The sequence below is a fragment of the Winogradskyella ludwigii genome, assembly GCF_013403985.1.
In the GTDB taxonomy this organism is placed as follows: Bacteria; Bacteroidota; Bacteroidia; order Flavobacteriales; family Flavobacteriaceae; genus Winogradskyella; species Winogradskyella ludwigii.
In genome coordinates this window covers 173015-230685 of sequence record NZ_JABFDF010000004.1, presented here as the reverse complement: position 1 = coordinate 230685, position 57671 = coordinate 173015, and the positions used below count along the sequence as shown (strand labels likewise).

Below are 57671 nucleotides of genomic sequence, written 5' to 3'. Positions count from 1 at the left end.
CAGGATTATCAGCAACATTTTTAAATCCAAAATCAGGAACCATTACAATTGATGGTAAAGATTTATCACAGGTGAAATTACAAAGTTTTAGAAAAAACTTGGGTGTTGTGTTGCAGGACGAATTTTTGTTTGAAGGCACAATTCGTGATAATATTATGTTTCCAAGACCTAATGCTACGGAGGCTCAATTGCAAAATGCTGTAAAAGCCGCTTATGTAAATGAATTTACAGACCGTTTTGATGAAGGTTTAGAGACTTTAATAGGTGAGCGTGGTGTGAAGCTTTCTGGAGGGCAACGACAACGTATAGCTATTGCTAGAGCTATTTTGGCAGATCCTAAAGTTATTATTTTAGATGAAGCAACTTCTAATTTAGATACCGAAAGTGAAGGTTTAATTCAGAAAAGTTTATCGGAGTTAACTAATAACAGAACAACTATTGTTATTGCACACCGATTGAGTACTATTAAAAAAGCAGATCAGATTTTAGTTATAGAAAATGGTCGAATAGTAGAGCGTGGTAATCATGATGAATTATTAAAAGCAGAAGGCCGTTATTATGATTTATATACGTTTCAAGCTAAGATATAAATGCCTTTCAAGCTTTGAATCATAAAAAATGAACAATTGATTTAATAGTATATATAAGTTGGAATTATCGATTTAAAATAAAAACCTGCTAAGTTTTATAGTCTTAGCAGGTTTCTGTTTTTAACTCTATCTCATCTAAAGTGGAATATTTCCATGCTTACGATCAGGTTTTGCGATGTCCTTGTTTTCAAGCATGCTAAACGCTTTTATTAATTTGCGCCTTGTGTTTTGTGGTAAAATAACCTCGTCTATAAAACCACGTTCAGCAGCACTGTATGGATTGGCAAATAATTCAGCATACTCAGCTTCTTTTTCTTTCCATTTAGCTTCCTTATCGTCTGCAGAAGTAATTTCACGCTTAAAGATAATTTCAGCAGCGCCTTTAGCTCCCATTACTGCAATTTCAGCATTAGGCCAAGCAAAGTTCATATCTGCTCCAATATGTTTAGAGTTCATAACGTCGTAAGCTCCACCATAGGCTTTTCTAGTAATAACAGTAACTCTTGGTACTGTAGCTTCACTAAACGCATAAAGCAACTTAGCTCCATTAGTGATAATAGCATTCCACTCTTGATCCGTTCCTGGTAAGAAACCTGGTACATCTTCTAATACTAAAAGCGGAATGTTAAAACAGTCACAGAAACGTACAAATCGCGCAGCTTTTTTAGAACTGTTTACATCGAGAACTCCGGCTAAGAACATTGGCTGATTGGCAACAATCCCAATGCTTTTGCCTCCTAAACGCGCAAAACCAACGATGATGTTTTCTGCGTAGTTTTTATGAATTTCGTAAAAAGAATCCGCATCAATAATCCCTTTTATGACGTTGTGCATATCGTAAGGTTTATTTGGGTTCTCAGGAACAATTGAAGACAGTGCATCTCTCACTTCTTCTTTTAGTTTAAACGGAAGCGCATCTGGTTTTGTCTTATTACTTTGTGGTAAATAACTTAAAAGTGACTTGATGTCTTCTAAGCACTCTACATCATTAGTAGATGTTTTATGTGCCACTCCAGATTTTGAAGAATGTACACTAGCACCACCAAGTTCTTCGCTAGTGACTTCTTCATTAGTTACGGTTTTTACAACATTTGGTCCAGTGACAAACATATAACTGGTGTCCTCAACCATAAGTGTAAAATCCGTCATAGCAGGAGAGTACACAGCTCCACCAGCACAAGGTCCCATAATCGCAGAGATTTGCGGAATTACACCTGAGGCTTGAACGTTTTTATAAAAAATATCGGCATAACCACCTAAAGAGCGCACGCCTTCTTGAATACGTGCTCCACCAGAATCGTTAAGACCAATCAATGGTGCTCCAACATTTACAGCCATGTCCATGATTTTACAGATCTTTTCAGCGTGAGTTTCAGATAGCGATCCTCCAAAAACAGTAAAATCTTGAGCAAATACATATATCAATTTGCCATTTACAGTGCCATAACCCGTAACCACACCATCTCCATAAAACTGTTGATTGGCCATACCAAAATCTTTAGTTCTGTGTGTTACTAAAGCTCCAATTTCTTCAAATGAACCTTCGTCTAAAAGGTATATGACGCGTTCACGTGCTGTTAATTTTTTCTTTTGATGTTGTTTATCTATTCGTGCTTGTCCACCTCCAAGTTTTGCTAGAGCTAGTTTTTCGTTTAATATTTTTACTTTGTTGTTCATTGTAATTTTTTATTCTAAAACTATTAAAGATGAAAAACTTATATAGTTTATGTGAAGTTTTAATTAAAGTAGTTCATGTTTTAAAGCAACTAACTAGATACTCGTAATACTTTTTGTTCTTTTAAAAAATGCTTTAATGCAATTTTGGCGGCAATTTCAGCTTCTAATAAATGTTGTTCCTTTAGTAAGCTGAAAGAGTAGTAGTTTTTTACAAAATGAGTATCAAAAACACCACTTCTAAAAGCATCATGTTCACACACAAAACGACCAAAAGGTAACGTACTGTGTACACCTTGTATTTGGTAGTTGTTGATTGCAGTAATCATAAGTGCAATTGCTTCGTCTCTTGTTTTACCATAAGTAATCAGTTTAGATAGCATTGGGTCGTAGTAAATAGGAATATCCATACCTTCTTCATAACCATTATCTATTCTGATGTTGTGTCCTTCAGGAAGTTTATAAACCTCCAAGTTTCCAACACTAGGTAAAAAGTCATTCATAGGATCTTCTGCATAAACACGAAGTTCTAAGGCGTGACCATTTATTTTTAAGTCTTCTTGCTTGATATTCAGTTTTTCACCTCTTGCTACTTTAATTTGAAGTTCAACTAAGTCCACTCCGGAGATCCACTCGGTAACAGGATGTTCTACTTGGAGTCTGGTATTCATTTCTAAGAAATAGAAATTGAAATTTTCATCTAATAGAAACTCTACAGTTCCGGCTCCAACATAATCACAAGAACGCGCTACGTTTATGGCAGCTCGTCCCATTTTTTCTCTTAACTCTGGTGTTAATACAGCAGAAGGTGCTTCTTCAATTATTTTTTGATGACGACGTTGTATGGAACATTCACGTTCAAAAAGATGAATGATATGACCATGGGTATCAGCCATGACTTGAATTTCGATATGTCTTGGTGATGCCACATATTTTTCAATAAACACAGAACCGTCGCCAAAGGAAGACTTTGCTTCGCTAATCGCTCTATTCATTTGCGATTCAAATTCTGCTTCATTTTCAACAATACGCATCCCTTTTCCGCCTCCTCCAGCCGAAGCTTTAATTAAGATTGGAAAACCGATGTCTTTGGCTATGCTTTTGGCTTTAGGAATATCTGTAATGGCCTCATCTGTTCCAGGAACCATGGGAATATCATAACCCTTTATGGTTTCTTTAGCGGCTAATTTATTACCCATTAGCTTAATTGCTTTAGAACGTGGACCGATAAAAATAATATTATTGGCTTCGCACAATTCGGCAAAATCAGCATTTTCACTTAAAAAACCGTAACCTGGATGAATAGCATCTACGTTAAGTGATTTTGAAACTTCTATAATTTTATCGCCTTTTAAATACGATTCGTTTGATGGAGCAGGACCAATACAAACAGCTTGGTCTGCATATTTTACGTGTGGAGCATTACGGTCTGCTTCAGAAAATACAGCGACTGTTTTAATGCCCATTTTTTTTGCCGTTTGCATCACTCTTATGGCAATTTCTCCTCTATTTGCTACTAATAATTTTTTCATCTTTAGTGTTCCGTGAAAACGGAATATCTTTTAAATTAGACTTTATCTTTTAATATCACTTTGACTATGTTTAGCAGAACTATCGAAACACTTTTGTTACAAAAAGGTTGTCTATACATGCTGTTACAACTTCACATAATACTAAAACTGAGGTTTGGTTTTATTCAAACTCAATTAAAAGCATATTTTTGTCAACAGTTTCTCTTTCATTTACCAGGATAGATTTTATAACACCTTCTCGAGGAGAATGAATTACATTTTCCATTTTCATGGCTTCAAGAATTAATAAGGTGTCGTCTTCTTTAACTTCATCACCAACCTTTACAGTAATCTCTAAGATTAATCCTGGCATTGGTGCTTTAATATCATTGACTTGTTTTGTTGCTCCGATTTCAAAACCTAAAGCTTCAATTTGCTGGTCTATAGTATCATAAATATCAACATCATAAGTGTTGTTATTCACTTTAATGGAATAAGTTTTCTTATTAAAGTCGGTTTTTAAGATTTCAGCTTTTACAGAGGTATTATCGTGAAGAACATGATACTGATTTGTTGATGTTTCAACAATATCTAAGGTTTCCATAGCTTCTTTAGATACATCGAAGGTATGAGAACCGTTAACTTTTATTTTATACATAAAGTAGAGATTTTACGTGTTTTGTTGTTTATAGTTAAAGCTACATAAAATAATAAATTTATAAGGCGATTTGCTAATTATTATTTAAAATATTTCATGTAAGTTAATTGTTATTGGTTTGATTGCTATTTTATTACGTTTTAAAGTGCGAATTGTCTTGATGTGCTTTAATTGCTTTTTTAGATAATACAATTCCTATAATTAAAGAGATAAATGCACCAATTGAAATTCCTGGAATAAAGTTTATAAATAAGAAGAAGTCGTAGGCTCCATGAAATATAGTTGCGAGTAATAAACCCATTAAATTAAGACGTAATCTGTTCTTAGAAAATTTTGCTTTCCCCATGTAAAATCCCATTAAGACACCAAATGTTGCATGTGCTGGAACTGCCGTAAAAGCACGTAATATGCCAGTTTGGTAACCTCCATCTAAAACATACATGATGTTTTCTGTACACGCAAATCCCATAGATACCATAACGGCATAGATAATGCCATCGTAAGGCTCGTTAAAGGCTTTTTTTGGTTGTGCATAATATTTGACAATAACATATTTGCTAAATTCCTCTGCTAAAGCAACCACCACAAACGCTTGAATAAATTGTTGTCCAACACTAAATTGATCAGTAACAGGAATTAGTCTGCCTGTAAAGAAATACAAGACAAATACTATGATTATACTAATTATAGCACCAAAAAGAAAGCTTAAAAGGAGTAATCTTCTCGGTTCTTTTTCGTGTTTATCCTGAACATAAATATAAATAAGAATAGCAAGTACAGGTGCAATAGCTAGTAAGAGTAGATTCATAAATCAAAAATAATTAAAAAAGGTGTAGAAGTTGCTTTCTACTTTTAGTGTCTAAAAAAACGTATACAATGTTAGTTATAAAATGACTTGCTAAAACGGCAATGGCAGCACCTGTAACGTGCCATATAGGGATTAATAAATAACATAAGATAATGTTGGATAGACAGCCAATGATAAAACGATAGACGTTTTTCTGCAAATCGTTGGTATTGATTAGATGTTTTTCATAAATCATTCCAATAAATACAAAAAGTGGTGCCCAACAAAAAATTAATAAAGGTGTTTTTGCTTCGGCATAGCTTTCAGTAAAATAAGTGTTTAAAATGGTATTTCCGAAAAGTGTATATAAGCAGCCAATTAATAAACCTAAGACACACATGATACTTAATAGTTTTTTTATTTTTAGTGCATAAAGCAAACTATCGTTTTTATAGGATTCTGCAAGAGAAGGATATAAGGCATTGATAATAGAGAACCCGATATTCCAGCTTAGAGCAATAACGAGAAACTGAACAGTGGCAAAAATACCGTTGGCATGATCGCCAAGAAAGTATTTTAGAAACAGCTCGTCAATGGTGATATAAAACATAATTAAACCATTGGAAATCATTAAAGGAAATGCCATTTTTAATAATGATTTTCCTAAAGGCCATGAAAAGATCCATTGTCTAAATGAAAATTGCTTTTCATACTTTAAAATGATGCCATAAATTAAGCCTTGAATAATAAAGTCTAGAACAATGAGTTTTGCAAAAAAATAAACATCTAGTTGGTTTTTAACACCATAGTATTGTAAGGAGACAATAATAATTAAACTCGTAATTTTACTTATGAATATGATTTTTGTCTGTTTTTTTGCTAGTAAATAATATTCAAAAACGTCGGTAAGCTTAAAAAGATAACTAAGGGTTATAATGTAATACAATCCCTTTAAAGGGCTGGTTTCTGAGATGTTAAAATAGATTAATATTCCTATGAAAATTACAATCCAACTCATAAGACGAAGGTAAAAAGCGGTTGCTAATATTTGCTCACTTTGTTTTGGCTTAAATACAATTTCTCTAATGCAAATACCTGATAAGCCTAAAAAAAATAAAGGAGTAAGCATACCTAAAATAGATTCTACAAATTTAAGCTTGCCAATATCTACGGTGCCTAATGTGCTATAGATTTGAGGAACAATGAGTACACCTGTAATTAGTTGAATAAGTTTTTCTAAGGTAAACCATTTGGTAGCAATAAAATCTTTCTTACTAAAAACCGATATCATGAAATATGTTTGGGTTTTCAAAGATATAAAAACCGATTCTTTTTAGTCATTTGAGCGATTATTATTACATTCGTTTTTCAATCCATTAAATGACTCCAGAGTTTCTTCGTCGCTATTATATATTACGCATTATTTCAAACCCTAAAGTTTATGGAGTTGAAAAAAATGGTTTTGTTCCCTTGGAAGATCTGCAAAGGTCTTTAGATCAGTTACGTGTAAATAATATAGACGATCCTCTTTACAGTAAATTAAATCTGCACAGTCAAAAAACGATTAAGCGCGATCTAGAAAAAATAAAATCGTATTATCATACTAATATTACACACAAAAGGAATTACGGTTACTTTGTTGATGACTATGAAATAAATGAAGTATTAAAAGAGGTTTACGAAAAAACAGAACTCTATCTCTTGCATCACCATGCCCATGCATGGAAAACGTATGTAACTACAGCACGTAGTTCGTTGAGCTCGCAAGTGGATTTGGTGCCTTTAATTCAAGCTATAGAGCAACATTTGTTAATTGAAATAACTTATCATGGTTGGTATGATGATGGCTTTAAGACCATAAACGGCTTTTTTCAGGCGCTTCATATTAAGGAAATTAATAAAGCTTGGTATTTAATGGCGTATAATGAACGCTATGGCATTTATGCCTTTTGTTTAGATAATAGAATAAAGAGTTTATCTATAAGCAAGCGAAAAGTTAAAGAACCCGTAGTTTTTAGCTCTGAAGACTATTTTAAAAATGTTATAGGCATTCTAAAATCGGAAATCAATGCGGAATGGATTCATATACAAGTCGCCAATCACCACTTTAAGTATTTAGAAAATAATCCGTTGCATCACTCCCAGCAGATTGTAACACGTCCAAAAGATATTGACACGAACAACTTAGACTATAAAAACCCTAATATTTGGGGTGAAATTAAAGTGTATGTAGAACCTAACTATGAATTTTTAATGGAAATTTTAAAATACAATCTTTGGGTTAAGGTGGTTAGTCCGTTACATGTAAAAGCTTATGTAAAGCATCATTTGGAGTTAATGTTGGGTTATTATGAGTAGATTCCTTTAATTACATTCTCCTTGTCTAGTTTTCTCCTTTAATGTTTTTATGTCTTATAAAGACAGTCTAATTTCATGTCCTTAAAAATAACTTTTTGAAACGGACACATTTTGTCGATTACAAAAATAGATTTGAGAATTATTAGAAATTACCCCAAAACAACCAACTTATGGCGACCTATAAATGCAATATCTGTGGCATCTACAAAAATGATACTGTGACTTCTCAATTAAATACGAGTACGACTTGTAAATCTTTAGAAAATACTGTTGAAGTTGTGTTTCATAAATGGAATTTGATTTCTGAGGATGATTTAACGACTATTTAAATTATATAATTTAATGGCAACATTTGAAATGAAAACGAAACGAGCAATAAATGTGCAGCTAAAACTAGATAAATCTTTAAGCTAAAAATACTGATGAATATAGAATGTTTTAATTTTTGTACAGCTACAAACGAATGCTGTTTTGATCTTGTTTTTAGTATAAGTTGAATAATTTAATTAGGTAAAACACAAATGAAAATAAAACTCTTACTATTAGTAATTCTACTTTCAACATTGGAATCTTGCATCCAAACTCCCGAATTAGTTAAGGCTTGGGTTAAGGTTGAAAATTGTGATTGTTTTTTATGGTCAATTATAGATAATAGAACATACCAATGGGATGGAGATACGTTTGAGGGTTACATTCATGGAGAGGGAGAATTAAGAGTTTTTATCAATGACTCTTTAATTGAATCAAAAAATTACAAAAAAAATAACTTAGCTTTCTATGGTGCCATAAATAAAGAAGAAGCATATCAGTATAAAGGAGATTACTTCGTAGGAAGTCTTAAAAATGGTTTGTACGAAGGGAAAGGTGTTTTGCTAAAAGAGAATGGAGATATTTATTCTGGGGAGTTTAAAAGTGGTATTCCAGATGGTACGCTTAACTATTACAAAAAAAAGATTCTAAGATATTCAGGAGATTGGAAGGATGGCAGATATCATGGATTTGGTGTTCAGTACCTTGATGATAACACTACAAAAGTAGGAATATGGAGTGAAGGCGAAATTACAGATGTTGAAAAAGTAAGGGTTAATTATGATTACGGAGTCTATTTTGGGTTTATCAAAAACAACAAACCAAGTGGTGAAGGTGAACTAATAACTTATAAAAATGATACTCTTTTTGGAAATTGGGCTGATGGAAAACTTGATGGCTATGCCGAGGTAATATCTGATAGTTTCCAAAGCTCTGGAGAATGGGAGAACGGAAAACTAAATGGTCATTCTTATTGCGTTTATTCCGATTTTTCTATTTATAACGGAGATTTCGTTGATAACGTGAAGTCTGGATATGGTGAATTATTTTATAAAGATGAACTCTATCAAGGTGAGTGGGCTAATGATAAGTTTCATGGACTTGGTTATTATCAATATGAAAACGGAAATAGTTACTTAGGAAACTGGAAATCGGGCATTCAAGATGGAAATGGCACTATAGAAACCGAAACTTTCAGTTATACTGGTGACATCGTTAACGGAATTGTAAAAGGTTATGGTGAAGTTGAATATAAAAATGTAAGGGATGAATATAAAGGTCATTTCGAAGATAACATAAGGTCCGGTAACGGTTCTTATCTATATGAAAATGGGAATGTATATCAAGGAGAGTTTGCTAATGATTTATTTAATGGTATTGGTGTTTTTACATACAACGATGGAAGTCAATATCAGGGAGATTTTTTTGATGGTAAAATTTACGGAGAAGGTTCTCTCTATCTAAAGGAAGGAGATTCGACAATTGTTTTCACTGCAGTTTGGAGTGAAGAAGGGAAATTTCCTGAACAAGCAAGTATTCTGTTTCCTAATGGAGATTTGTATGAAGGTCCAATTGTAAATGGAATACCAACCAACGATGGGGAGTGGACAAGACAGGAGGATAGAGAAACAAATTCTGCTACACCTAATAGAAGAAATATATATAAAGCTAATGATTTCTTTAAAAAGCATCAAGCTTCTATAAATAAATTTGGTGACGTTTTAATTTATGTAGAAACAGCAGCATTAGCTGTTGCGGTGGTAGCCGCAGTGGCTGCACCTCTAACTGGCGGTGCTAGTTTAGTTCTTGCTGCTGGTGCTTACAGTGTTAGTAAAGGTGCAGCGGTAGGATATGCCGGAGTACAAGGATTGAATGCCTTATCTGCAAGCATCGATTCAGCAGAATATTACGAGAATGGTGAGTTTGAAAAGGCTAAAGAGGCCGTAACTGAAGCTGGAAAAATTGCTACTATTGGAGCTGCTACACTTGTAGCTCCTCCCGTATTAAGGAAAACAGGAAATATAATTAGGCCTATCCTTATAAAAACTCTAAAACCAATAATAAACAAAGGAAAAACATTTGGAAAAATATTTAGTATTGCCATCGCTAAAAATGGTATCATAAATAAGATTAAATTACCGGCTAAAAGATTAATTAAAGGTGGATTTCGAAAACAGACTCTAAATATATCAGCAAGTAAAAGAGTAGTGAATGATAAGGCAAATACTCTTAAGCAATTATTAGGGTACGGTAAAAGTGGTAGTGTACTTTCTAAGAATATGACTAAAGCAGGGTCGAAATCAATAAAAGGCACACAGGCTCATCACCTTATAGGAAATGATTCAAAATGCCCAAACTCGTTAAAATTAGTAAGTATTCTTGCGAAACACTCAATAGATATCAACAGTGCCATTAATGGATTGAGATTGCCAGGTGGACATCCGGTAGCTGGGCAAAAAGGGTATAAAATGACATCTGCCCGTGGACAAGTCCATCAAGGTAGTCACAATTGTAAATATTACGATCAAGTCTATGAAATATTAAAAAATGCAAGAACACAAGATAAACTTATTGAAGCACTATCAACTGTGAAAAAGAAAGTGTATAAAGGTGAATTAAGACTAAATCGAGTTCCTTTTAAAAATGATATTTTTAGAACAAAATTAATTAGGAAATGAGCATCTATAAATTAAATAAAAAATATGAGTTTGCTGAGTTGTTTGCAGGTTCCGAGTTTTTAGAATTACTCGATAATGGATTCGAAGGGAAGTCAATGCTTAATTTGTGGGAGATACCAAAAATGGAATGGAACTTTCAAACTTCGTCAGTTAAATGTGACATATCAATGATATTAGGTTTAATACCTATTGTAAATAAAAAAGTTAAAGAGAAATTAATATTCATTGGAACAGCCAATTTAGCCGAATTTCTTCCTGTCCTTGTGGGTGAACAAGAGTATTATGCAATCAATGTGCTATATCATTCCAGTGAATTACTTAATAAAAGGAAATCAAAAATTATTTATTTCTCAGATAAAACTATTATGCATATTGATAAATATGTTTTTATTGAAGAAGAGACTCATCCTATATTTAAAGTATCTCAAGCTTTAATACATATTTTCGTAAATGATATAATTAAAGATATTATTGAAAGGGAATCTTTCACTGGAATAGAATTTGAAAAATGCGAAATATCATCAAGAAGATGGTTTTAAATTAAAGAGTATGAAAAATAGTACAAGCGAACAACAGCAATGTTTTAAATGTAAACAATCATTTGAATCAAGTATTGTTGATGAGAAAATTTGTGTAGAATGTAAGGAAAAAGTCAAAAAGAATAAGCAATTGGTTATAGGGGTAATACTTGGCCTTGTATTGTTAATAGCCTCTGGATCCTTTTACTTTTATAATCAAAAAATCACTCCAGACGCCACTTTTGAAGGTGTGGTTGATAATGACACTATGGAGATAGATAATGTCATTTTAAAATCAAATGAAGCAACAGTAATTAAACAGATTGTTAGCCTAGGAGAAGCTGTGGATAATTTGACAGCCTTCAAACGTTTTTCAGAAGATAACAATGGCATTCCTTCAAAAATTCAAGTTTTATTCGATAAAAATGAAACTGAGATATCAGAATCTGATGGTTTATTCTTGACTCATTTTGCTAAACAGTTCATAGAATTAGGGGATGATTATACCTTATTACTCGAAGGCTATACTTGTGATTTAGGAACTGATCGATATAATTTAATACTCTCTATTAATAGAGCTCAAGTAATAAAAGATTATTTAAATTCGAAAAATATAAACAGCAAGCAAATTGAAACTAAATCTTATGGAAAAGATCAGTTCGTTAATACTGGTGATCTTGAGCAAAGTAGAGCTGAAAATCGGAGAGTTTATATTACAATATATAAGGGAAGTAAAACTTAAAAACAAAACCCCAAAGTTATTAACTTCGAGGTTATTAAACTTAAGCTTCCGTTTTAGCAATTGCATAGCCAATGCAAGCCACACCTGCACCAACAGCAATGGGTATTGCAAAAGCAATTCCGGCAGAAACAGCAATCAGAGCTCCAACTCCAGCACCTGCAGCACCAATGGTTGCTACTATTCCAGTTTCAGTTGTTTTTTCATCTTTCATAAATATTAGATTTTAAAAATGTTAACTTGATTTTTTTAATTGGCTTATACTAATTATAAGTTTAAGAATTCACAGACCGTAAGAATCCTGTGATGGCTAAAATTAAACCTACCGTAAGAAGTGTTACAGTGGTTTTGTCTTCTCCAGAAATATCAGCTATGTCACTTGAAATGGTTTCACAGCTTTTGAATAAATGATTTAATTGATCTAATTGTGATTTTTGTAAATCCATAATACTATTGTTTTTAAAATTTAAAACAAATTTAATTCGTAGTTTTCCCGTATAACGGGAAAGTAAAATAGATACACAATTTATGAGTAATGATATTAGACGGTTTATAATTTTTCTAGACCTTTTAAAAAATAATGAAGATTTGGTGACCTCCCATCAAATAGAAGTAGCTCAACAAAAAGAAGGTTTAGATTTTTCGACGTCTACATTAAATAGAGACTTTAGTTTTTTAGTGAAAATTGGATTTAAAATATACAACGATAAAACAAAAGGCTATAAATTAGACCTCGACGATATTGAAGAATTTACATTACTCACTAATCTGTTTAAACGAATTGCATTTTCTAATGTGCTGAATAAGGTCATTTCTTTAGATAATAAAACTCATAAATATTTAGCTTTAGATGACACTAGTTTGGTGAAAAATTTTCAGTATTTTGATATCATCTTAAAAGCCATAGATAAGAGAAAGGAAATTAGTTTTCAGCATACCAGTTTTTATCACACAGAAAGGGAAATATCAAAATCCCATATGATCAAACCTCATTTGCTGAAAGAATATGAAAACAGGTGGTATATTGTAGGAGAGACTTCTGCTGGATTTAGAGTCTTTGGATTGGATCGTATAGAGAATTTAAAAGTTTTAACTAACAAATCTTTTAAAAATAAAACGAAAGAAGCGAGTGAAAAGCTATATTCAACTGTTGGCTTAAATTTTAGTGATTATGAACCAAGGACAATCGTTTTACGTTTTCATAATAGTCAGAAACCTTATTTAGAATCATTAAAATTGCATCATTCACAAAAAGAGGATTTAGAAAACGTCTTAGATGGATTTTATACTATCAATTTATTTGTGAGCTATAATTTTGAGTTGCGTCAACAAATTTTAAAATATGGAAGTTTTGTAGAAGTATTACAACCCAAATTTGTAAGAGAGGAGATTAAGAATGAAATTCATAAAGCCTTTAAAACATATCAACAACTAAATATTATAAATATTGAAACGGACACATTTTGACTGTTTCAGTTTTACTTTTGAAGCTGTTATTAGTAAGGGAGATTTTCTTAAATGAAAATTTAATTTTAGATTTTTTAACATATTTGCGATTTGAAGCCACAAAATAGGATGTAGGGATCGCTATTTATTAATCAAAATTTGATTAATGGTTTCAGCCGTGACTAGCTGATAAAACCCCAACCGAATAGGTTGGGGTTTTTATTTTAATAGGATTATTAATTATTACAGCTTAAGTAATTTGTTCTTTATGGCCTTATGTACTTTAAGATAATAGTCATAATTACTGGCCACAAAATGCATGTTGGTTTTACTGTTTTTTAATAGATCTTCAAAGTCTTCAAGCGTCACTAATTTGAGTGCTTCAACTTCTGATTCTTGTTTCACTAATGCATTCAGCGAAACATTCAATTTCGCAATATAAACCTGATGAAATTCATTATCCTGAATCTTACCATCAGCATAACTCGTTTCATGAAGAAAAGTTCCGATATGTTGAAGATTATTAGGTGCTAATTTCAAACCGATTTCTTCTTCCGTTTCACGTAAAGCGGCTTCAATAAAAGTTTCACCTGCATCAATGTGTCCTGCAACAGAAACATCCCAAAGTAAAGGGAAAATGATTTTTTTGTGAGAGCGTTGTTGTAAAAGAATTTCGCCTCTAGATGTATATAACCATAAATGAATGGTGTTATGGTACAAACCTTTGGCATGTGCTTCAGATTTTAAAGCTGTTTTTCCTGTTGGTTGACCTTGCTTTGTAACAATATCTAGTAGTTCGTCCATAGTTGTAAGAAGACCTCAAAGGTTTTAGAAATCTTTGAGGTCTTTAAAATTATTGTTTTACCAAATCTAGCTTAGCGATTTATTTGAAGTAACTAAAAGTTTCTCCGTCTTCTATTTTTAATAATGTTTCATAAATTAATTTAATCACATTTTCCACATCATCTCTATGCACCATTTCTACTGTCGTATGCATGTAACGCAATGGTAAAGAAATCAAGGCAGAAGCGACACCACCATTACTGTAAGCAAAAGCATCAGTATCAGTTCCTGTAGCTCTAGAAAGTGCAGCACGTTGAAACGGTATTTTATTTGCTTCAGCAGTATCTGTAATTAAATCTCTTAATTTTTGTTGTACAGCTGGAGCGTAAGCGATAACTGGACCTTTTCCGATTTCAGCATAACCTTGTGTTTTCTGCTCAATCATTGGAGTGGTTGTATCGTGAGTTACATCTGTAACAATAGCCACATTTGGCTTAATAGTTTGTGTAATCATTTCAGCACCACGTAAACCTATTTCTTCTTGTACAGAATTGGTAATATAAAGTCCGAATGGCAATGTTTTCTTGTTTTCTTTCAATAAACGCGCTACTTCAGCAATCATAAAACCACCCATTCTGTTGTCTAAAGCACGACACACAAATTTGTCTTTGTTTAGAATATGAAATTCATCTGGATAGGTAATAACACAGCCTACGTGTACGCCCATTTTTTCAACCTCCTCTTTGTCTTTTGCCCCAATATCAATAGTTATATTGTCTGGCTTTGGAGCTTGTTCTTTGGCTTTACTTCTGGTATGAATTGCTGGCCAACCAAAGACACCTTTAACGATACCATTTTTAGTATGGATATTTACAATTTTACTTGGAGCAATTTGATGATCACTTCCACCATTTCTAATCACATATATTAACCCATTATCCGAAATATAATTCACATACCAAGAAATTTCATCGGCATGTCCTTCAATAACAACTCTATATTTTGCTTCAGGGTTAATTACGGCAACTGCAGATCCGTAAGTATCTGTTATAAATTCATCTACGTATGGTTTTAAATAATCCATCCAGATTTTCTGTCCTTCCCATTCGTAACCAGTAGGAGAGGCGTTATTTAAATATTTTTCTAAGAAATCTATTGATTTTTTATTAAGAATGCTTTTTGAAGCCATAATACTTATTTTGAGTTTCTGTAAAAATAAAAGGATTTGCTAAGCTTTTAATAGCTTTTGAATTTTTTTTGTAACAAATTGAACTATTTTTATACTAATCCATCAACTAACCATAAACTTAAATTCAAAATCATGAAGCTCGTTATATCTAACCTTACTAAAACATATAAAAATGGAGTAAAGGCCATTGATAATCTTAATCTTGAAATTGGAACAGGAATGTTTGGACTTTTAGGACCAAATGGTGCTGGTAAATCCTCTTTAATGCGAACCATTGCAACATTACAGAGTCCAGATTCTGGATCTATTATGTTTGGTGATATCAATGTTTTAGAAGATAAAATGGCTTTACGTAAAATATTAGGTTATTTACCACAATCGTTTGGTGTGTATCCTAAAATGTCTGCAGAAGATTTACTAGACTATTTTGCGACTTTAAAAGGCATTAGTTCAAAAACAGATAGACAAGCTTTAGTCAAAGAGGTGTTAGATATTACGAACCTGTATGACATGCGTAAAAAATATGTTGCAGGTTATTCAGGAGGAATGAAACAACGTTTTGGTATTGCACAATTGTTGTTAAATAATCCGAAATTAATTATTGTAGATGAGCCAACAGCTGGTTTAGATCCTGCAGAACGTCATCGTTTTCTAAATGTATTGCGAGAAGTTGGTACTAATTGTACGGTGATTTTTTCTACGCATATTGTTGAAGATGTTAAGGAACTTTGTAACGATATGGCGATTTTAAATGGTGGTCGTATATTAAAACAAGCAACTCCAAGTGAAGCAAGAAAAGAATTAATAGGTCGTATTTGGACTAAGGTGGTAGACAGAGACGATTTAGAAGCACATGAAGCACAATACAATTTATTGTCTTCAAATTATAACGAAGATAATTCACTTAATATCCGTGTGTTTAGTGATGAGCAACCAAGTGACGATTTCAAATCTGTTGAGCCACAGCTCGACGATGTGTACTTTATAGCACTAAAACAAGACGAACCCGTAAGTGCGGTTTAAATTGGTATTAATCTTGAATTTTTAAAAAAGTACATCTATGTTTTCTACAATATTTTTTCACGAATTAAAGTACTGGTTAAAACGACCGGCTACTTATATTTATATGGCTATTTTCTTTATGCTGTCACTGTTTATGGCAGCAACAACAGCAGGAATATTCGATAGCATTACTGCTACAACAGGGTCTTCAAGGATTGTGAATTCACCAATTGGAGTGAATGGCCTCTTCAATGGTTTAACAATTTTAATTTTCTTTTTATTTCCATCTATAATTGGTGCCTCTATAAATCGGGATTTTAAAAGTGAAATGCATTCCATTTTATATTCTTATCCGTTTACAAAAGCGAATTATTTATTTGCTAAATTTTTTAGTGCCATTACTATTGTTACGCTTATTGTAATGATGATAGGAATTGGTATGTTTATTGGTTTTAGGTTACCAGGCACTAATTCAGACTTGGTTATAGCTTTTGATATTACATCTTATTTCAATTCATATTGGCTTTTTATTCTGCCTAATATTTTACTATTTGGTGCAATTGTTTTTGCAGTAGTCACTTTTACAAGAAACATTGCCGCAGGATTTATAACTGTGATACTGTTATTGTTTGTTCAAGGTGTCACAGAAAGTTTATTGTCTGATCCAGATAGTCGTTACTTGGCAGCCTTATTAGATCCTTTTGGAGCATCTGCTTCAGATTATTATACGCGTTATTGGACGGTTTACGAGCAAAACGAAATGCACATTCCTATTAAAGAGGTTATCTTATATAATCGGTTACTTTGGTTAGGTGTTGCGAGTTTAGTATTTGGTTTGGTTTATAAGTTTTTTACATTCAGTCAAAATGCGATGTCATTTTCTCTTTTCAAAAAAGTAAAAGGAGAACGTTCTATAAAACGAAATTTTGGAGGCATTACAAAAATTAACTTGCCTAAGGTGGTTAATGATTATTCTTTTGTTCAGAATTTAAAAGCGACTTGGAAAATATCTAATGTAGAGTTTAAATATATCGTTAAAAGTTGGCCTTTTATTAGTATTGTTTTAGTCGGATTAATAGTTGTCTTAATTGCTTTAGCAGACGTAGGTAATCCATACGGAACAACAACGTATCCTAGAACTTGGTTAATGTTACGAGGTGGTAGTGCATTTGTGTTTGCCATTAATATTTGTACGTTTTTATATGCAGGTATGTTGGTGAACAGAAGTAAAATAGCCAACATTAATGCTTTAGAGGACGTGACACCAATACCAAATTGGTCGCTGTTTTTATCTAAGTTTATTGCCATAATTAAAATGCAAGTGTTATTGCTTACGGTGATTATGATAGCAGGTGTTTTGTTTCAATTGTACAAAGGGTATTTTGATATTGAAATTGGTTTATATGTTAAAGAACTGTTCGGTTTAAAACTAATTAATTATGTGATTTGGGCCTTCTTAGCATTATCAATTCAAACATTAATTAGAAATCCATATCTAGGTTTGTTTGTGCTTTTAGTGATTTCTATAGCCATCCCATTTTTAAGTTTGGCAGGTGTAGAACAAGCGGTATTTAAATATAACGAAGGACCTGGGTTTGGGTTCAATGATATGAATGGTTACGGGGATTCCTTATCCAATTATTTAACTTATAAATTATATTGGGTACTTGGTGGCTTAGTTTTAATGCTTGTTGCCGCGTTATTTTGGGTTCGTGGTTTACCGCATTCATTTAAAGAACGTATAAAGATTGCTATTGAACGTTTTAATACACCCATGGCAATTTCATTTGTGGTGCTTTTAGTTGGATTCCTAACCACGGGTTATACCATTTATCAAGCGACAAATATTAATAATGACCGTTATTCTTCTAAGGAACGTGAAGAAATGAGGGTTAAATGGGAAAAAACATATAAGAAATATGAAGACTATGCACAACCACGTATTGTTGCCGTAAATGTAAATATGGATCTGTTTATTGACGATCGTAATTTTGAATCGTCTGGTGAGTATGCCATGATTAATAAAACAGATACCGCTATTGATAGTATTTTCTTAAATCATAATGATTATCCAAGTACGTTTAAATTTAGTCGTGAAAACACCTTGGTTTCAGAAGATACAATATACAATTTTGATATTTATAGGTTGAAACAACCATTGATGCCAGGTGACTCCATGACGTTAAACTTCACGGTTAAAAACAAACCAAATTCGTTTTTGGTTTCTAATTCACCTATTATCGAAAACGGAACATTTATTAATAATATGCAATTGTTTCCTAGTTTAGGATATAACGGAGGTGAGCTTACGGATGATAAAACCCGTGAAAAATACGATTTACCACCGAATAAGTTAAAACCACATCCATCAGATTCCACAGCATTAGGAAACACCTATATTGCTAAGGATAGTGATTGGATCGATTTTGAAGCGACTGTAAGTACAAGTGAAGATCAAATTGCAATTGCACCAGGTTATCTTCAAAAGGAATGGGTAAAAGATGGTAGACGCTATTTTAATTATAAAATGGATAGTAAAATCTTGAATTTTTACGCCTTCAATTCCGCAAAGTATGAAGTGAAAAAGGATAAGTGGAAGGACGTTAGTCTAGAAATTTACTATCATAAAGGTCATGAATATAATCTGGATAGAATGATGGATGGTATGAAAGCCTCGTTAGCATATAACAGCGAGAATTTTAGTCCATATCAACATAGACAATTACGTATTGTAGAATTTCCAAGTGGAGGTTTTGCTCAGTCTTTTCCAAACACCATTCCATTTGGTGGAGATACTGGTTTTATTGCGGAAGTAGATGATAGTGAAGACGGAGGAATAGATTATACATACGCGATTACAGTACATGAGGTTGCACATCAATGGTGGGCACACCAAGTCATTGGAGCTGATGTTTTAGGAGCCACTATGTTGTCTGAAAGTTTGTCGGAATATGTAGCATTAAAGGTTCTCGAAAAAGAATTAGGAAAACCTCAAATGCGTAAGTTTTTAAAGAAATCTTTAGATGATTATTTATTGAGAAGAACGTTTGAACGTAAGCGTGAAAAACCATTAATGTATAATGATGGACAAGGCTATATTCGCTATCAAAAAGGCTCTTTAGTATTCTATGCATTGAGTGATTATATTGGAGAAGATGTCTTAAATGGAGCTTTAAAAACCTATGTAGAAAAAGTGAAGTTTCAAGAACCACCTTATACCACGTCTATAGATATGGTAAATCATATAAAAGCGGTGACTCCAGATAGTTTACAATATGTTATTAAAGATATGTTTGAAACCATTACGGTTTATGACAACCGTATTACAAACACAACATCTACCAAATTAGAAAACGGCAAGTACAAAGTAGATATAGAGTTTCAAGTGAGTAAATACAGAAATGACGAAAAAGGAAAACAATTGTTTTCTGAAACAGAAAGAGATTCAATTTCATATTTACCAGAAGGAAAAACGAAACCTGTTTTATCGCTTCAACTTAAAGATTATATTGATATCGGCATTTTTACAGAAAATGATGTCGATGGAAAAATGAAAGAAGAGCAACTCTATCTTAAGAAGCATAAAATTACGGCTATTGACAATAAAATATCAATTATTGTAGATGAGAAACCGACTGAAGTTGGTGTAGACCCTTACAATAAGTTAATTGATAGAAATTCTGAAGATAATCGTCAGAAATTGTAAAATCATTTAAAATTCAGTTATTAAGACCTTTCAGATGAGATAAATCTGAAAGGTTTTTTTATGTAAAATATCAATTCGCATTAAATCTTGTAAATCTGTTGCAAACAATCATAATATTAATAAGAATTTAGGGTTATAACTTTTAATTATTATTAATTTTGAACTTGCTTAGAGTCCTAATTTTGGAATGGTTTTAGCACTAAATAGATTCATGAAGTATATTCTCTACATAGCGTTATTGTTTTCAGTTGTTTTAAGTGCACAAGAAGATCCTGTGAAACAAGATTCCACAGATGTGCATTATATGTATATTGAAGGTGATTCTATTCCTGTAACTTCTGTAGAATTAAGAGAGGTTTTAGTGTTACCAAATTTAAAATTTAAGGATAGAGAAGCTAGAGTTCGTTATATTATTCTAAGACGAAAAACGCTAAAGGTGTATCCTTATGCTAAGCTGGCAGCAGAACGCTTAGAAGCTTTACAAGAACGTTTAGATGGATTAAAGCGTAAGCGTGATAAAAAGCGCTATGCTAAGATTATTCAGAATTATATTGAAGATGAATTTTCTGCAGAGCTTAAGAAACTGACTAAAACAGAAGGTCAGATTTTAGTAAAACTAATTCACCGACAAACCGGTAAAACTACCTTCGATCTCATTAAAGAATTACGAAGTGGCTGGCGTGCCTTTTGGTTTAATAGCACGGCAAGTTTGTTTGATATTTCATTAAAAAAGGAATTTAGCCCTATTGATGAAGAGGAAGATTATCTTATAGAAGACATTTTACAACGTGCTTTTCAGAATGAGCGTTTAAAACGACAACCACCAGCTTTTGATATTGATTTTTATGAAGCTTTAAATAAATGGTCTAAATCAAAAAATAAAACAAATTCTAAGCCTAAAATTTAACTATGCGAATTCAAACGAAACGAGAAGAACAGCTTAATTCTATAACACATGGTTTTGGTGCGCTTTTAGGAATCGTAGCTTTAATTTTATTAATTATTGACGTAGATAGTGAACAACCTTGGAGTTTGTTTAGTGTAATTGTCTATGGGATTTCTATCATCATTCTTTTTTTAGCCTCAACGTTTTATCATGCGGTAAAAGGGGAGAAGCGTAAGCATTATTTTAGAATCGTTGATCATGTTAGTATTTATCTACTAATAGCAGGTACGTATACTCCTGTTTTATTAATTTTACTTACGGATAGCTTAGGTTGGCCTTTATTTTGGACCGTATGGGGAATTGCAGCTTTTGGAGTGATTTTAAAACTGTTTTTTACAGGACGGTTTGAATTTTTTTCAACACTTCTTTATTTGGTTATGGGTTGGCTTATTGTTTTTGACTTTTCTAATGCTTCTGAAGCGCTAGGTCCAAATGGCATTCTATGGTTGTTTGCAGGAGGTTTATTTTATACGGTTGGTATTATTTTTTATGCCATTCAAAAAATTCCTTATAACCATGTAATCTGGCATTTGTTTGTTTTAGGTGGTGCTATTTGTCATTTTTTTATGACCTATTTTTATGTCATTTAAGTTGAAAACATCATTTTTTTTAAACTTAAACTTATATGTTAATTAGTTAATTAAGATTTACGTAAACATATTAAAAACTATTTTGTTACGTACATCGATACACAGTGTTATAGCTCGTTATTCTATTTCATTTTTAGATAAAAATTCTAAAATAAGTTTTGCCATCTCTCTTGTTTTTTCTTCAGCTGCAAAATGACCTGCATCTAATAAATGTAATTCGGCATTGGGTAAATCTTTTAAATAAGCCTTTGCTCCATTAGCATTAAATTTCAAATCCTTTTTTCCCCAAGCAATCAATGTTTTTGGTTGATTTTCTCTCAGCATCTTTTGCCATTTAGGATATCGAATTAGATTGGTATTATAATCTTTAAAGAGCTGCACCTGAATTTCTCTGTCTTTTTGAGATTTAAGAAATGACAAATCGTGTGTCCAAGCATCTGGACTTTGAATGTTGATATTTGTGCTATCTAAATCAAATAAATATTGCTTGTTTATTATAGCATGTTCACTTGTTAAGCTATACAAAAAATCGTGCTTCGCTTGTGACGTATTTGTTTGTGCTGTTCTAAAAAAATCTTGTCGGTTAGGTGTTAAACCTTCCAAATAAGCATTGGCGTTCTGAACTATTAAAGCCTCAATCCGTTTTGGATTTTTCATTAGCATTCGATAACCAACAGGAGCACCAAAATCTTGCATGTACATCACATAATTCTCAATTTGAAGTGTATCGATGAGCTTCACAGTATAATCTGCTAACAAATCAAACGTATAGGTTGTCGTTGTTGGATCTAAATGCGTGCTGTAACCCGACCCTAAATTGTCTGGTGCAATAACATGATAATGCGTTGCCAACATAGGAATAAGATTCCTATAAGAATGTGAAGACGATGGGTAACCATGAAGCAATACAATTGTTGGTTTGCTTTTATCTCCTGCTGCTCTATAAAACAGTTTTACACTATCAATTTCCACATAATTATAAGTCGTAGCTGGTGGTAAAAAGAACTGTTTTTTAGTGTCTTCTGATTTACACTGACATCCAAATAAGGTTAGTGAAACCACTAAAACTATTACAAATTGCTTCATTCTAAATTTTTATTTATTCTGATTTCTCATGAAATTTCTAATGCTTTCAATAATAGCATCTCCTTCTTCTTCTAGAGCAAAATGTCCTGTATCGTAAATATTATAATCAATCTCTTTTACGTCTTTTTTAAACGCTTCGGCACCACTTTCAGGAAAAAAAGCATCGTTTTTGCCCCAAACGATTAATAATGGTGGCTGATTGTCTCTTAAATATTGCTGCCATTTTGGGTAAAGCTTCACGTTATTCTGATAATCGTAAAACAAATCTAAATTTACGGCATGTGCGTTTGGTCGAGATAATCTTAAGAAATCTAAATTATAACTATCCGGATCTACGGTTTCAATATCTCTAACACCATGTGTGTATTGCCATTTTAAACCTTCTAATGAAAATGCAGGTAATAAAGCATCTTCTGTTTCTTTAGTTCTGTTTTTCCAAAGTGCTCTTATGCCAGCCCAAGCCTCTCCTAGACCTTCTTCGTAAGCATTGCCGTTTTGGTTAATGATTGCTGTAATCCTTTCAGGATGCGCAGTCGCTAATCTAAAACCAATGGGAGCTCCATAATCTTGAATCATTATCGCATAAGAATTAATCTCTTTTTGTTCTAAAAATGAATCAATAGTAACTGCAATATTATCAAATGTATAGGTGAATGTTTCCGCATCTGGAAAATCACTATTACCAAAACCAGGATAATCAGGTGCAATTAAATGAAACTCGTTAGAGAGTTGTGCTAACACTTTTCGGTATTGATACGATGATGCCGGAAAACCATGTAGTAAAACGATGGTTGGGTTTTTAGGATTACCAGCTTCTCTATAGGCTATGTTTATTCCGTTTACAGCTAATGTTTTATATTTTAAAGTTGATTTTTCACTTGTAACCTTGGATGTTATTGCTTTAGAAACACGATCTGTTTCTGATGTTACCTCCTCTTTACAAGACATAAACAGTAAAACAATACTTAAGATTAGGATTAAATTTTTCATAGTTTGAATTCAAATTTAAATCTCAAAATTATTTTGAGACTTATAAAATAGAAAAGCCATAACCAAAATGAGATAAGGTTATGGCTCAATAATTATTTTTAGTTTTTTAATTTCTACCAGCCATAACACCACCATCGGTATCCCAAATAGCACCTGTTACCCAAGCAGCCTTGTCTGATAATAAGAAGATAATACTATTGGCAACATCTTCCGATTCTCCAAAACGACCTATTGGGTGAAAACCGTTAAAGCCTACCAAGGCTTCTTTAGCAGCTTGTTCTCCACCAAAAACACCATGATAAACAGGCGTATTTACTAAGGCAGGAGACACTGCATTCACACGAATGTTATCTTCTGCTAATTCCATAGCCAAATGTTGTGTTAGCGAATGTAAACCTGCTTTTTGCATAGAATAGGCCGTAGAAGGCGTTGCTTTTACAGCTTGTTTCGCCCACATGGATCCCACATTTACGATAGAGCCACCTTGAGTCGCTTTCATTTTTTTAGCAGCACTTTGTGTGATAAAAAAGAAGCCTCTGTTTAAATCTAAATACGAATTATAGTCTTCCATAGTATGATCTAAAAACGGTTTAGGGCCAAAAATCCCTGATGCATTCACTAAATAGTCTAAGTTATCTAAATCCTCAATTTTAGCAATTAAAGCATCTACTTCAGTAGTGTTAGAGATATTTGCTGTGTGTTTAACTAAGTTTGTTGCATCGGCAATTTTATCTGTATTTCTACCTACAACATGTACAGTTGCACCACCTTCTAATAAGGCGTTTGTAGTTGCATTACCTATTCCGCTTGTTCCACCAATGACTAAGGCTACTTTGTTTTCAAATTCTTTCATTATATTGTTATTAAATTATTAAAATTAGACAGACAAGTCTGTCTTTGTTTGTTCAAATTTTTTTAAGCTATTATTTTTTTACATAAATTTTTAGACTCTACAATAGGCCAATCTTCTTGATGTAAGTGACTTTCTCCAACAGCACTTTCATAGAGTAAGTATATTTGTCTTGCGAGTGAATTTACTTGCTCACTTTTAACCTGCTCTAAGTTGTTGGTGATCAGTTTTGCGATAAGTTCGATAAAACTGTTTTTCTGAGATTGTATTTCATGTCTAATAATCTCATTATCTTTTGGAATTTCTGATACTGTTTTAATACACCAACATCCATTAAAATCTTTATCTTGATAAAACAGTTGAAGGAAATCGAATATCGCTAGGATTTGCTCTCTTCCTTTTGGTTTAGAGGTCGTGAAATTTTCAAAATCTTCTAAAAAATTGATATTCTTATATTGAAGATACGCTAGACAAATATCTTCTTTGGATTTAAAGTGATTGTAAAGGGTCGCCTTAGCAATGCCTGCTTCAGCAATAATTTGATTAATACCTGTAGAATTATACCCATTCTTATAAAATAAAAATGAGGCTGTCTCCGTAATTCTATTTTTTACTTCGGCATGTTTCATGGTGCAAATATATCAATTATTTTTAAAAACAGACAAGTCTGTCTTATTTTTGTTTAAATCTTAACTTAGCTTTAATATTTAGAAAATAAACGAATCTTATTAGCCTTTGATATTATACGAGGTAATTCATAGGTAACTATAATTAATGATTTAATTTTTAGTCAACCTATTTCAGGCGAGGTGATTTGGGTTATATTGTTGCCAACGTGATTGTGTATGGTTTACTTCGTCTGTTCGCTGCGCTCGGGTGTTGCGTGGTTAAGCAACTAAGTTAGTAAACATTTACGAACCTGGGAATATTCAGCAGAAATTTTCGCAAGTAGGGAAGAACAAAGCCATTAATTATCCACGGTGTTACGCATTTGGCATTTCTCAATTATTTTTCATTTCTAACAACAAATATGAAAGTTCGATTGATAAATTCCGTACTTCTTCTCTAGAATTCATATTGTTAGCTAGAGTTACAACTACTGCTTTTTTATCAAAAAAGATTCTAAAAAAACTACTGCAACCAACTTGCTTTCCATTGTGCTCAATTACTTTTCCATATTTTGGTGTTATCCCATTAAACCAACCATTAGTATATTCTCTTTCTTTGTTATTTGGTTTATTAAGTTGAATCATAAGTTCAGTAGTTTTTGGACTTATTAACTGATAATTTAAAATAGCTTTTCCAAATTTGAGCATATCTTCTGCTGTCGATTGTATTCCTCCACCAGCATATGAATGGCTTAAATCATTTTGTGGACTTCTATAAAAAGTATTCCCAAGTTTTATGTAATTATCTGTTTTATTCTCATAATTCAAATTACTGTCTTCTATATTAGTTTGTGTCATCTCTGCTTTATTCCAGATATTTTCTTGCATATAATTCTGATATGATTTTTCTGTGACCTTTTCTATAATCGCTCCAAGTATTGTGTAACCATAAGATGAATATAAAAATGAAGTAGCAGGTTCAAATTCAAGTTCTCTATTCTTAAATTTTTCAAGAGCTTTTATTGAATTAGGATAATGAGTAAAATGTACTGATTCAAAGTCAGATTTGTAATATGAAATTCCAGAAGTATGATTTAATAACTGACGAATAGTAATATCTCCTTTTTTCTTTTTTGGAAATTCAGGTAAATAGTTTTGGATGGGAATGTCTAAATCAATTATGTTTTTTTCGTAAAGTTGAAAAATGGCAATAGCAGTCATAGTTTTGCTTATTGATGCAATTCTAAATTTACTTAATTGATTTGGTTTTTTTTGATTTCTTTTATTTAAAAATCCAGCTGTTGATAACCAATTTCCACAATTTTCAGAATAAACACCTGTTGAAATTCCCAAAAATTCATTTTTCTCTATTGCAGAGTTAATAATGCTATCTGCTTTGTAACTAAAACTATTTAGTTCATTGCAATTCAGATTGTTTTTGCTTTCAGAAAGAGAAATTGGTTGCTCAGAGAATGGATTTAAGCTAAAAGGTTCAAAAGTCCAATAGAAAAGATAGGAAAGCAGAAGTAAAATTATTCCTAAAATTATTTTTCGTTTACTCATAGGTTTTTTCTGCTTGTGCCTAACGTGATTGTGTATGGTTTACTTCGTCTGTTCGCTGCGCTCGGGTGTTGTGTGGTTAAGCAACTAAGTTAGTCAACTTTAACGAACCCGTGAATATTCCGCAGGAATTTTCGCAAATAGGGAAGAACATCGTAATTAATTGTACACGTTGTTGTTTGCAATTTTTATTCTTTAATTTCTGGATTCAATGGTGAAAGATAAATATCATCTAATTCAGCCACTTTTCCTTTTTTTATAGACCATACTTTAAATTTAGCCTCGTTTCCTCTTTCTGTATCTTCATCATCTTGCACATACATGATACCATAAGTGCCTTTTGAAATTAGAGCTAACCATTTAAAAAAGTCAATTACGTGTTCAGTTACAACCCGATGATTATGATTTACCATAATAGATAAATGATATGTTCCATTCAGACGTTTTAAAGAATAAAATTCATTGCTATAATCTAATTCGTTTAATTTTGATTCAATTTGCTTTATAGTCGCGTTCAAAAGTTCATTATCGTCATCTTCTTCTTTATAAGATTCTCGTATTATAGCCCAACCATTAATTTCAATCATTTCGTTACGTTTTTCTCAAATTATATGCAACTCGTTATAAAACAGATTTTATAGCTCATATCTCGCAAATTAAACAAGATATAAGCTAAACTATGCCTAATTTATGTTTGCGTTCATTAATTCTATTTGAAATTTAGTAGCCTCAAAAGCCATTTGTATGCCTTTGAGATTTACATGTGCTTTATTGGTTTCAATTAAGGTGTCTAAATAGTCTACTTGCTTTTTAATATTGTTGGTATCTCTTTTAAAAATTTGATATTTTAATTGTATTAATTGCGTGGTAATATTATCTAATAGATCGGTTTCTTTTAGCGCTTCGTCAATAGTGCTTTTAATTTGTGTATCGTTTTCGGTGCGTTCGTCAAAGAGATAGGCATTTGCTAAGTCGGACTTACTTAATGCAGTATAATCACTCTCTCCAGACATATCTTTTCGATACGTCATTTTATTATCATTGAGAAAATACCATCTGGTGTAGGAGTCATTTTCCATTTTGATCTCTTTTTCAAATTTCCGCTCTTTTGTACTCCAATTGGTAAAGGCAATTAAAAGTTTTGTACCATCGTCTTTTTTTAATATGGCCATTTTAATTAAATAATTACTATCGCCAGGTTTTTCGATCTCAATTTCTAAAGGCGTCTCTACAGAAACATAGGTTTTTATGGCTTTTAGTATAGATGACACCTCCTTTGGACTTGCCGTTGGGAATAGGTTTTCTCTCAAGAACAAATCGATATATAAATAGTGGGTTAGATAGAAGTCATCCATTTTTAGGTAGTTGATTTCTTTAAGGTTTTCTGACTTTATGTTTATGTTTTCAGATTGCGTGAATCCAATGTTGGTGGTTAGGACGAGTAGTGTTAATGTAAGTAGTCTTTTTAGCATGTTTTGTTTTGAGTAATAACTGTGTATTAAAATTTAGAGTTCCTTAAATTACGACTTAATCTATATCATCAATATAAGTGACCTTAAAATAACCATCAGTAATGGTTCTGTCTTCAATTTCAGAATTTTCAATGTAAAATGTGCCTTCAATAACGTTTGTGTCTTCGTTGTGATTACTAATAGAAATATAAGAATCATTTGATTGATCTGGATTATTACTCAACAAATTTTCAGGAATGTTAATTCTATTCTCAAAACTGATTCCCAAAGATTGAAAGCTGCCGTCTGGTTGATATACATAATTATTTCCTGTTTGTACATCTGAAGGGACTGAAATAATTAATCTTCCAAAGTTGCCATCATATCCCTGAATTCTAATTTTATCAATACCTGAAGATTGTGATCTGCGCGAATCAGGTGATCCTGGATCGTCAGTGACCATACGAAAACCATCAACTCTAGCTGAAATTATATTTTTATCGGGATTCTCGTCTTCAGTTCTATCGATATAAGGAAGACTAAACATTCCGTTTTCTAATTCTACACTCTTTAATTCTCCAGTTGTAACATCTATCCATCGAAATAAGGTGCCACTAAAGGTCCCTGAAATCGTTTTATTTTCGGTATCTAAATTTGTAATATTAACCTCACCAACTTGGTTACTCGCTAAAACATCACAGCCATATACGCCAGAGTAATATTCTGAAGAAGCGGTTGTATTCCCGTTGGTATCATTAGAATTAAAATAATAGAGATTTGTTTCTAAATGATCTTGTAACGTTCCTATTTTATATAGTCCTGTCGCAATTGGATCTTCAAGAAAGGTTTCTCCTATAGTTAATCTCAGTGATGTATTGAGATCAAAATCAGTACCACTTATAACTAATCGCTTATTATCCCATAACGTCACCTCAACAAAAGCTGTTATTCCATTTGACGTATTTCCATAATCTAATAGCTGTCCATCTATGGTTGCTTTAAAAATTGTTTGTTGTGTGTCTGTAGTTTCATCTTCATTACTTGCACAGCTCACAACGCTTACTACTAGTGTTAATAAAGCTATTTTAAATAGGTTTTTCATGGCATTGGTTTTAAACTTAATTGAATCTTTTTCTATGATAGGTGTTCGGTGGACCGAATTTAGTAAATTTATAACGAATAGACTCGAACACAACGAACAGGAGATGTAAACTCTATCTGGATTTATAGAGGTCGCTCGTCTCATTGGGTACAACTCGTTATAAAATAGATCTTATAGCCCATATCCTCTAAATTAAACAGGATATACGTTCAACTATGTCTATTTTTTTATTTTCGTATTCCACAATCCATCTGAAGCCTTTAAGTATTTTGATTTTTTTAGTTCTTCAATCCATTTTTGGGTTACGTAAGGACTAACTTGAATTCGGGAGTCTACCTTATTAAAGGTCGCATTAGTAATCCACATAGGCTGAGACGTCCAATCCGAATTTATATAACTAAAGGCTTTTATTACATCAGAATTTTCATGTATAGTCTGGAAAAAAGGTATGAACCAGTCTTTCCATATTGTTTTTTCTAGTTTCACTTTTTTTAGATCCGAATCAAAGTATAAATTGTCTATTTGTCTTACCGGAGTTGCTTCTGAAATAAATACCGGCTTTTTATGTTTCCTTGCAAACACAATCATTTCTTTATCTGGTTGCCCAAAATAGGAATACGCACACCAATCTACTAAATCATCACCAGGATACCATTCTTCTAACACCTTTTGATTAGAACCTGTTCCTTTAGATTGCCACACAAAAGCAACATTATCTACTTGTTTAGCTTTGAGAATGGCATGTATTCTTTGCCACGCCTTAAGATAATGTTTCTTGTTATAATGATTCCAATCCCAACCATCAAATTCATAACCAATTCTTAAGAAAACAGGACGCTTAGTCGCTTTAATCCAATCCGCTAAATCATTAATTAAATAGTCAAGTTTTCCTTTTGCAACACTTTTTTCATGATTAACCATAGATAACCCTATGGCTAAAGCAGTATTTTGATACGTAGAATCTTGAAGGTAAAGATTAGCCCAAGAATCTCCAGCACCCCAATTGACTTTTGTTTTTATCCCGTCTAGCCCTTTGTTATAGTGTCCATAAGATTCATTATTAGGAGATAAGTTGGTGTATATGGTTACTCCAGCAGGTGTATCAAAATAATCTGTGTACCCATTATTATAATCCTCTAAACCTCCTGTAGCCTCTAAATCTTGTCCAACAAAAACTAGACATTTACCATCTTCTGGTTCGAATTTTTGTGCCACTATTATGCAGGTCGCACAAAGCCATAGTAGTGTGAAAATTAACTTATTGGATGTCATGTTTTTTTAGTTTAAATCAAAATTAGGCATAATGTATTAGAAACACATTAATCCCTATAGTATTTACGGTGGTCTAATGAGGAACACTATCTATGGTTCTTCTACGCTATATAGCGTATTAGAATTTGGATGTTGTTGTATCTGGTTAGCGCAAATTGGTATGGATTTGGATTTCTTTGACATAAAAAAATGACTTTTACTTAAGTTTAAGTAAAAGTCATTTTTTGTAAGTGCTTTGTTTTTTTAATTCACTCCCAGAAACGAAAGTCGATCGTCATCTACAGGTATGGCGTAGACTCTCCAAAGGGTATCGTATCCGGAATATTTCCATAAGACTTCACCGCTATCGGACACTTCCCAAACGGTGCCGTCTCTACCTTCTGCAATAAGTGTATTGCCGTTCGGTGTACGTACGGCTCCTCCTAATCCGGAGCTGTATAGTTCTGAATCGGTGAAGGACCATACCAGTTCTGGTTCGTTATCTTCACCTGCAACAAGTTGATAAGGTGGATTTAATTGGTATTCAAAAACGGCCGATTGGTTATCGTAAATATTGTTAGAAAACACTAACATGTTTCCTGTATCTAACACATTAGGATAATGGACATCGTTTATGGTGACGTCTCCTACGTTATCGTAAGCTAAAGGGTTACCAAAACGGTACACTAAATCTCCGCCTAAATTATAGTTTCCGCCCGCACTTGTAGCTGCTTGCGCTGTTGTTGTGCTGTGGTCTATCACCCAAATCTCGCTATAGTTATTAATTGTTACATAGATAATATTATTAGTTTCATCTATAGTAATACCATTCATGTGCATGATATCTCCATTGGCTTGCGCGCTGTTGTAGTTGATATCTATTTTATTAGGATTGTCTTGTACAGTACCATAATTAAGTTTGGTGCTGTCATGATCTTGAATTAAATGATCTGTAACATGCCACTCCCAAACAATTTCTTGGGTTACAGGATTCATTTCTATGATTGCTTCAGGATATATGTCTTGACTACCTGAAAATCCCATTTCGGTTGCATCACTTACTAGAAGCTGTTCCCATACTGGGAATATAATATTGCCATTCGCTAAGTATTCTACATCATGATGGGCTGTTTGTGTGGTATTGTTATAAGACACCTCCCAATCTATTGTTTGGTCGGCATTTATTTTTTGAAAGACACCACCATAGCCTCCAAAGGTAATGGTAGCATCGCTAGCTTTTAGACACACTAACATACTACCGTCATCTAATAGACTGGCATCATTGCCTATTGCGGCATCAAAGTCCCAACTAAATATTTCGTCACCATTGTGATTAATTATATCTGCACCTTGCCCTGTTTGGTCTACTACCAAAACATAGGTTGAGGTATCTATTCCTGTTGTGTTATCCGTATCGCTGCTGTCGCTACTTTGGATATCATCGTCATTACATGCTGTAAATAGTGCCATAACGGCTAATAATACTAAAGACGTAATGCTAGTTGAATTCATTTTCAATGTGTTTTTCATAGTATCTATTTTTTATCTCTTTAGATGCCATTTTTAATAAAAACATGCGCTTGGTTATGATAGTTATAGGGGGTTGTGTTTTAATAGTTTATGAGTTAGTGAGTTGTGCGTGGATGAATGGCTGATTGAGGACAGGGAAATGGGATAGGGAAATGTGTGTAGATGTTGTGAGTAGGCTAATATTTTTCCTGAATTATATACTTTGTATGTTGTTAGTTTATTCTTCCAAAGGATGTGCTGCGTGTTTTAAAACTTATTAAACCTTTATTATTTTCACCTGGTCTTTTTATTAACTCGTAGTCTGGATTGGTATTGGGGTCATTGTCAATCCTAATTTCCCAATACAATAAGTTCTCGAAACAAGATTTAGCCAGAGGATTGTGTAATTCTTTTACTTCTTCGTTCATAACGGCTCTTAATTCTTTCGGTAAATTCTCATAGTGATTTTCGAAAAAAGGATATTGTTCATTGTTATAGGTTAAAATTACATATTCCATTTCTTCGTATTTAAGGTCCTTTGGGACCTCAATAACTGAGGTTTCTCTGTTTAGAATTTGTATTTGTTTATATTTTTGGTTGGTTGTTACTAATACTAAATTCAAGTCCGTTTTACTGATGTTGGCTATTGTATCGTTATCAATAATTAGCCTTAACCTTAAAGGTTGAGACAGCGCTTTTATGTTTCTTACAATAAAAGGTATATCGTGTACGATGTATTCGCTATGTTCTTCGATGATGATTTCTAAAATTTTGGCAAAGTTGGTTTCCACTAGTACTTTGTTGAAATCTGGTTCTGATTTTGCGAGGTTGATAAATTTATCTAATCGCTCCATGTCGTAGTTAGAATATATTAGTAAGGTTCTGTCTTTGGCTTCTTGAATATAGAACTTAAAATTTTTGTTAAGCGCTTCTTTATAGGCTTTTAAGGTGGTCGTATCTGTTATGTCTAAATCATAATCATCGAAAACTAGATGTGTTCCTTTAAGAATCTTATTCTTGTAGTTGTTATAATATTCGGTAATTATTTTGTCTGAATTTAGGGTGTTGAGCCATTCTTTTGCTTTTTCGGAATTGTCTTGCGCATTTAAAATGACCGTAAACACTAGTAGAATGATTGTTATTATTCTTCTCATAATTATTTACAATTCGTTTTGTAATGCTTTGTACTTTTTATGTTTAAAATTAAGATAACAATTAGGCTCATTTCTTAAATAGCCTATTTAAGATACTTCTATGTTTAATTTTGTTCTATAAGGTGTAATCTGCTTTTTCTAAAGCACTTCATTACCGTTTCTCAATGTGATTAGATATCTAATTTAGTAAATAAAAACTAGATAAAACATCCGCAAGGATTTTCGCAAGTCAACTAGAACCAAGCAATTAATTATGCGTGGTGTTGTATGCAGGCTTTATTTCGATTTTTCTAATTGTCCAACTTTTTCTGAATTCTTGTCAATTTCCATACTTATCTTTATAAAAATGTTTCCACTTTTCGTTTCATAAGTCGTTCCACTTTTTAAATTTCCATCAATTTCTTCGGGTTTCAGTTTGTGCATTGCACCAGTAATTGGATCGATTACAAGTCCGATTATTCCACCAATTAATACATTTCCAATGTACCAAGCATTAAATTTTTTCTCTAATTTGGTTTCATATGTTTTGTATCCATCGAGTTTTAGAGTTAATTGATACTCTTGGTTTCTTTTGAGTTTTTTTTGAACTGGTGTTTGTCCTATTTCAATTTCGTTTATGTAAACTTTCGCAGAACTTGGTTCTGAAGTAATCTCAACATTTTGTCGTGAACCTGAAATAATTGTAGCGCAACTTGAAAGTAATAGAACAGATAAAAATAGGATAGATTTAAAAATAGTTTTCATTGATTTGTTTTTATGGTTTAGTCCAGTTTTAGTTGGTATTGTGGTAATGATGAAACATCTTTATCGTATTTATAAAGATCAATTTTTAATCGGTAACAAGTACTCCATAAATCGGGTTTCTTTTTGTCTACAACTTTCACAATATTAGCTCCATTTTTTCTTGCTTCATTTCTTGCTTGAGTCATTAAACTGTTAAAACTACAATCTGTAGAAAATCCAGAATCTTGAAATCTTAATTCTCCAACTTTAATAATATTATTTTTGGGTAAATTGTGTTCTATATCCAAAAGTGCCACTTTTTCATCAATAGATAATTTTGGTTGTGGGTTAATAAAGTTTGAAGAGATTTTTGGACTACAACTTGTAATTCCAATTACTGTTATTAAAAACAGAATTTTAGTCATTTTTTTCATATACTGTTGTTTAATTCTCCATATTTTTTCAGTGTTGCACATCACCCATATTCCGTTAATTAAATAAGATATAAGCGATACCATACCTTGCCTAATTTTTGTTTACGTTTATTAGGTCTATTTGAAATCTCCAATAACCTCTCCTTCTTTGGCGTTCAGTTTTACGTCGCTCAGATAGCTTAAAATTTTGCCTTTGCCGTCTACATTACCTACAAATCCAAATTCTGGTGAATAGTAGAGTAGGTATTCTTTATTTTTTCTTTTATCCTTATTGGTGAGTTGTTTACAGCGCACTTTAATACAGTTTTTGTATTTATTGGCTGGTGTTTTAAACTTTTGTTGGTTGGCAATCACTTCATAACTCCAGCTGTTATCATGTTCTAGCCACTGATCACCCACTTTAGGGTTTACTGGGAGTATAATTGATTCTTCTAAGGTCTTTTTATTAATGTGGTAGTAGTTTTTCGAGCCTTTTCTGTAATAGGTGGTATCTACAGTTCCCCAACCGTATTTTCTGTATCGCACATAGTATTCCTTGTCTCCAATTGTTTCTTTGTCGTTGGCAAACGATTCGAAATAATGGCTGTCACCGTATTTGTAATACTTGGCGCTGCTTCCATCTTCAAACAAGGTGATGTAGCCTTTTAGCTCTTGATCCTTGAAAGCAACGAGTAGGACTGCTAAGATTATGATGGCTATTATTTTTTTCATATTATTTATTTAATTTAATATTTCCGATATCAAATTTTGTGGGTAGATTATTAAAGTCTGATTCCGAAATGAGGTATTCTCCTTTATAATCTTCGTCAAATGTTATTTTATACTTTTTAATTGTATACGAAAAACCAACACTATACGATTTACCATTGTCAGGCGTTACAGAGTTCGTGGCCGAACTGTAATTGCTTAATTGAATGCCTTGTGTTAAGTCTTCATTTAACTCAGCGAATGCTTTGCCTTCTGGCATAACTCCGCCAATGGTTTGCGAATAGCCACCATTTTCATTTTCTGTTTTATTGGATGTGTTGCTGATTAACTGTTCGAGAATTAGGTACTGTTGCCCCTCAAATTCTGTTTGTCTTAACCAAAGGCCATTTTCGATGGGTAATTTTGGAAGCACATTGACCTCCATAGTATTCGTGGTAAATGTTTTACCATTAAATTCAAAATCGAATGGTCCTATGTTATATGTTTTTGCTTTTTCGAAAATAATGACTCTTTGAAAATCTTCTGATGACATCCCGAAAATTGAGGGTGAACCCGTAACATTGATATTCTTTCCTAATTCTTTTTTTAAGTACTCATTTAAAAAGTCCATGTTAATGGATAAGGTCACTTTTTGTCCAACTCTTGGTTCTGGATTATCGATTTCTATTTCCAGTTTTTTTTGTGCAAGGATATGTAATGAACAACAAATTAAAAGTAAGAGGGTGATTTTTTTCATGTTGTTTTGTTTAGGATGGGTTGGGTGTTTGAGACTCTAATTTAGTGAATAAATTTCGAATAGAATTGAGCACATATAACTAGAATAGAAAATCTGTTAGTTTTTTTTTAAGTAGGCCAGAACTAGCCATAAATTATATATGGTGTTACCCGACGTTTTTATTTCGCAATTTGAAAAACTAGAGGCATTTTGTATAAAACATTTACAGGTTCTCCATCTATTGTTCCTGGTTTTAAATCAGGTAATAACCCTATAACTTCGATGGCATTTTGATTCATGATTTCAGGTCCGCCATTTGCAGTAATGTTTATTGGTCTTCCGTTTTTGTCAATCACAAATTCAATATTTATTCTAATTTTTCCTGTGACATTTACTTCTGCTGCTAATTCAGTATTAAATTTTCTAGCAACGTGCATATTAATATATTTATTTGTGCATTTTTTCTTTTTTTCAACGTCCCATTTCGATTTACATTCGGGTGCTAATGGTGGGTTTTCTATATCTTTAAAGTCAATAATTTCTGATTTATCAATGTCTTTATTTATCAATTCGGATTTAGTATAATCAACTGTTTCAGCTTTTTCTTTTTTTGATTTAATTAGTTTTGGTTTTGAAGGTTTGTCAGTACTTATTTTCTCCATTTCTAATCGCATCATTGGAAGTGAAAAATATGTTTTACCATTTACTTCTTGAAAAGTAATGTGCATAGAAGAATAATCGTTATCCATCCCAATTTTAATTTGGTCATTTTGAATTATCCAATTTTGATTGTCAAGAAAAAATAATTCTTTTATTCTATCGTCTGCTGTTTTACCATATTCTATTTTAAAAACTTTATTTCCTTTGAAATTGAAAATTGAGCCTAAAAAAGCATCTTCCATAAATTTTAAAGCTTCTTTTTGAGACACTTCATCAGAGTTTGGAATTTCGACATTTATAGCTTTCCATTCTCCCATTATTTTTTCATCACTAAGATTTTGAGCCTTTGTTAAAAGACTAAATATAAGAGTGGTAACTAATAGTAATTTATATTTCATATCGTTTGCTTTAAATGTTGCCTAACGTTGTTTTGTATGGTTGACTTTTTCTGTTTGCTGCGCTCGGGTGTTATGTGTAGTTATTTTTTCGGAGTAATAACTTTCGGCAGGACACGAGTATAACATCTTACATTCACTTTCCGTTTTTGGTAAGTAGATTTAGTAAGCTTTAATTCCGTAATTGCTTTATTTATATCTTTTTCAAATTCAGGTGCGCTTGGATATCCTTTAGTAGCAATATCGGACACATTTCCTTTTTTGTCTACTGTAAACCAAACATACATTTCGCCAGAATATTCATAGTCTTTTTCAATCCGATTCAGAATTTGTTCACGTAAACTTTTTTCCAAACATTGTGTCCTTTCTTTTTCGTCCGAAATTCCGTCACAATCAGTTTCGAAAGGTGTTTTGTCAACCATTGTAAAGTGAACTGTTTTTCCGTTTTTCTTTTTTACAAGTTTCAGGTCAGATTGAGAATGAATTATCGAGATATTTAAAAAACCGATAATAAAAGTTACATAAATTAATTTCAATTTCATTGTGTTTTTGGTTTTCTCTAATTACACAAAATGTTTTGTGTATGGTTTGCTTCGCCTGATCGTTGCGCTCGGGTGGTGTGTATTTAAGCACCTAATTTAATAAATAAAAATGGTATAGGAAATCGTTTAGGGTTTTTGTAAGTGGGCTAGGGCTAGGCAATTACTTATAGCCATTGTTGTAGCCAGATTTTTATTTTTGATCCCTAGATTGACACATTTACTTTTTAATGATTTTATAAACTCTTTCATGTTTTAAAGCTTCTTCTTTAAAGACAAGAAAGTAAACTCCACTGCTGAAAGAAGAAAAGTCTAAGCTGTTTTCTGAGGTTGTTTTTTCAAATAGTAATTTACCATTTTGAGAAAATAGCTGTAAGGTATAAAGGTTTCTTTCTTGACTAATCCAATTAATAGAATCCACAAAAGGGTTAGGATAGATTTGTAATTGATTTAAATCAGTACCATTACCAACTTCTTCGATTCCTAGCTTATTCGAAACATTTTTATAAACAGAAATTAGTCCTTGAAATGGTGAATAATTGTCAATGAACAAATCATCTTTACCATCACCATTATAATCGTATAACAGTAAATCTCCTCTGGTACTAGGGTCTGAAAAATCATAAGATGCTAAGTAAGCATCTATTTCAGTTTTAATAAAAGTTAAATAGTCTGTAGTAGTGTAATAAAAAATATTATTTGAATATGCAGAATCATCGTAGTTCCAAGCATATATTTCATAAATACCATCACCATCATTATCATAAAATTCGATGTCTTCAATATTCAAATTTTCAATCATAATTGATTCAAAGTTATTCATGCCGTCATTTTTAAAAAATAAAAATTCATAATCACGATATTGATTGTCATTTATATTGTACACAAAAAAATCTAAATCACCATCTTGATCAAAATCCTTAACTTTTAAATGACTTCTACTGTAAGCACCACTAAAAATTGCCAAACTATTGCCAGAAAATTGTCCATTTTCATTCTCTAACAAATTCATTTCTGATACCCATTGATCATTTTCATAATAATAATTTAAAATCAATAGATCTGTTTCACCGTCACTATTAAAATCATCAAAAGCGAATGTAACTGGCGAAAGATTATCAACGGCATTAATTATTATAGGTTGTAGTATCCCGAAATCGATCCCATTATTATTCTTTACCCAATAAAACCCGCTATTGCCTGTGGCATCAGAAATATTATAAAATATTAAATCTTTAAAACCATCACTGTCTATGTCTGCAAAAGAAACATCAGTTGCACTAAAATTATTATGAAGAGCAATGGACTGAATAAATTCAAAATTATCGTTTCCTAAATTTTTGAAAATTTTGGCATGATCTGCAAAATCCACAAAATCGATAACATCTCCTATGCCGTCATTGTTAAAGTCAACAATATGGCTTTTGGTGTAATGAGACGCATTAGGATTTGACATCACGCCAATTAAGTTTCTCATATCACTCAATTCATTATTAGAATTTTTTTCAAAATAACCCAACCCGTTTTGGGTACCTATGGAAATATCCTCTACACCATCGCCATTCATATCAATTACAGAAAACTCACTTGGTTGGACTACCTGCTGAATACATATCGTTTTATTATTAAGCTCATTTATATTGTTATTAATAAAAATCATTTTCTGTTCATTGAAATTACTCGTAAACATAATATCTAACGTATCATCGTTATTAAGGTCTAGGAAATTTAAATGACTCACTCCAAAATCATTTACAGCAAAATTTGAAGTAATTAATTCAGCATTGCTAAATACACCATTTTGTATGTTGAATTTGTATATACTGGAATGATTTGGTGGAGTTTGTAATGCAACATAAACTGAATAAATTCCGTTCTCTTCATTTTCAATATGGATTGAAGGATTGTTTTCGTAATTGATGTTGAAGGGGATATTATTTACAACTATAATATCATTCAGTACCATAAATTCACCTGAAATTGGATGAACACCAAAATACTTTGCCCATATCGCTCCGTGTTTCAGATATAAAATATCTTTATATCCGTTTTCATCTAAATCCAATGTTCCATATAATTTTAAAGAAGATTCAGCTTGTAATACCAGTGGCTGAACAAAATTATCATTTCCAACATCATATAGGTAAATCTTTAATTTATCACCTTCTTTTATAAAAAAATCAAAATTTCCATCATTATCAAAATCATCAATTTTATGAATGTAGTTAAAATTACCTACTGCAATTATAAATTCAGCTGGGTTTAATCCCCCAATTTGATCATTAATTAGTAGGTAAGCATCATCATTATAGTCTATGACAATTACATCTAGGAAACCATCACTATTGTAATCTAACTTTATAGCATTGACCGCGAAGAAATTATTGTTGCTTTGAAGAATTTCCTCGTCACTAAATGTATCATTTTGTAAATTATATAAAACAGCTATATTGCCAAAATTGTAAGTTATTAAATCGGGAAAACCATCATTATTTAAGTCTAGAGATATAATTGGATTTTTCCCAGTATTTATTAAAGTTGCTGGTTTTACATTAAAATCGCCGTTTTCATTTTTCTGAAGTAAAACATTTCCAGAATTAGTGATACCATGTTTTATTATATCCAAATCACCATCAAGGTCGAAATCATCATAAATAATATTAACACTTAAAGAATCATAATCATAAATATTGACTTTATCCTCAAAATTTATTTGCCCAAATACTGTGTTAAAAATAAATAGCATTAAATTAAAAAGTAGAATTTTTCTCATTTCTTAAAGTAGATTTTTTAAATGAATAATTGGTGTTAGTCAGTTTATTTTCCTGTTAGTGCTGTTGAAATTGGTTACAGTGTGTCTAAGCACCTAATTTAGTAAATAAAAATGGGATAGGGGATCTGTATGGGTTTTTGGAAGTGGGCTAGGGCTAGGATTGGATTGTATATGGTGTTGGCAAAAGGCTATATTCAGTTTACTATAATTGCGAGCTTTTTAATTCCGACGTAATTCATCGTATAACTTCTTGTCAAAAAAATCAATTTCATCCATTATGAGATTATGAAAATCGTCATTATGGGATAAAATGTTTCCATTCAAACATATTCCTCTATATTCTCCAATACAGAGCGTATCTATGTTTTTATCTTTATAATTTATCAGCGCGAATATTCTGCTGTTAATAGAAAATTCGTCTGATTTTTTTAATTCATTCAGTTGTTGTTCAAACTTATTTAAAAAGTTTTCATTGGTGATTTTTTTGTAACGTATATTTTTCAAGTCCACAAATAGATTACTACTACAGGAAATCTGGGAAGGTGATGATATTCCTGGTTCCGTGTAATGAAAATCTATACTTGTTATTTTATTTGAATTACAAGATGTTAGCAATACAAAGAAAAGAATTGTTATTAATTTGATATTCATTTTTTTTGTGTGGGTTGGTTAAGAACGTGCTGCTTTTGTAAAGCTCTAATTTAGTGAATACTATTTGAAAAGAATAGAGCACATATGACTAGAATAGAAAATCTGTTAGGTTTTTTTAAGTAGGCTAGAACCAAGCAATTATTTTTACATGGTGTTAGGTAAATTAATTTATTTCTTAAAAGAAATAGTTCAAATCATCTTCTTTTTTGTTTTCTTTTTCTACTTCCTTAATAAGTTTTTCACATTCTTTTATAGAATAACTTGAACCTCCAATACTTTGATAGTAGGATTCTATTTCATTTAAATGATTATCTAAAAATTCTTCTATAGTATCAGGAATAAAATAAAAAGCCACGCCTTCAATAACCGCACTATATTCAACATCAAATGATTTTATTTTTTTCTTGATAGGTTTCTTTTCTTCTAATAGGCTGATTTTTTTTCCCTCTATAAACTTTTTAATATTAAATCCATTATAGAGTTTTAAAAATGCTACCTCTTGTTTAGCATTATTAGTTTCAATACCTCCTACTTGTATCTCAATACTACTAACTTTAGTTTGCAGTTCTTTTTCTAGCGATGCTTCGAATGCTTTAATTCTAGGGAATATTTTTTTTATAGACCTACTGTCAAATTCAAAAAATGCTAATTTGGAACAATAAATTTGATTAGCAAGATTTACTATTTGGTTGAATTTTGGGTTGCCTTTATATTTAACTAAAGATGCATTGTAATAATTAGAATAGTCTTTACATATTGGATACAATATATATCTTCGAAATGATTTAAAATCTATTTCGTAACACATGTCAATTATTCCATAGTATGACAATGAATTTTCATCTTTATATAAACGATCTAAAATAGCACCTTGCTTTTCTTTTGTATCTCTACAAATAAATTCAGAGGCAAAATATTCTTGCAATGTTTTATGTGCCCATTTGTATTTTAAACCCTCTTTTTGGAAGATTGGAACTGCAGATGTAATATCATTAATGAAATTTGCTATTTTAAATTTTATCCCTGGAAAAAAATCACTTGTCTTTATTAAAAATTTTTCTAACTCAGAATGGTTAAATTCAACTTGATTAAGTAAGGCTGTGAAATAAGCCAATCCCCTTAATATTTTATGAAATTCATATAATGTTAAATTTGATTCTTTTTCTCTTTCATACCTGTCTCCTTTTATTATGTCGTGAGCTTGAAATAATGCTTCAAAAACCTCCCAATAAAACTCTTGCTTTTTTAATGGAATCGTCTCTCGGTGCTCAAATTTCTTATAAAGCAATGATATTAAAAGAGGGCTTTCTAGAAACTCAGTAAGTTCTTTCCTATTATCTTTTTTAAGTTGTTCAATTAATTGAATTGATTTCGGGTTATTATTACCTATTTTTTTTATTAATTCATAAGCTTCATTTGTTTTCAAACGGTCAATATTAAATTCTTGAAAATCTCCAAAAGTTTTTAAAGCCGATTCAGGTCTTGATGAAATAACAAAGAGGTTTATACTGGCTTTGGATATAAAACTTGACATATCTTTAGTAACTTCCTTTTTATTCTTTTTAGATATTTCATCATAACCATCAAAAAAGAAAATAAAACCACCCATTGCAATTAAATCTCTAGTTACCTTTTCTTCAATCTTTATATTTATTGGTTCTAGTTGTTTAGTTATTTCATTAATAATTGTGTTTTTTTTATTTAAACTCCTTAATTCAATAAAAATTGGGATTCCTTTATTTTCAATTGTTGCAGATCGAAATAACCACTTTAAAATTGTTGATTTACCCATTCCTCCATGATCACATATAAGGACTTTCTTATATTTAGGAATAAATTCCTCTGAGAACTTATGAGTTTTGATTTTAACAGGTTGTTCAGACTCTTTTTTACAAGTTAAAGTTAAAGGATAATAGAAATCTTCAATTTTCTTTTGCTGGTTTCCGAACACTAAAGTCTGTGCAGAAGAATAAGTGTTCAAGGCTTGTGAAAGGTATACTCTAAAACGAAATTGATAATCCTTAATTTCAATGTCTTCTTTGGACATACTATTTATTAAAGGTTCAAGATATTTAGTAATTACTTTTTCAATAAGAGTATTGTCTGTTGCAGTGTAAACTTTAAAGAAACTCTTAGCAATTATTGAGTATTCTTTAAGTTGAAGATTTAAGTCTTCAGGTATTACTTTTTTAACTTTTATTAATTTGATAATATCATAAACTGAACTTAATTCAACTTCAATATCAATTGTATTTAAGCCCTTATTTTGACTTATAATTTCACAACATATTTTTTTTACATCTTCTTTTTCTATTTTTTTATTAAAATTAGATAATAACGCAATAGTGGTATTTGCAAACCCAGAACTAGAGATAATATAATATGTGAAGTTATTTTTATCTGGCAATAAATCAGGGTTCAATATTGCATTTAGGACAAATTTTAAAAATTCTTTAATTACAAGAGGTTTAGTTAATCTAGTTTTATATTTTTTACATTGAATTAAACCAACAATTTTATTATTTAAATATAACGTTGAGTCAAACCCTTTTTCGCCAATTCCAGACATTAAGTCTATTTTGTCAAACTTACCAGACAGCTCAATATCATCATATTTTATACGCTCTTTAAAAAGCAAATAACAAAGAGCTTCAAATTCCCTATCAGATATTTCATTGAGCGGAAAATTACCATTATAAATTGTTGGTTTTAATGCATTATTTTTTATTTCCGCTAATTTCTCTTCTGTTATTCTTTTCATATATTTTTTATGTAATGAAGCTCTGTTTTTATTTTGCCTAACTCGTTATATAATAACTATTATGACTCATATCCCCTAAATATAGTCAGTTAATCATAACATTAATACATTAAATAGACATCCAACAAACATAATCGTTATTTGTCAGAAAATCTATACGTAAAGTTACGTACAGATCCTCCTCATCAAAAGCCAAGTTAAAACCTTCTATGGTAAATCACTTACGGTAATCCGTAATAGCAAAAACTAAGATGTAAAATGCAAAAACCACCAAGCATTCGCCAAGTGGTTTTATATTCATATTATAACTATGGATTACATCCACTACATTTTCCAGTCCGTTTTTAAATAGGTCAGTGCCTCTTCTAAAGCTTGTTTTGATGGTTTAGGATTAAAGTTGAGTTCTTCTTTAGATTTACTAATATCATAATCTTGTTTTAGTCCATAAAACATATCTAAATAATGCCGTTGCAATAAGGGTTCTTTTCCTGTGAGTTTACTGCTAAACTCCATAAGACCAGCCACTGTGTACAATAGGCATTTGGGTACTTTTTTAGGGGTTTTTAGTTTTAATTCTGGATACAACTTAGCCGCTATGTTTACACTGTCTTGTAATGTGGTGTGTGTTGGGTTAGAGAGTATATAGCGTTCTTGGTCTTTGCCTTTTAGCATGGCTTGGTACGCGCCAAAAGCCACATCTTTTACATCTACCCAGTTTAAGGTGACGTTGGTGTCTACAGGGATTTCGCCTTTTAAAATTTGATAGACTAAGTTGTTAGAATAACTGAGTTTGTGGGCCTGGCTGCCAATCATTGCCGATGGTAAAATGAGAACGGTTCTGATGTTGTATGTTTCACCCAAGGCTAAAGCCAGTTTATCAGAATCGTTTTTAGAATTGTAATACCAGTTTCTTCGGTCTGTGTTATACCCATTATCTACGTTGGCTGGTAAGGTGTTAAAGTCTAAAGCGGCTACAGAACTTACATAGACGATGTTTTTAATGCCACATGCTTTGGCGCTATCGAACAGGTTTTGGGTGCCTTTTAGGTTGTTGTCGTAAATCTCCGTTTTTGGGTCTTTTGCCCACATGCTAAAGTTGGCGGCCACGGCATAGATGTGCGTGACGTCTTTACATGCTTTTCTTAGGGCTGCTTTGTCTAGAAGATCTGCTTGTACCACCTCGACATCTAGACCTTTAAACGGTGCGGTGTTATTTACATCTCTAACGGTTGTTCTTACGTTTTGGTTTTTGGATAGCAACAAACGGATTAGATTGTTTGCTAAATGGCCATTGCCACCGGTTACTAAGGCTAAGTCTTTACTCATCACTATTGTTTTTTTGTTTGCGTAAAGGTCTGCCGTAATGCCGTGTTGAAAAATAACAAATGTTAGATAGTGATCTGTTTTCTAATCCGGCTTAAGGATTGCGGTTCCATACCTAAGAAGGAGGCGATATTGTCTACAGAGACGTTTAGCGCTAGGTTAGGCTGTTGTGTTATAAACTTTAGATAGCGTTCTTTTGCTGTTAATACCTGGAAATCTTTAACCCGTTCTATTTTACAATTGAGGTGCTCGTTGGTGACCGTTTTTATAAAGTCGCTCCAAAAGGTGGATTGCGCTTGGATGAGCTCGAAATCTGGTTTCGAGATTTTAAGAAGTTTACAGTCGGTAATGGTTTCGTAATAGTCTGGAGCTGGAGTTTCACTCATAAAACTTTCTAGAGAGGTGAAGAAGTCGTGCTCGGCGACTAAATGTTGTACTACAATTTTACCTTCTACATTTTGATAGCCTTTTACAATGCCTTCACTTAGAAAATACACATAGCGTTCTGTTTTTCCGGCTTCTAAGAGTAGGGTGTTGGCTGGTACATTTTGGGAGGTAAAATAGGTTTCCACTAAACTGCTATCGGTTTGGGATATGTTACATCGCGATTGTATATAGTGGTGTAAGTTGTTCATGGGTGTGTTTTTAATCAACGTAGCTGTTTTACGAAGATAGCTGAAAATTTTAGCCTATGAAACTGTAAGAATCGCAACAATCATTTTGTTTGTGCAACGTGGTTTGAATAGGTTTATTGTTATAGTCTTTGTCTTCTATGAATTGCTTTAGGTGTTTTATTACGGGTAGTTTCATGTGCTAGTGGTGTTTTGTTTGTTAAGGGCAATTGGGTATTGATTGAGGTTTCGACTGCGCTCAACCTGACAACTCGGTTTGATTGTGTTCAACTTGTTATAGAGGTTTCGACTTACGTTGTAAGCTATCTTCGTTCAACATATATTTTGCTCTCGTTAATGCTCAACCAGACAAATAGGTTTCGACTGTGTTCAATCTGTTATAGAGGTTTCGACTGCGCTCAACCTGACATCCCTTGTTTAGACAGTGTTCAACTTGTTATAGAGGTTTCGACTGCGCTCAACCAGACATTTTTGTTATATAAGGTTTAGGTTGCTTACCACTAGACGTTCCTCCATAAAAACTATTGGTGGATTGCGGTTAACTTATCTATCTTTGATAGCATGAATAAAAGCATCGTTATCATAGGAGCTGGGCTTTCGGGATTATATTTAGGGTATCTCCTTAAAAAAGCAGGTTTTACTATTAAAATATTAGAAGCAAATGATCGCATTGGTGGCCGTATTTTTACAAAAAAGACTCATGATACCTCTGTAGAATTAGGTGCCACTTGGCTTTGGAGGTATAACAAAGACTTAATGGAGTTGTGCCAAGAATTAAAGCTGACTCTATTTGAACAAGCTATGGCAGGAGAGGCTTTGTTTGAAGCCACAGCTGCAGCTACTGTGCAACGTTTTAAGCTTCCTGAAAATCAGGAGATAAGTTATAGAATAGCAGGAGGTACGGCAGCGCTCTTAGAGCAATTAGCGGCTCATTTTTCTGAAGACGAACTTCTACTGAATGCCGCTGTAAATACCATTCAGGAGCAGGATAACGCCATTGAAGTTATTACGGAACATTCGACATTTATAGCCGATCGTGTGGTGTCTACAATACCACCTCAGCTTTTAGTGCATTCTATTCATTTTCCTATAGCATTAGATAAAGATCTCGTAGAGGTGGCTAACCACTGCCATACTTGGATGAAAGATTCTATAAAATTTGCAGTGGTCTATAACACTCCCTTTTGGAAAACGAAGGGCTTATCTGGCACTGGTTTTAGTCATGTTGGTCCGTTTACAGAAATTTATGATCATTCAGATTTTACTCATAAAAGGTTTGCCTTAATGGGGTTTTTAAATGGCAACTTAGCCACTGAAACCAAAGCTCAGCGAGAATTACTGGTTAAAACCCAGCTTTTAAAGTTTTTTGGAGACGATGGTGAAAACTACTTGTCTTATGAAGAGAAGGTATGGAGTCAAGCGCCACTAACGACTACAGTAACTGATACGTATTTAACTCCGCATGCCAATAATGGGCATCCTATTTTTCAAAAGGCGTATTTGAATGGTAAATTTATCGTTGCAGGTTCTGAAACGTCTCCAAGTTATGGAGGTTATATGGAAGGAGCTATTTATAGAGGCCATCAAATAGCACTTCAATTAGAACAACAGTTTCTATAAACTAAAAAATCTCAAGCTTTCACTTGAGATTTTATGATGTTCTTTACGCTTACTATTTATCAATAGATCCTAAGACGCGTTTCATAAATCCGTTAACGGCTTCTTTTTTAGGCGTGCCTTCTTTAATCATTTTATTCACTTCAATGGCACCATACATATTAGAGATTAATTCTCCAATCACGTCTAGTTCTTCATCTTTAAGTGATGGTACTTCAGTTAACGCTTCTAAAGTTTCAATGGTTTCAATGATGTAATCTTCGTCATTGTCTTCAATGAATTGCGTTAGGTGTTTTATTACAGGTAGTTTCATTGCTAATGGTGTTTTGTGTTATAAAGGGCAAATTGGGTATTGTTTGAGGTTTCGACTTACGTTGTAAGCTATCTTCGCTCAACATATATTTTGATCTCGTTAATGCTCAACCAAATAGTTTTGCGTTATAAAGAGGTTTCGACTGCGCTCAACCTGACACCCCTTGTTTCGACTGTGCTCAACTGGATAAATAGGTTTCGACTGCGCTCAACCTGACAGACTTTTGTTATAAGGCGTCGTCCACCAATTCTTTTAACACATCGAACTTATTCGTTTGTACCTGACCTTTAAATTCACCGTTTTTGAAGGTTGCAAAGGTTGGTAAATTATCAACGGTTGCTAATTTTCTACTTTCAGGAAATTTTTCAGCATCAGCAATTACAAAGGTTGCGCCTTCGTGCTCTGTTGCTAATTTCTTGAACTTAGGTTTCATTATTCTACAATTTCCACACCACGTCGCTGAATATTGTACGATCACTGTATCGTTACTATTGATAATCTCTTGTAGATTATCTTGTTCTAATTCTTGTATCATAATTCTTGAATTTTAAATAGACCTGACAGGTGTTTGAAACCTGTCAGGTTTAATTGAGATTGCCACGCTTTGCTCGCAATGACGGTAAGATTTTAGTGCGTTGCTAAATAAGCAGCAGTTCCTTTTGCATTGGCTTGCATAGCCTCTTTACCTTCTTCCCAGTTTGCAGGACAAACTTCACCGTTTTTTTGTACGTGTGTTAAGGCATCGATGATTCTCAAGTATTCGTTAACGTTTCTACCTAAAGGCATGTTGTTAACGCTTTCGTGTTGGATGGTTCCTTCTTCGTCAATGATGTATGTTGCTCTGTACGTTACGTTATCACCTTCAACCGTTACCAATCCTGTTTCTTCATCAAATTGTTCGTTGAATGTATCTAAGATCCCTAAAGCTGAGGCTAGGTTACGGTTAGAATCTGCTAAAATTGGGTATGTTACGCCTTCAATTCCACCATTATCTTTAGATGTGCTTAACCAAGCAAAGTGTACTTCGGCCGTATCACAAGATGCACCAATAACTACAGTGTTTCTTTTTTCGAATTCACCTAAAGCCGCTTGGAATGCGTGTAATTCAGTTGGACAAACAAAAGTGAAATCTTTTGGGTACCAGAATAATACTACTTTTTTGTTGTTGTTTTTCGCTTCTTCTAGAACGTTCACTTTAAAAGTGTCGCCCATATCGTTCATTGCGTTTACGTTTAAATCTGGAAATTGTCTTCCTACTAATGCCATGTTTTTATAGTTTTAAATTGATTGTTAATTTTCGACTACAAAGATACTTTTCATTAGGGAATTTATACGTTAAGCAAATTTTAATTTTTTATAAAGCGATAGATTTTTGCTATGATGAATTTTGTTTTTAATAAATAAAACCTATTTATCTTTTAGCATCTTAATTTTAAGATTTAATGCCGCAAAGAGTAATGTTGTAAATGGACTGAGCCAGTTAAAAATGGCATAGCCAATGTATTCTCCCACGCCAACGCCTAAAACACCACTTTGGTAAGCACCACAAGTGTTCCAAGGAATAAGCACTGAGGTTACGGTACCAGCATCTTCTAGTGTACGACTTAAGTTTTCAGGAGCCAAGCCTTTATCTTCGTAAGCTTTTTTAAACATTTTGCCAGGAATAACGATGGCTAAATATTGGTCTGATGCAATAAGGTTTAAGCCTAAACAGCTTAACACCGTACTTGCAAATAATCCGAATATAGATGTTGCTATAGATAATAAAGCTTTTGTGATTCTGGAGAGTGCTCCGATGCCATCCATGATGCCACCAAAAACCATAGCGCAAATGATTAAGTAGATGGTCCACAGCATGCCTTCCATACCACCAGCTGAAAACAGATCGTTTAATTTCTCGTTGTCTGTAACAATAGATGTTTCTGTAAAAATTGAATTTATAATTGCAGAAAATTTAGATTGAGATAGTCCTTCTAAAATATTACCTTGAAATACGAAGGCAAATATAATTGCTAGAAGAATTCCTGAAGCTAAGGCAACTAAAGGCTTTGTTTTTAGTAAGATTAAGGCTACTACACCAACAGGCACTAAAAACAACCATGGAGAGATATTAAAAGTATGATCTATAGAAGCGAGGAGGTTACTAATATCTGCACTTCCGGTGGTATCTATATTGAAACTAATAATTCCGAAAACAATTAACGTTATAATAATGGTAGGCACAGTTGTAATGGCCATATATTTAATATGCGTAAACAAATCGGTACCAGCCATAGCAGGCGCTAAATTTGTGGTATCACTTAAAGGCGACATTTTATCTCCAAAATACGCACCAGAAATTACAGCACCAGCAATCATCCCAGGATTAATACCTAAAGCGGTACCAATACCAACTAAAGCAATACCAACGGTTGCCGAGGTGGTCCAAGAACTGCCTGTTGCAATGGAGATGACAGCTGCAATAATAACGGAAGCCGGTAAGAATATTTCGGGACTTAAGACTTGTAAGCCATAGTAGACCATTGCAGGAATGACACCACTTACTAACCAAGTACCAGCTAAAGCACCCACTAAAAATAAAATCATGATGGGTACAAAAACGCTTTTAAGGTTTTCCCAAACCTCTTTGAGCATTACTGAAAGACTTACTTTATTAAAAAAACCAACAGCTGCAGCGACACCACCACCTAATAATAAAATAATTTGATTAGTATAACCGCCAAACCATTCTTGGTCTTCAACAAAAAAGATGTTATAAGCCAACATGGCCATTAGAATCACAACAGGAATAAGGGCTTCAAAAAAACTAAGTTCTTTATTATCAATAATCTTTTGATCTTCTATTTTAATCTCATTTAGTCCGTCGTTTTCTTGCATTTTAATCCGTTTAGTTCTGTAATGTTACGATTTTGTTAAGCCATTTGCAAATTGAATACGAATCATGGAATGTGATACAAAAAAAAGGTTAGACGCTTACTAATGTGTAAGAATCTAACCATTAATTATATAGGTTGATTTTGAACTTAAAGAATATTTAATTCCGTCATACAGGTTTTCATCATATTATAGGTGCGTTCAATGTCTGCATCCAAACCAATAGAAAACCGAATTAGGCCATCGCTTAATCCCATTTCTGCTTGTTCATCTTCAGGAATTTCAGAAGAGGTAGAGCTACCAGGAGCACTAAATAAGGTTTTGTAAAAGCCTAGACTTACTGCCAAATACCCTAGATTTCGTTCTTGCATTAATTCCATTAGTGCATTGGCTTTATCTAAGGAGCCCACATCAATAGTTAACATGCCACCAAAACCGTATTTTTCATTCATCATCGCTTTGAATAGCTCATGAGATGGGTGAGAAGCTAAACCAGGATAGACTGTTTTTAAGCCGCCTTTTTCAAAGCGTTCTGCTAAATAACTGGCATTATGGCTATGTTGCATCATTCTAATGTGCAATGTTCTTAAATTCTTTAGCACAGAAGCAGCGCGCAGACTATCCATGGTAGAACCTAATAGCATGGCTGCTCCGCTGTTGACGTTTCGTAAATTGTCTATGAGTTCTTGTGTGCCACAAATAACTCCGCCAACTGTGTCTGAAGATCCATTGATGAATTTGGTTAAGCTATGGATGACAATATCAGCACCAAGATTAATTGGTGAAATAGATAACGGAGAAAAGGTGTTATCTACAATGAGTTTTAAATTATGCTTTTTAGCAATAGCAGCTAAACCTTTAATATCAGCAACTTCTAATAACGGATTACTAACCGATTCGCAATATAATACTTTAGTGTTAGGAGTAATTGCTGCTTCCACCACATCTAATTTCGTAATGTCAACAAAAGTGGTATCAATACCTAAGCGTGGAGCAAAGTTTTTTAGGAACGCATACGTGCCACCATAAATGGTTCTGCTACTTACTATATGCTCGCCAGCATTGCAAAGTTGCAATAACACCGGAGTAATGGCTCCCATGCCAGAGGCTGTAACAGTAGCGGTTTCGGTTCCTTCCATAGCGGCTAAGGCTTCCCCTAAGTATAGATTAGAAGGAGAAGAATGCCGTGAGTATAAATAACAACCATCTGCATTGCCTTCAAAAGTATCGAACATGGTTTTTGCCGATATAAAGGTGTACGTAGATGAATCAGAGATAGATGGATTAACACCACCGAATTCGCCAAAGTACTGTAAGTCTTGAATATTGTTTGCCGGTTTAAAAGCCATAATGATTTTGATTTTATTAATTAGTGCATTCAAAATTCGATTGTTTTAGATGATTAGTCAATACTTTAGGTTAGATATAGATTATTTATCTGTTTATTTTTGTTTTAATAGTTTTATTTAGGGTAGATTTAAATATTGGATACTAATTTTAGAAAAAACAGCAGGTATGATTTTTGATCAGATAGATAAAAAAATGTTGCATTTACTTCAAACGGATAGTAAGCAAACTAATAAAGCCTTATCGCTTCAGTTAAATTTGTCTGTAACGGCAGTTTATGAACGCATTAGAAAACTTGAAAAAAATGGCATCATAAAACAGTATGTGGCTTTGGTAGATAAAACTAAAGTCGACAAAGATTTTGTCGCTTTTTGTCATGTTAAACTGATACAGCATTCTCAAGATTATGTCGTCATGTTTGAGCGCGAAGTGAAAAAACTTGATGAGGTTTTAGAATGTTATCATCTCAGTGGAGATTATGATTACTTGCTTAAAGTTTTGGTAAAAGACATGAAAGCGTTTAGAGAATTTATGGTTGAAAAACTCACTAAAATCAATCATATAGGGAGCACGCATAGTATGTTTATGATTAATGAAGTGAAGCATACTACAGAAATTTCCTTGTAGCATAAAGCGCATTAGTGTGGTTACTGGTGTTGGCAAAGTAAAATTTACAATCTAAAAATGTATAACGTATTTGCTACGTGAATGTTAAGTTTTACACCTGTAATTCTTATTATGTAAATTCATAATTTATTTCTATTTTTAGAATATATATAGTAATCGCGCTGTTTATAATTCCTTTTAACTGACAATAAGATCATTATTTTATGAAATACACTCATATTAAGGATATGTATAAGTCTATATTTAAGTCTTATGACAAACCTTCATTAGAAACTCACATTAAAAGACTTATAGACTTAGATCAGTATTTGCCTTATAGTTCTACTTTTTTCTGCATCACCAATACGCAAAGTTTAGAATTTGAATACATCAGTAAAAATTTTAAAGCGTGTTTAGGTTTAGATTCTGATTTATTAGAAAAAGGAGGTATGCGTTATTTTTGGAGTAGACTTCATCCTGATGATCTCGAAATATGGATAAAAGCCCTTAATGAATTAATGGAGTTTACCTTAGGAAAGATTAGTAAAGATAACCGCCAGAATGCTAATTATACATGGAACTATAGATTTAAAAACGCAGAAGGTGTGTATGTAAATTTAATTCAGAATACCACTCCGTTAGCTTTTGATAGTCATGGAAAACCTATTATTGGTTTGGCGCATTATACCGTTTTGCATTCTGATATAAAAATGGATATTTCTGCTTCTGCGAAACTTCTAAATGAAAACAATGAATATGAGACGATCTATTTTAATAATTTTGGACAAAAAATATTAGGTTCAGGGATTAGTAATCGGGAAAGAGATGTTGTTCGGTTTTTAATTTTAGATCTCAGTAGTAAAGAAATTTCTAAAAAGCTGAATATAAGTTCGCATACTGTAGATACGCATCGCCGAAATATTTTGAAAAAATTAAATGTATCCTCAACAGGAGAACTTATAGGGATGCTAAAAATGAACCAAAACTTCATTTAAAAACACAGACTAAAATTACTCAAATTGAGTATTGCACGTTAATTTGTTTATTAAGACCTTTGATTTAGTTATTAATTAAATTCTTAGGGGAATTGTTGTAACAGTGTCTACTAAAATTTTCATTAATTTAGGTAGACACTTTTTTTTGTTATCATCTAAAAATAACGGGCTTTACCATTTCTTAATCAGCTAAAAAAAAACGTCAATCTTCATTCGGCATTAATCATTCAATATTGTATTTTTGTTTTAGATTTTTAATTAGACAAAAAATATTTTTATGAAATCATATGATGTAGCAATAATAGGTTCTGGACCTGGAGGATATGTAGCAGCAATTCGTTGTGCACAATTAGGCATGAAAACAGCTATTATTGAAAAATATTCAACACTTGGAGGAACGTGTTTAAACGTTGGTTGTATTCCAAGTAAAGCCTTATTAAGCTCTTCACATCATTACGAAGAAGCGACAAAACATTTTGAAGAGCATGGGATTGAGATTCCAGGTGAAATTAAAGTGAATCTTGAGAAGATGATTGGTCGTAAGCAAGCTGTTGTAGATCAAACTACAGGTGGCATTGATTTCTTAATGAAGAAAAACAATATCGATGTTTTTGAAGGTTTAGGCTCTTTTAAAGATGCGACACATATTAAGATAGAAGGGAAGGATGCTCAAGAGATTGAAGCAAAAAAGATCATTATTGCAACAGGATCTAAACCTTCAACATTACCTTTTATTACTTTAGATAAAGAACGCGTCATAACATCAACGGAAGCTTTAAAATTAAAAGAAATTCCAAAACATCTCATTATTATTGGTGGTGGAGTTATTGGTTTAGAGCTTGGACAAGTGTATCGTCGTTTAGGTGCTGAGGTGACTGTTATTGAATATATGGACAGAATCTTACCAACGATGGATGCTGGTTTGTCTAAAGAATTAAATAAAGTCTTTAAGAAAGCAAAATGCAAAATGATGTTATCTCACAAAGTGCAGTCTGTAGAGCGTAATGGAGATGAGGTTATTGTAAAAGCTGAAAACAAAAAAGGAGACGTTGTAGAATTCAAAGGAGATTACTGTTTAGTTTCTGTTGGTCGTAAACCTTATACAGCAGGCTTAAATGCTGAAGCTGCAGGAGTAAAATTAAACGATAGAGGTCAAGTTGAAGTAAACGAACATTTACAAACATCTGCATCAAATATTTATGCGATTGGTGATGTTATTAAAGGAGCGATGTTAGCACACAAAGCCGAAGAAGAAGGTGTCTTTGTAGCTGAAACGATGGCAGGACAAAAACCACATATCGATTATAACTTAATTCCAGGAGTTGTTTACACATGGCCAGAAGTGGCTGCTGTTGGTAAAACAGAAGAAGAATTAAAAGCAGATAATGTAGACTATAAAGTGGGTCAGTTTCCATTTAGAGCTTTAGGACGCGCAAGAGCAAGTGGAGATCTAGACGGATTTGTAAAAATCTTAGCTGATAAAAAAACAGATGAAGTATTAGGTGTACACATGATTGGTGCACGTTGTGCCGATTTAATAGCAGAAGCCGTTACAGCAATGGAATTTAGAGCCTCTGCAGAAGATATTTCTCGCATGTCTCACGCACACCCAACATTTGCAGAAGCCGTAAAAGAAGCCGCTTTAGCAGCAACAGAAGATAGAGCATTACACGTTTAGAAAATTAAACTATGATTATAGAACCAAGAACTAGAGGATTTATATGTTTAACATCGCACCCAACAGGTTGTGAAAAAAATGTATTAAATCAAATTGACTATATAAAATCAAAACCAACAACAGATACACCAAAAAAGGTGTTGGTAATAGGAGCTTCAACCGGATTTGGTTTGGCATCTAGAATAACAAGTGCTTACGGATCTAACGCCTCTACAATTGGTGTATTTTTCGAAAAGCCACCAACAGCAGGTCGTCCAGCATCACCAGGTTGGTATAATAGTGCTGCTTTTGAGACTCAGGCTCATAAAGACGGTTTGTATGCTAAGAGTATAAATGGAGATGCGTTTTCTAACGAAATAAAAGCGCAAACTTTACAATTGATCAAAGAAGATTTAGGTCAGATTGATTTAGTAATATATAGTTTAGCATCACCAGTAAGAACACATCCAGATTCAGGAGAACGTTTTAAGTCGGTTTTAAAACCCATAGGTGATGCATTTACCAATAATACGGTCGATTTTCATACCGGTGAAGTTAAAGAGATTTCCATAGAACCTTGTTCTGGTGACGATATTGAAAATACAGTCACTGTAATGGGAGGTGAAGATTGGCAAATGTGGATTGATTTATTAAAATCTGAAAATGTATTAGCTAAAGATTTTAAAACTGTAGCGTACTCATATATTGGCCCTTCACTAACAGAAGCCGTTTATAGAAAAGGAACTATTGGTCGTGCTAAAGATCATTTAGAAGCAACCGCATTTAAAATTACAGATGCTTTAAAAGACATTAACGGAAAAGGTTATGTTTCTGTAAATAAAGCTTTGGTGACGCAAGCGAGTTCTGCAATTCCCGTAATTCCTTTATATATTTCATTGTTATATAAAGTGATGAAGGAAGAAGGTATTCATGAAGGTTGTATAGAGCAAATTGAACGTTTATTCAGTGAGCGTTTATATGAAAATGAAATTCCTTTAGATGATGAAGGACGAATTCGTATTGACGATTGGGAAATGCGCGACGATATACAAGCTAAAGTCTTAGAACTTTGGAAAGAAGCAACCACGGAAACATTACCAAATATTGGAGATTTAGAAGGTTATAAAACTGATTTCTTTAATCTTTTTGGTTTCAATGTCGAAGGAGTTGATTATGATAAAGACGTTAATGAAATGGTTGCAATTCCTGGATTACAGGAGTAAATTATTTTGAAATTAAATACTTTAAAAAAAGCGAAAATCTCAATTGATTTTCGCTTTTTTTATGTCTTTTAAGACTATTCTATATATTGGGGTTCACGGCCATAGCATTAAATAATTTTGCTTTGGTGTTGAAAAATTTATTCTGAATAGCGATAGCTTTTAATTGTCCATCTATGAGTTTAGATTCTCTAGAATTTACAAAAAACAATGAGCTTTCTCCTAATTGGAATTTACGTTCTTCTGCAGTAAGCATTAATTCGTAATCTGATACCATTTCTGTTGTAATTTCATTTTGCATAACATAAGATTCGAGTTCTTGTTTTAAGGCTGAAATTTTATTTTCAAGCGTTACTCGTGTGGCATTTCTTTCGTATTCAGTGTCCTGTACTTTTAATTTTGCCAATTTTAAATCCCCTCTTTCTTTTCTTAAGAATAGAGGTAAACTCACGTTTAGTCCGCTTTTATATTCTCCTGTATTAAAAGTCTGTGCTGTTTCTGGTGTTTCTGATAAGAAATTATATTCTAAGTTAATTTTAGGTAATAATTTATTGGCTTTTAGGCGTTTGTCAACTTCCAAACCTTGTAGTTTATAATCTAAAGAACGCATTTTTGGATGTGCTTCTAAAGCCATAGCTTCGGTTTGTAATTGGTTAATACTAAATGTCGTGTCTATAATGGATTCTGAATTTACATCAGGAATTATATTGGGCTGAAGCTCAACAGGAATATTATTCTCTAGCCATAAAAAGTTTGACAATTCTAAGGCAGCTTTCATCAGTTTTACTTTAGATTGCTCTAACCCTAGCTTTCTGCTATTTACAGCAATACGCGCTTCGGTTTCATCAATTTGCGCATTTTCGCCAACTTCTACACCTTTTTTAATCCCTCTAAATCTTAGATCTGCATTTTCTAAAATGTTCTCAAATAATAGCAATTCGTTATAGGCTTGCAACCATTTAAAATAAACTAATGAGGCTTCAAAAAGTATGTTGTTTACATAAATATCGCGATCAGCTTTAGCTTGTTCTCTAAATAATTTGGCTTGTTTTAGGGAAGCCATTCTATTATTAATTAATAAGCCTTGTGCTAATGGTACAGAAAAACCTGCACTATACAACCCCTCTTTTGGAACGTAGGATTCTGGGTTTAGGTATTCACCAGAATTTTCTTCAAATGCTGCTTTTAGTTCTACCCCAAACCATGTTGGTATTTTAAACGTACCATTCAGTTTATCGTAATATTCTGTGCTCTTAAACTTTTTACGGTTATAGTCTACTTCGAATTTAGGATCAAAAGCACCACGAGATTTCAAAAGTTTAGCTTGACTTTTGTCAATAACTAATTGGGCCTGTTTTACAATAGGATGAAACTTTTTTACAAAGCCTAAGTATTCATCAAATCTTAAAACGTTTGATAGATCTGAGGCTTGCGAAAAGCTTAATAAAGTAAAACTTAAAAATGCTAGTGTAAAAATGTGTCGCATCTCTTATTTCTTTTTAGCATTAGTAGTGGTTGCTGGCTGATAATAATTTGGAGGAAAACCATTAAGTTTTCTCCAAAGCTCGTACCAAATTGGCACATCTTCGAGTAATGCCATTGTATAGGCACCAGAACCTGCTCTGATGCTTTTGGGCCATTTATAAGCCTCTTCATCCGGAGCTAAAAGCACTCTAAATTTAC

The 57671-nt window shown here is 32.7% G+C and carries 54 protein-coding genes (2 of these 54 running past the window's edge); 16 read left to right on the top strand and 38 right to left on the bottom strand.

Annotation, left to right across the window (positions count from 1 at the left end; translation table 11 throughout):
• Nucleotides 1-590, top strand: the final stretch of a protein-coding gene (locus HM981_RS11525) for an ABC transporter ATP-binding protein (RefSeq protein WP_179338954.1). Its footprint begins 1183 nt before the window's first position; only the last 590 of its 1773 coding nucleotides appear in the window; its start codon lies beyond the left edge, outside the window; its stop codon occupies nt 588-590.
• 135 nt (nt 591-725) lie between these two features.
• Here the strand turns inward: HM981_RS11525 and HM981_RS11520 are convergent, their stop codons facing one another.
• From HM981_RS11520 to HM981_RS11500, 5 genes are all read right to left on the bottom strand, one after another.
• Nucleotides 726-2267, bottom strand: coding sequence for an acyl-CoA carboxylase subunit beta (locus HM981_RS11520; RefSeq protein ID WP_179338953.1), 1542 nt, complete (start codon nt 2265-2267; stop codon nt 726-728).
• Between the two features lie 89 nt (nt 2268-2356).
• Nucleotides 2357-3796 (bottom strand): acetyl-CoA carboxylase biotin carboxylase subunit, encoded by a 1440-nt coding sequence (gene accC, locus HM981_RS11515; RefSeq protein ID WP_179338952.1) that lies wholly within the window; start codon nt 3794-3796, stop codon nt 2357-2359.
• A 160-nt stretch (nt 3797-3956) separates the two neighbouring features.
• Nucleotides 3957-4433: an acetyl-CoA carboxylase biotin carboxyl carrier protein subunit gene (locus HM981_RS11510; RefSeq protein WP_179338951.1), complete on the bottom strand. Its 477-nt coding sequence runs from the start codon at nt 4431-4433 to the stop codon at nt 3957-3959.
• A 133-nt stretch (nt 4434-4566) separates the two neighbouring features.
• Complete coding sequence (locus HM981_RS11505; RefSeq protein WP_179338950.1) at nt 4567-5241, bottom strand: PrsW family intramembrane metalloprotease; 675 nt, start codon at nt 5239-5241, stop codon at nt 4567-4569.
• Between the two features lie 13 nt (nt 5242-5254).
• Complete coding sequence (locus tag HM981_RS11500) at nt 5255-6511, bottom strand: flippase (protein ID WP_179338949.1); 1257 nt, start codon at nt 6509-6511, stop codon at nt 5255-5257.
• 89 nt (nt 6512-6600) lie between these two features.
• Here HM981_RS11500 and HM981_RS11495 point away from each other — a divergent pair, with 89 nt between their 5' ends.
• The 5 genes from HM981_RS11495 (at nt 6601) to HM981_RS11475 (ending at nt 11825) form a co-directional block, all read left to right on the top strand.
• The gene (locus HM981_RS11495) at nt 6601-7578 is read left to right on the top strand and encodes a helix-turn-helix transcriptional regulator (RefSeq protein ID WP_179338948.1); all 978 of its coding nucleotides are present in this window, start codon (nt 6601-6603) and stop codon (nt 7576-7578) included.
• Nucleotides 7579-7748: 170 nt separating this feature from the next.
• A complete protein-coding gene (locus HM981_RS11490) occupies nt 7749-7907 on the top strand; it encodes a hypothetical protein (protein WP_179338947.1) in 159 nt (52 codons plus the stop codon).
• Nucleotides 7908-8099: 192 nt separating this feature from the next.
• Entirely contained in the window at nt 8100-10565 is a 2466-nt protein-coding gene (locus HM981_RS11485) for an AHH domain-containing protein (RefSeq protein ID WP_179338946.1), read from the top strand.
• Nucleotides 10562-11104: an imm11 family protein gene (locus HM981_RS11480; RefSeq protein WP_179338945.1), complete on the top strand. Its 543-nt coding sequence runs from the start codon at nt 10562-10564 to the stop codon at nt 11102-11104. Before HM981_RS11485 ends, HM981_RS11480 begins: the two co-directional genes overlap by 4 nt.
• 10 nt (nt 11105-11114) lie before the next feature.
• A complete protein-coding gene (locus tag HM981_RS11475) occupies nt 11115-11825 on the top strand; it encodes a phosphate ABC transporter substrate-binding/OmpA family protein (protein ID WP_179338944.1) in 711 nt (236 codons plus the stop codon).
• 40 nt (nt 11826-11865) lie between these two features.
• Here the strand turns inward: HM981_RS11475 and HM981_RS11470 are convergent, their stop codons facing one another.
• Both HM981_RS11470 and HM981_RS11465 read right to left on the bottom strand, forming a co-directional pair.
• Nucleotides 11866-12036, bottom strand: a complete 171-nt coding sequence (locus tag HM981_RS11470) for a hypothetical protein (protein WP_179338943.1) — start codon at nt 12034-12036, stop codon at nt 11866-11868.
• Nucleotides 12037-12097: 61 nt separating this feature from the next.
• Nucleotides 12098-12268 carry a hypothetical protein gene (locus HM981_RS11465; RefSeq protein WP_179338942.1) on the bottom strand — a complete coding sequence of 57 codons (171 nt, stop codon included), beginning with the start codon at nt 12266-12268 and terminating at the stop codon, nt 12098-12100.
• Nucleotides 12269-12350: 82 nt separating this feature from the next.
• Between HM981_RS11465 and HM981_RS11460 the strand changes: the two genes are divergently transcribed.
• Entirely contained in the window at nt 12351-13289 is a 939-nt protein-coding gene (locus HM981_RS11460) for a helix-turn-helix transcriptional regulator (protein WP_179338941.1), read from the top strand.
• 222 nt (nt 13290-13511) lie between these two features.
• On the opposite strand, the gene HM981_RS11455 is transcribed toward HM981_RS11460, so the two are convergent.
• Together HM981_RS11455 and HM981_RS11450 are read right to left on the bottom strand one after the other, a co-directional pair.
• Nucleotides 13512-14072: an NUDIX hydrolase gene (locus tag HM981_RS11455; protein WP_179338940.1), complete on the bottom strand. Its 561-nt coding sequence runs from the start codon at nt 14070-14072 to the stop codon at nt 13512-13514.
• A 79-nt stretch (nt 14073-14151) separates the two neighbouring features.
• Nucleotides 14152-15240 carry a M42 family metallopeptidase gene (locus HM981_RS11450; protein ID WP_179338939.1) on the bottom strand — a complete coding sequence of 363 codons (1089 nt, stop codon included), beginning with the start codon at nt 15238-15240 and terminating at the stop codon, nt 14152-14154.
• A gap of 132 nt (nt 15241-15372) precedes the next feature.
• Here HM981_RS11450 and HM981_RS11445 point away from each other — a divergent pair, with 132 nt between their 5' ends.
• The 4 genes from HM981_RS11445 to trhA all read left to right on the top strand — a co-directional run bounded on the left by HM981_RS11445 (nt 15373) and on the right by trhA (nt 21484).
• The gene (locus HM981_RS11445) at nt 15373-16263 is read left to right on the top strand and encodes an ABC transporter ATP-binding protein (RefSeq protein ID WP_179338938.1); all 891 of its coding nucleotides are present in this window, start codon (nt 15373-15375) and stop codon (nt 16261-16263) included.
• Between the two features lie 37 nt (nt 16264-16300).
• The gene (locus HM981_RS11440; RefSeq protein ID WP_179338937.1) at nt 16301-19948 is read left to right on the top strand and encodes an ABC transporter permease/M1 family aminopeptidase; all 3648 of its coding nucleotides are present in this window, start codon (nt 16301-16303) and stop codon (nt 19946-19948) included.
• A gap of 211 nt (nt 19949-20159) precedes the next feature.
• A complete protein-coding gene (locus HM981_RS11435; RefSeq protein WP_179338936.1) occupies nt 20160-20855 on the top strand; it encodes a DUF4294 domain-containing protein in 696 nt (231 codons plus the stop codon).
• A gap of 2 nt (nt 20856-20857) precedes the next feature.
• Nucleotides 20858-21484, top strand: coding sequence for a PAQR family membrane homeostasis protein TrhA (gene trhA / locus HM981_RS11430; RefSeq protein WP_179338935.1), 627 nt, complete (start codon nt 20858-20860; stop codon nt 21482-21484).
• A 117-nt stretch (nt 21485-21601) separates the two neighbouring features.
• Here the strand turns inward: trhA and HM981_RS11425 are convergent, their stop codons facing one another.
• From HM981_RS11425 to HM981_RS11320, 22 genes are all read right to left on the bottom strand, one after another.
• A complete protein-coding gene (locus HM981_RS11425) occupies nt 21602-22570 on the bottom strand; it encodes an alpha/beta fold hydrolase (protein WP_179338934.1) in 969 nt (322 codons plus the stop codon).
• Between the two features lie 9 nt (nt 22571-22579).
• Nucleotides 22580-23560 carry an alpha/beta fold hydrolase gene (locus HM981_RS11420; protein WP_179338933.1) on the bottom strand — a complete coding sequence of 327 codons (981 nt, stop codon included), beginning with the start codon at nt 23558-23560 and terminating at the stop codon, nt 22580-22582.
• A gap of 106 nt (nt 23561-23666) precedes the next feature.
• Nucleotides 23667-24413, bottom strand: coding sequence for an SDR family NAD(P)-dependent oxidoreductase (locus HM981_RS11415; protein WP_179338932.1), 747 nt, complete (start codon nt 24411-24413; stop codon nt 23667-23669).
• Nucleotides 24414-24475: 62 nt separating this feature from the next.
• A complete protein-coding gene (locus HM981_RS11410) occupies nt 24476-25039 on the bottom strand; it encodes a TetR/AcrR family transcriptional regulator (protein WP_179338931.1) in 564 nt (187 codons plus the stop codon).
• 372 nt (nt 25040-25411) lie between these two features.
• Complete coding sequence (locus HM981_RS11405) at nt 25412-26581, bottom strand: serine hydrolase domain-containing protein (RefSeq protein WP_179338930.1); 1170 nt, start codon at nt 26579-26581, stop codon at nt 25412-25414.
• A gap of 185 nt (nt 26582-26766) precedes the next feature.
• A complete protein-coding gene (locus tag HM981_RS11400) occupies nt 26767-27165 on the bottom strand; it encodes an Imm7 family immunity protein (protein ID WP_179338929.1) in 399 nt (132 codons plus the stop codon).
• A 96-nt stretch (nt 27166-27261) separates the two neighbouring features.
• Nucleotides 27262-28050 carry a hypothetical protein gene (locus tag HM981_RS11395; protein ID WP_179338928.1) on the bottom strand — a complete coding sequence of 263 codons (789 nt, stop codon included), beginning with the start codon at nt 28048-28050 and terminating at the stop codon, nt 27262-27264.
• A 55-nt stretch (nt 28051-28105) separates the two neighbouring features.
• A complete protein-coding gene (locus HM981_RS11390; RefSeq protein ID WP_179338927.1) occupies nt 28106-29131 on the bottom strand; it encodes a hypothetical protein in 1026 nt (341 codons plus the stop codon).
• Nucleotides 29132-29350: 219 nt separating this feature from the next.
• Entirely contained in the window at nt 29351-30346 is a 996-nt protein-coding gene (locus HM981_RS11385) for a glycoside hydrolase family 26 protein (RefSeq protein ID WP_246286227.1), read from the bottom strand.
• 300 nt (nt 30347-30646) lie between these two features.
• Entirely contained in the window at nt 30647-31894 is a 1248-nt protein-coding gene (locus tag HM981_RS11380) for an aryl-sulfate sulfotransferase (RefSeq protein WP_179338925.1), read from the bottom strand.
• Between the two features lie 230 nt (nt 31895-32124).
• Nucleotides 32125-33045, bottom strand: a complete 921-nt coding sequence (locus HM981_RS11375; protein ID WP_179338924.1) for a hypothetical protein — start codon at nt 33043-33045, stop codon at nt 32125-32127.
• A gap of 276 nt (nt 33046-33321) precedes the next feature.
• On the bottom strand, nt 33322-33789 hold the full coding sequence (locus tag HM981_RS11370) for a PEGA domain-containing protein (protein WP_179338923.1): 468 nt from the start codon (nt 33787-33789) through the stop codon (nt 33322-33324).
• A 17-nt stretch (nt 33790-33806) separates the two neighbouring features.
• A complete protein-coding gene (locus HM981_RS11365; protein WP_179313160.1) occupies nt 33807-34202 on the bottom strand; it encodes a hypothetical protein in 396 nt (131 codons plus the stop codon).
• A gap of 117 nt (nt 34203-34319) precedes the next feature.
• Entirely contained in the window at nt 34320-34913 is a 594-nt protein-coding gene (locus HM981_RS11360; RefSeq protein WP_179338922.1) for a hypothetical protein, read from the bottom strand.
• Nucleotide 34914: 1 nt separating this feature from the next.
• The gene (locus tag HM981_RS11355) at nt 34915-35646 is read right to left on the bottom strand and encodes a hypothetical protein (RefSeq protein ID WP_179338921.1); all 732 of its coding nucleotides are present in this window, start codon (nt 35644-35646) and stop codon (nt 34915-34917) included.
• Between the two features lie 158 nt (nt 35647-35804).
• The gene (locus tag HM981_RS11350; RefSeq protein ID WP_179338920.1) at nt 35805-36683 is read right to left on the bottom strand and encodes an energy transducer TonB; all 879 of its coding nucleotides are present in this window, start codon (nt 36681-36683) and stop codon (nt 35805-35807) included.
• A gap of 80 nt (nt 36684-36763) precedes the next feature.
• Nucleotides 36764-37222, bottom strand: coding sequence for a hypothetical protein (locus tag HM981_RS11345; protein WP_179338919.1), 459 nt, complete (start codon nt 37220-37222; stop codon nt 36764-36766).
• Between the two features lie 217 nt (nt 37223-37439).
• On the bottom strand, nt 37440-39992 hold the full coding sequence (locus HM981_RS11340; RefSeq protein ID WP_179338918.1) for a T9SS type A sorting domain-containing protein: 2553 nt from the start codon (nt 39990-39992) through the stop codon (nt 37440-37442).
• 219 nt (nt 39993-40211) lie between these two features.
• Nucleotides 40212-40496, bottom strand: a complete 285-nt coding sequence (locus HM981_RS11335) for a hypothetical protein (protein ID WP_179338917.1) — start codon at nt 40494-40496, stop codon at nt 40212-40214.
• A 322-nt stretch (nt 40497-40818) separates the two neighbouring features.
• A complete protein-coding gene (locus HM981_RS11330) occupies nt 40819-43404 on the bottom strand; it encodes an NACHT domain-containing protein (RefSeq protein ID WP_179338916.1) in 2586 nt (861 codons plus the stop codon).
• A 324-nt stretch (nt 43405-43728) separates the two neighbouring features.
• Nucleotides 43729-44730 carry an NAD-dependent epimerase/dehydratase family protein gene (locus HM981_RS11325; protein ID WP_179338915.1) on the bottom strand — a complete coding sequence of 334 codons (1002 nt, stop codon included), beginning with the start codon at nt 44728-44730 and terminating at the stop codon, nt 43729-43731.
• Nucleotides 44731-44792: 62 nt separating this feature from the next.
• Complete coding sequence (locus HM981_RS11320; protein WP_179338914.1) at nt 44793-45362, bottom strand: Crp/Fnr family transcriptional regulator; 570 nt, start codon at nt 45360-45362, stop codon at nt 44793-44795.
• 558 nt (nt 45363-45920) lie between these two features.
• On the opposite strand from HM981_RS11320, the gene HM981_RS11315 reads away from it, so the two are divergent.
• Nucleotides 45921-46979, top strand: a complete 1059-nt coding sequence (locus tag HM981_RS11315; protein ID WP_179338913.1) for a flavin monoamine oxidase family protein — start codon at nt 45921-45923, stop codon at nt 46977-46979.
• A gap of 52 nt (nt 46980-47031) precedes the next feature.
• Here HM981_RS11315 and HM981_RS11310 read toward each other — a convergent pair whose 3' ends face one another.
• The 5 genes from HM981_RS11310 to HM981_RS11290 all read right to left on the bottom strand — a co-directional run bounded on the left by HM981_RS11310 (nt 47032) and on the right by HM981_RS11290 (nt 51512).
• Entirely contained in the window at nt 47032-47289 is a 258-nt protein-coding gene (locus HM981_RS11310) for a DUF6952 family protein (RefSeq protein ID WP_092443256.1), read from the bottom strand.
• Nucleotides 47290-47515: 226 nt separating this feature from the next.
• Entirely contained in the window at nt 47516-47824 is a 309-nt protein-coding gene (locus tag HM981_RS11305) for a thioredoxin family protein (protein ID WP_179338912.1), read from the bottom strand.
• Between the two features lie 92 nt (nt 47825-47916).
• The gene (locus HM981_RS11300) at nt 47917-48555 is read right to left on the bottom strand and encodes a peroxiredoxin (RefSeq protein WP_179338911.1); all 639 of its coding nucleotides are present in this window, start codon (nt 48553-48555) and stop codon (nt 47917-47919) included.
• 141 nt (nt 48556-48696) lie between these two features.
• On the bottom strand, nt 48697-50166 hold the full coding sequence (gene nhaC, locus HM981_RS11295; protein ID WP_179338910.1) for a Na+/H+ antiporter NhaC: 1470 nt from the start codon (nt 50164-50166) through the stop codon (nt 48697-48699).
• Between the two features lie 146 nt (nt 50167-50312).
• Entirely contained in the window at nt 50313-51512 is a 1200-nt protein-coding gene (locus tag HM981_RS11290; protein WP_179338909.1) for an aminotransferase class I/II-fold pyridoxal phosphate-dependent enzyme, read from the bottom strand.
• A 166-nt stretch (nt 51513-51678) separates the two neighbouring features.
• Here HM981_RS11290 and HM981_RS11285 point away from each other — a divergent pair, with 166 nt between their 5' ends.
• From HM981_RS11285 to fabV, 4 genes are all read left to right on the top strand, one after another.
• Nucleotides 51679-52137 (top strand): Lrp/AsnC family transcriptional regulator, encoded by a 459-nt coding sequence (locus HM981_RS11285; RefSeq protein ID WP_179338908.1) that lies wholly within the window; start codon nt 51679-51681, stop codon nt 52135-52137.
• A gap of 203 nt (nt 52138-52340) precedes the next feature.
• Nucleotides 52341-53111, top strand: a complete 771-nt coding sequence (locus HM981_RS11280; protein ID WP_179338907.1) for a LuxR C-terminal-related transcriptional regulator — start codon at nt 52341-52343, stop codon at nt 53109-53111.
• 277 nt (nt 53112-53388) lie between these two features.
• Nucleotides 53389-54789, top strand: coding sequence for a dihydrolipoyl dehydrogenase (gene lpdA, locus HM981_RS11275; RefSeq protein ID WP_179338906.1), 1401 nt, complete (start codon nt 53389-53391; stop codon nt 54787-54789).
• An 11-nt stretch (nt 54790-54800) separates the two neighbouring features.
• Nucleotides 54801-55991, top strand: coding sequence for an enoyl-ACP reductase FabV (fabV, locus tag HM981_RS11270; RefSeq protein WP_179338905.1), 1191 nt, complete (start codon nt 54801-54803; stop codon nt 55989-55991).
• A gap of 79 nt (nt 55992-56070) precedes the next feature.
• Here fabV and HM981_RS11265 read toward each other — a convergent pair whose 3' ends face one another.
• The gene (locus tag HM981_RS11265; protein ID WP_179338904.1) at nt 56071-57474 is read right to left on the bottom strand and encodes a TolC family protein; all 1404 of its coding nucleotides are present in this window, start codon (nt 57472-57474) and stop codon (nt 56071-56073) included.
• Nucleotides 57475-57477: 3 nt separating this feature from the next.
• Nucleotides 57478-57671, bottom strand: the 3' end of a protein-coding gene (locus tag HM981_RS11260) for an HlyD family secretion protein (RefSeq protein ID WP_179338903.1). Its footprint extends 1156 nt past the window's final position; 194 of the gene's 1350 nt are visible here — the last part of the coding sequence; its start codon lies off the right edge, out of view — the gene reads right to left on this strand; it ends in the stop codon at nt 57478-57480.

Excerpts from the sequence above, each read along its gene's own strand:
- HM981_RS11490 (WP_179338947.1), top strand. The coding sequence starts at position 7,749 with ATGGCGACCTATAAATGCAATATCTGTGGCATCTACAAAAATGATACT.
- HM981_RS11340 (WP_179338918.1), bottom strand. The coding sequence starts at position 39,992 with ATGAGAAAAATTCTACTTTTTAATTTAATGCTATTTATTTTTAACACA.
- HM981_RS11380 (WP_179338925.1), bottom strand. The coding sequence starts at position 31,894 with ATGAATTCAACTAGCATTACGTCTTTAGTATTATTAGCCGTTATGGCA.
- lpdA (WP_179338906.1), top strand. The coding sequence starts at position 53,389 with ATGAAATCATATGATGTAGCAATAATAGGTTCTGGACCTGGAGGATAT.
- HM981_RS11360 (WP_179338922.1), bottom strand. The coding sequence starts at position 34,913 with ATGAAAAAAATAATAGCCATCATAATCTTAGCAGTCCTACTCGTTGCT.
- HM981_RS11495 (WP_179338948.1), top strand. The coding sequence starts at position 6,601 with ATGACTCCAGAGTTTCTTCGTCGCTATTATATATTACGCATTATTTCA.
- HM981_RS11305 (WP_179338912.1), bottom strand. The coding sequence starts at position 47,824 with ATGATACAAGAATTAGAACAAGATAATCTACAAGAGATTATCAATAGT.
- HM981_RS11285 (WP_179338908.1), top strand. The coding sequence starts at position 51,679 with ATGATTTTTGATCAGATAGATAAAAAAATGTTGCATTTACTTCAAACG.
- HM981_RS11445 (WP_179338938.1), top strand. The coding sequence starts at position 15,373 with ATGAAGCTCGTTATATCTAACCTTACTAAAACATATAAAAATGGAGTA.
- HM981_RS11440 (WP_179338937.1), top strand. The coding sequence starts at position 16,301 with ATGTTTTCTACAATATTTTTTCACGAATTAAAGTACTGGTTAAAACGA.
- HM981_RS11505 (WP_179338950.1), bottom strand. The coding sequence starts at position 5,241 with ATGAATCTACTCTTACTAGCTATTGCACCTGTACTTGCTATTCTTATT.
- HM981_RS11435 (WP_179338936.1), top strand. The coding sequence starts at position 20,160 with ATGAAGTATATTCTCTACATAGCGTTATTGTTTTCAGTTGTTTTAAGT.
- HM981_RS11405 (WP_179338930.1), bottom strand. The coding sequence starts at position 26,581 with ATGAGTAAACGAAAAATAATTTTAGGAATAATTTTACTTCTGCTTTCC.
- HM981_RS11265 (WP_179338904.1), bottom strand. The coding sequence starts at position 57,474 with ATGCGACACATTTTTACACTAGCATTTTTAAGTTTTACTTTATTAAGC.
- HM981_RS11390 (WP_179338927.1), bottom strand. The coding sequence starts at position 29,131 with ATGAAAAACCTATTTAAAATAGCTTTATTAACACTAGTAGTAAGCGTT.
- HM981_RS11345 (WP_179338919.1), bottom strand. The coding sequence starts at position 37,222 with ATGAAATTGAAATTAATTTATGTAACTTTTATTATCGGTTTTTTAAAT.
- HM981_RS11320 (WP_179338914.1), bottom strand. The coding sequence starts at position 45,362 with ATGAACAACTTACACCACTATATACAATCGCGATGTAACATATCCCAA.
- HM981_RS11455 (WP_179338940.1), bottom strand. The coding sequence starts at position 14,072 with ATGGACGAACTACTAGATATTGTTACAAAGCAAGGTCAACCAACAGGA.
- trhA (WP_179338935.1), top strand. The coding sequence starts at position 20,858 with ATGCGAATTCAAACGAAACGAGAAGAACAGCTTAATTCTATAACACAT.
- HM981_RS11330 (WP_179338916.1), bottom strand. The coding sequence starts at position 43,404 with ATGAAAAGAATAACAGAAGAGAAATTAGCGGAAATAAAAAATAATGCA.
- HM981_RS11395 (WP_179338928.1), bottom strand. The coding sequence starts at position 28,050 with ATGCTAAAAAGACTACTTACATTAACACTACTCGTCCTAACCACCAAC.
- HM981_RS11370 (WP_179338923.1), bottom strand. The coding sequence starts at position 33,789 with ATGAAAACTATTTTTAAATCTATCCTATTTTTATCTGTTCTATTACTT.
- HM981_RS11325 (WP_179338915.1), bottom strand. The coding sequence starts at position 44,730 with ATGAGTAAAGACTTAGCCTTAGTAACCGGTGGCAATGGCCATTTAGCA.
- HM981_RS11400 (WP_179338929.1), bottom strand. The coding sequence starts at position 27,165 with ATGATTGAAATTAATGGTTGGGCTATAATACGAGAATCTTATAAAGAA.
- HM981_RS11485 (WP_179338946.1), top strand. The coding sequence starts at position 8,100 with ATGAAAATAAAACTCTTACTATTAGTAATTCTACTTTCAACATTGGAA.
- accC (WP_179338952.1), bottom strand. The coding sequence starts at position 3,796 with ATGAAAAAATTATTAGTAGCAAATAGAGGAGAAATTGCCATAAGAGTG.
- HM981_RS11415 (WP_179338932.1), bottom strand. The coding sequence starts at position 24,413 with ATGAAAGAATTTGAAAACAAAGTAGCCTTAGTCATTGGTGGAACAAGC.
- HM981_RS11355 (WP_179338921.1), bottom strand. The coding sequence starts at position 35,646 with ATGAAAAAAATCACCCTCTTACTTTTAATTTGTTGTTCATTACATATC.
- HM981_RS11460 (WP_179338941.1), top strand. The coding sequence starts at position 12,351 with ATGAGTAATGATATTAGACGGTTTATAATTTTTCTAGACCTTTTAAAA.
- HM981_RS11290 (WP_179338909.1), bottom strand. The coding sequence starts at position 51,512 with ATGGCTTTTAAACCGGCAAACAATATTCAAGACTTACAGTACTTTGGC.
- HM981_RS11450 (WP_179338939.1), bottom strand. The coding sequence starts at position 15,240 with ATGGCTTCAAAAAGCATTCTTAATAAAAAATCAATAGATTTCTTAGAA.
- HM981_RS11310 (WP_092443256.1), bottom strand. The coding sequence starts at position 47,289 with ATGAAACTACCTGTAATAAAACACCTAACGCAATTCATTGAAGACAAT.
- HM981_RS11300 (WP_179338911.1), bottom strand. The coding sequence starts at position 48,555 with ATGGCATTAGTAGGAAGACAATTTCCAGATTTAAACGTAAACGCAATG.
- HM981_RS11465 (WP_179338942.1), bottom strand. The coding sequence starts at position 12,268 with ATGGATTTACAAAAATCACAATTAGATCAATTAAATCATTTATTCAAA.
- HM981_RS11520 (WP_179338953.1), bottom strand. The coding sequence starts at position 2,267 with ATGAACAACAAAGTAAAAATATTAAACGAAAAACTAGCTCTAGCAAAA.
- HM981_RS11470 (WP_179338943.1), bottom strand. The coding sequence starts at position 12,036 with ATGAAAGATGAAAAAACAACTGAAACTGGAATAGTAGCAACCATTGGT.
- fabV (WP_179338905.1), top strand. The coding sequence starts at position 54,801 with ATGATTATAGAACCAAGAACTAGAGGATTTATATGTTTAACATCGCAC.
- HM981_RS11425 (WP_179338934.1), bottom strand. The coding sequence starts at position 22,570 with ATGAAGCAATTTGTAATAGTTTTAGTGGTTTCACTAACCTTATTTGGA.
- HM981_RS11500 (WP_179338949.1), bottom strand. The coding sequence starts at position 6,511 with ATGATATCGGTTTTTAGTAAGAAAGATTTTATTGCTACCAAATGGTTT.
- HM981_RS11365 (WP_179313160.1), bottom strand. The coding sequence starts at position 34,202 with ATGAAAAAAATGACTAAAATTCTGTTTTTAATAACAGTAATTGGAATT.
- HM981_RS11350 (WP_179338920.1), bottom strand. The coding sequence starts at position 36,683 with ATGAAATATAAATTACTATTAGTTACCACTCTTATATTTAGTCTTTTA.
- HM981_RS11315 (WP_179338913.1), top strand. The coding sequence starts at position 45,921 with ATGAATAAAAGCATCGTTATCATAGGAGCTGGGCTTTCGGGATTATAT.
- HM981_RS11480 (WP_179338945.1), top strand. The coding sequence starts at position 10,562 with ATGAGCATCTATAAATTAAATAAAAAATATGAGTTTGCTGAGTTGTTT.
- HM981_RS11375 (WP_179338924.1), bottom strand. The coding sequence starts at position 33,045 with ATGAGAAGAATAATAACAATCATTCTACTAGTGTTTACGGTCATTTTA.
- HM981_RS11280 (WP_179338907.1), top strand. The coding sequence starts at position 52,341 with ATGAAATACACTCATATTAAGGATATGTATAAGTCTATATTTAAGTCT.
- HM981_RS11410 (WP_179338931.1), bottom strand. The coding sequence starts at position 25,039 with ATGAAACATGCCGAAGTAAAAAATAGAATTACGGAGACAGCCTCATTT.
- HM981_RS11420 (WP_179338933.1), bottom strand. The coding sequence starts at position 23,560 with ATGAAAAATTTAATCCTAATCTTAAGTATTGTTTTACTGTTTATGTCT.
- nhaC (WP_179338910.1), bottom strand. The coding sequence starts at position 50,166 with ATGCAAGAAAACGACGGACTAAATGAGATTAAAATAGAAGATCAAAAG.
- HM981_RS11475 (WP_179338944.1), top strand. The coding sequence starts at position 11,115 with ATGAAAAATAGTACAAGCGAACAACAGCAATGTTTTAAATGTAAACAA.
- HM981_RS11510 (WP_179338951.1), bottom strand. The coding sequence starts at position 4,433 with ATGTATAAAATAAAAGTTAACGGTTCTCATACCTTCGATGTATCTAAA.